Annotated in this window: 62 protein-coding genes and 1 riboswitch (2 of these 63 running past the window's edge); of the genes, 35 read left to right on the forward strand and 27 right to left on the reverse strand. The window is 63.5% G+C overall.

Annotated features, from left to right (window positions below; translation table 11 throughout):
• The 4 genes from JQ631_RS27785 to JQ631_RS27800 all read left to right on the forward strand — a co-directional run.
• A protein-coding gene (locus JQ631_RS27785) for an HpcH/HpaI aldolase family protein (protein WP_212332259.1) crosses the window boundary here: on the forward strand, nt 1-66 show its final stretch. Its footprint begins 708 nt before the window's first position; only the last 66 of its 774 coding nucleotides appear in the window; its start codon lies off the left edge, out of view; its stop codon occupies nt 64-66.
• A gap of 101 nt (nt 67-167) precedes the next feature.
• Nucleotides 168-935 carry an acyltransferase gene (locus JQ631_RS27790; RefSeq protein ID WP_212332261.1) on the forward strand — a complete coding sequence of 256 codons (768 nt, stop codon included), beginning with the start codon at nt 168-170 and terminating at the stop codon, nt 933-935.
• A gap of 197 nt (nt 936-1132) precedes the next feature.
• The gene (gene rpsD / locus JQ631_RS27795) at nt 1133-1750 is read left to right on the forward strand and encodes a 30S ribosomal protein S4 (RefSeq protein ID WP_092228027.1); all 618 of its coding nucleotides are present in this window, start codon (nt 1133-1135) and stop codon (nt 1748-1750) included.
• A gap of 89 nt (nt 1751-1839) precedes the next feature.
• Complete coding sequence (locus JQ631_RS27800) at nt 1840-2907, forward strand: threonine aldolase family protein (RefSeq protein WP_212332263.1); 1068 nt, start codon at nt 1840-1842, stop codon at nt 2905-2907.
• On the opposite strand, the gene JQ631_RS27805 is transcribed toward JQ631_RS27800, so the two are convergent.
• Genes JQ631_RS27805 through grxD form a run of 4 tightly spaced genes read right to left on the reverse strand, consistent with a single transcriptional unit; the run spans nt 2908 to nt 6386 of the window.
• Nucleotides 2908-4170 carry a serine hydrolase domain-containing protein gene (locus JQ631_RS27805; protein ID WP_212332265.1) on the reverse strand — a complete coding sequence of 421 codons (1263 nt, stop codon included), beginning with the start codon at nt 4168-4170 and terminating at the stop codon, nt 2908-2910. It lies immediately after the preceding gene.
• Between the two features lies 1 nt (nt 4171).
• Nucleotides 4172-5458: a serine hydrolase domain-containing protein gene (locus JQ631_RS27810; RefSeq protein WP_212332267.1), complete on the reverse strand. Its 1287-nt coding sequence runs from the start codon at nt 5456-5458 to the stop codon at nt 4172-4174.
• A gap of 46 nt (nt 5459-5504) precedes the next feature.
• Nucleotides 5505-6056, reverse strand: a complete 552-nt coding sequence (locus JQ631_RS27815; protein WP_212332269.1) for an O-acetyl-ADP-ribose deacetylase — start codon at nt 6054-6056, stop codon at nt 5505-5507.
• Between the two features lie 3 nt (nt 6057-6059).
• Nucleotides 6060-6386, reverse strand: coding sequence for a Grx4 family monothiol glutaredoxin (gene grxD, locus JQ631_RS27820; protein WP_212023620.1), 327 nt, complete (start codon nt 6384-6386; stop codon nt 6060-6062).
• Nucleotides 6387-6626: 240 nt separating this feature from the next.
• Between grxD and egtB the strand changes: the two genes are divergently transcribed.
• Together egtB and egtD are read left to right on the forward strand one after the other, a co-directional pair.
• Nucleotides 6627-7925: an ergothioneine biosynthesis protein EgtB gene (gene egtB / locus JQ631_RS27825; protein WP_212332271.1), complete on the forward strand. Its 1299-nt coding sequence runs from the start codon at nt 6627-6629 to the stop codon at nt 7923-7925.
• Between the two features lie 136 nt (nt 7926-8061).
• Entirely contained in the window at nt 8062-9033 is a 972-nt protein-coding gene (egtD, locus tag JQ631_RS27830; protein WP_212332273.1) for an L-histidine N(alpha)-methyltransferase, read from the forward strand.
• 13 nt (nt 9034-9046) lie between these two features.
• Here the strand turns inward: egtD and JQ631_RS27835 are convergent, their stop codons facing one another.
• Both JQ631_RS27835 and JQ631_RS27840 read right to left on the reverse strand, forming a co-directional pair.
• Nucleotides 9047-10240, reverse strand: a complete 1194-nt coding sequence (locus JQ631_RS27835; RefSeq protein WP_212332422.1) for a low temperature requirement protein A — start codon at nt 10238-10240, stop codon at nt 9047-9049.
• 28 nt (nt 10241-10268) lie between these two features.
• The gene (locus tag JQ631_RS27840; RefSeq protein ID WP_015685068.1) at nt 10269-10505 is read right to left on the reverse strand and encodes a BolA family protein; all 237 of its coding nucleotides are present in this window, start codon (nt 10503-10505) and stop codon (nt 10269-10271) included.
• 191 nt (nt 10506-10696) lie between these two features.
• Here JQ631_RS27840 and JQ631_RS27845 point away from each other — a divergent pair, with 191 nt between their 5' ends.
• Entirely contained in the window at nt 10697-11056 is a 360-nt protein-coding gene (locus JQ631_RS27845; RefSeq protein WP_212332275.1) for a DUF427 domain-containing protein, read from the forward strand.
• 134 nt (nt 11057-11190) lie between these two features.
• Here JQ631_RS27845 and JQ631_RS27850 read toward each other — a convergent pair whose 3' ends face one another.
• Complete coding sequence (locus JQ631_RS27850; RefSeq protein ID WP_212332277.1) at nt 11191-11364, reverse strand: DUF1328 domain-containing protein; 174 nt, start codon at nt 11362-11364, stop codon at nt 11191-11193.
• Between the two features lie 183 nt (nt 11365-11547).
• Between JQ631_RS27850 and JQ631_RS27855 the strand changes: the two genes are divergently transcribed.
• Nucleotides 11548-12738: an acyltransferase family protein gene (locus tag JQ631_RS27855; RefSeq protein WP_212332279.1), complete on the forward strand. Its 1191-nt coding sequence runs from the start codon at nt 11548-11550 to the stop codon at nt 12736-12738.
• A gap of 108 nt (nt 12739-12846) precedes the next feature.
• Here JQ631_RS27855 and purL read toward each other — a convergent pair whose 3' ends face one another.
• The gene (gene purL / locus JQ631_RS27860) at nt 12847-15057 is read right to left on the reverse strand and encodes a phosphoribosylformylglycinamidine synthase subunit PurL (protein WP_212332281.1); all 2211 of its coding nucleotides are present in this window, start codon (nt 15055-15057) and stop codon (nt 12847-12849) included.
• A 185-nt stretch (nt 15058-15242) separates the two neighbouring features.
• Here purL and JQ631_RS27865 point away from each other — a divergent pair, with 185 nt between their 5' ends.
• The gene (locus JQ631_RS27865; protein ID WP_212332283.1) at nt 15243-15722 is read left to right on the forward strand and encodes a PaaI family thioesterase; all 480 of its coding nucleotides are present in this window, start codon (nt 15243-15245) and stop codon (nt 15720-15722) included.
• A gap of 75 nt (nt 15723-15797) precedes the next feature.
• Nucleotides 15798-16760: a DMT family transporter gene (locus JQ631_RS27870; protein WP_212332292.1), complete on the forward strand. Its 963-nt coding sequence runs from the start codon at nt 15798-15800 to the stop codon at nt 16758-16760.
• Between the two features lie 34 nt (nt 16761-16794).
• Here JQ631_RS27870 and purQ read toward each other — a convergent pair whose 3' ends face one another.
• Nucleotides 16795-17496, reverse strand: coding sequence for a phosphoribosylformylglycinamidine synthase subunit PurQ (gene purQ, locus JQ631_RS27875; protein WP_212332294.1), 702 nt, complete (start codon nt 17494-17496; stop codon nt 16795-16797).
• 168 nt (nt 17497-17664) lie between these two features.
• Here purQ and JQ631_RS27880 point away from each other — a divergent pair, with 168 nt between their 5' ends.
• Entirely contained in the window at nt 17665-18681 is a 1017-nt protein-coding gene (locus tag JQ631_RS27880) for a magnesium and cobalt transport protein CorA (RefSeq protein WP_212332296.1), read from the forward strand.
• Between the two features lie 49 nt (nt 18682-18730).
• Here JQ631_RS27880 and purS read toward each other — a convergent pair whose 3' ends face one another.
• Nucleotides 18731-18970: a phosphoribosylformylglycinamidine synthase subunit PurS gene (gene purS, locus JQ631_RS27885; RefSeq protein ID WP_212332306.1), complete on the reverse strand. Its 240-nt coding sequence runs from the start codon at nt 18968-18970 to the stop codon at nt 18731-18733.
• Between the two features lie 13 nt (nt 18971-18983).
• Complete coding sequence (purC, locus tag JQ631_RS27890) at nt 18984-19751, reverse strand: phosphoribosylaminoimidazolesuccinocarboxamide synthase (protein ID WP_172782948.1); 768 nt, start codon at nt 19749-19751, stop codon at nt 18984-18986.
• A gap of 320 nt (nt 19752-20071) precedes the next feature.
• Between purC and JQ631_RS27895 the strand changes: the two genes are divergently transcribed.
• Together JQ631_RS27895 and purB are read left to right on the forward strand one after the other, a co-directional pair.
• A complete protein-coding gene (locus JQ631_RS27895; RefSeq protein ID WP_212332308.1) occupies nt 20072-20395 on the forward strand; it encodes a DUF1476 domain-containing protein in 324 nt (107 codons plus the stop codon).
• Nucleotides 20396-20479: 84 nt separating this feature from the next.
• Nucleotides 20480-21922 carry an adenylosuccinate lyase gene (gene purB / locus JQ631_RS27900; protein ID WP_212332310.1) on the forward strand — a complete coding sequence of 481 codons (1443 nt, stop codon included), beginning with the start codon at nt 20480-20482 and terminating at the stop codon, nt 21920-21922.
• 68 nt (nt 21923-21990) lie between these two features.
• Here the strand turns inward: purB and JQ631_RS27905 are convergent, their stop codons facing one another.
• Nucleotides 21991-23562, reverse strand: a complete 1572-nt coding sequence (locus JQ631_RS27905; RefSeq protein ID WP_212332318.1) for a bifunctional AfsR/SARP family transcriptional regulator/alpha/beta hydrolase — start codon at nt 23560-23562, stop codon at nt 21991-21993.
• 136 nt (nt 23563-23698) lie between these two features.
• Here JQ631_RS27905 and mddA point away from each other — a divergent pair, with 136 nt between their 5' ends.
• The 3 genes from mddA to JQ631_RS27920 all read left to right on the forward strand — a co-directional run bounded on the left by mddA (nt 23699) and on the right by JQ631_RS27920 (nt 26283).
• On the forward strand, nt 23699-24436 hold the full coding sequence (gene mddA, locus JQ631_RS27910; protein WP_212332319.1) for a methanethiol S-methyltransferase: 738 nt from the start codon (nt 23699-23701) through the stop codon (nt 24434-24436).
• On the forward strand, nt 24433-25410 hold the full coding sequence (locus JQ631_RS27915) for an NADPH:quinone oxidoreductase family protein (RefSeq protein WP_212332320.1): 978 nt from the start codon (nt 24433-24435) through the stop codon (nt 25408-25410). The genes mddA and JQ631_RS27915 overlap by 4 nt, the downstream gene beginning before the upstream one ends.
• Nucleotides 25411-25533: 123 nt before the next feature.
• Nucleotides 25534-26283, forward strand: coding sequence for a hotdog family protein (locus tag JQ631_RS27920; RefSeq protein ID WP_212332321.1), 750 nt, complete (start codon nt 25534-25536; stop codon nt 26281-26283).
• Nucleotides 26284-26299: 16 nt separating this feature from the next.
• On the opposite strand, the gene JQ631_RS27925 is transcribed toward JQ631_RS27920, so the two are convergent.
• Nucleotides 26300-27499 carry a TrmJ/YjtD family RNA methyltransferase gene (locus JQ631_RS27925; RefSeq protein ID WP_212332322.1) on the reverse strand — a complete coding sequence of 400 codons (1200 nt, stop codon included), beginning with the start codon at nt 27497-27499 and terminating at the stop codon, nt 26300-26302.
• A 337-nt stretch (nt 27500-27836) separates the two neighbouring features.
• Here JQ631_RS27925 and JQ631_RS27930 point away from each other — a divergent pair, with 337 nt between their 5' ends.
• Together JQ631_RS27930 and JQ631_RS27935 are read left to right on the forward strand one after the other, a co-directional pair.
• On the forward strand, nt 27837-29051 hold the full coding sequence (locus JQ631_RS27930; RefSeq protein WP_212332323.1) for an NADP-dependent isocitrate dehydrogenase: 1215 nt from the start codon (nt 27837-27839) through the stop codon (nt 29049-29051).
• Between the two features lie 101 nt (nt 29052-29152).
• Complete coding sequence (locus JQ631_RS27935; RefSeq protein ID WP_212332327.1) at nt 29153-29656, forward strand: DUF3455 domain-containing protein; 504 nt, start codon at nt 29153-29155, stop codon at nt 29654-29656.
• 23 nt (nt 29657-29679) lie between these two features.
• Here the strand turns inward: JQ631_RS27935 and alaS are convergent, their stop codons facing one another.
• A complete protein-coding gene (alaS, locus tag JQ631_RS27940) occupies nt 29680-32358 on the reverse strand; it encodes an alanine--tRNA ligase (RefSeq protein WP_212332328.1) in 2679 nt (892 codons plus the stop codon).
• 247 nt (nt 32359-32605) lie between these two features.
• A riboswitch (glycine riboswitch) is annotated at nt 32606-32696 on the forward strand.
• A gap of 145 nt (nt 32697-32841) precedes the next feature.
• On the opposite strand from alaS, the gene gcvT reads away from it, so the two are divergent.
• From gcvT to gcvP, 3 genes are read left to right on the forward strand one after another with little or no spacing between them, the layout of a single operon-like run.
• Nucleotides 32842-33990, forward strand: coding sequence for a glycine cleavage system aminomethyltransferase GcvT (gene gcvT, locus JQ631_RS27945; protein ID WP_212332329.1), 1149 nt, complete (start codon nt 32842-32844; stop codon nt 33988-33990).
• 9 nt (nt 33991-33999) lie between these two features.
• Nucleotides 34000-34368: a glycine cleavage system protein GcvH gene (gene gcvH / locus JQ631_RS27950; RefSeq protein WP_212332330.1), complete on the forward strand. Its 369-nt coding sequence runs from the start codon at nt 34000-34002 to the stop codon at nt 34366-34368.
• A gap of 17 nt (nt 34369-34385) precedes the next feature.
• The gene (gene gcvP, locus JQ631_RS27955) at nt 34386-37250 is read left to right on the forward strand and encodes an aminomethyl-transferring glycine dehydrogenase (RefSeq protein ID WP_212332331.1); all 2865 of its coding nucleotides are present in this window, start codon (nt 34386-34388) and stop codon (nt 37248-37250) included.
• Between the two features lie 119 nt (nt 37251-37369).
• Here gcvP and JQ631_RS27960 read toward each other — a convergent pair whose 3' ends face one another.
• Nucleotides 37370-37729: a hypothetical protein gene (locus JQ631_RS27960; protein WP_249161134.1), complete on the reverse strand. Its 360-nt coding sequence runs from the start codon at nt 37727-37729 to the stop codon at nt 37370-37372.
• A gap of 105 nt (nt 37730-37834) precedes the next feature.
• On the reverse strand, nt 37835-38923 hold the full coding sequence (gene recA / locus JQ631_RS27965; RefSeq protein ID WP_212332333.1) for a recombinase RecA: 1089 nt from the start codon (nt 38921-38923) through the stop codon (nt 37835-37837).
• A 285-nt stretch (nt 38924-39208) separates the two neighbouring features.
• On the opposite strand from recA, the gene JQ631_RS27970 reads away from it, so the two are divergent.
• From JQ631_RS27970 to JQ631_RS27985, 4 genes are all read left to right on the forward strand, one after another.
• Nucleotides 39209-39394 (forward strand): hypothetical protein, encoded by a 186-nt coding sequence (locus JQ631_RS27970; protein ID WP_212332341.1) that lies wholly within the window; start codon nt 39209-39211, stop codon nt 39392-39394.
• A gap of 890 nt (nt 39395-40284) precedes the next feature.
• Nucleotides 40285-40446 carry a hypothetical protein gene (locus JQ631_RS27975; protein WP_212332342.1) on the forward strand — a complete coding sequence of 54 codons (162 nt, stop codon included), beginning with the start codon at nt 40285-40287 and terminating at the stop codon, nt 40444-40446.
• A 701-nt stretch (nt 40447-41147) separates the two neighbouring features.
• Nucleotides 41148-41324: a hypothetical protein gene (locus JQ631_RS27980; RefSeq protein WP_212332343.1), complete on the forward strand. Its 177-nt coding sequence runs from the start codon at nt 41148-41150 to the stop codon at nt 41322-41324.
• A gap of 301 nt (nt 41325-41625) precedes the next feature.
• Nucleotides 41626-41763, forward strand: a complete 138-nt coding sequence (locus JQ631_RS27985; protein WP_212332344.1) for a hypothetical protein — start codon at nt 41626-41628, stop codon at nt 41761-41763.
• A 7-nt stretch (nt 41764-41770) separates the two neighbouring features.
• Here JQ631_RS27985 and JQ631_RS27990 read toward each other — a convergent pair whose 3' ends face one another.
• The gene (locus JQ631_RS27990; RefSeq protein WP_212332345.1) at nt 41771-41950 is read right to left on the reverse strand and encodes a hypothetical protein; all 180 of its coding nucleotides are present in this window, start codon (nt 41948-41950) and stop codon (nt 41771-41773) included.
• A gap of 210 nt (nt 41951-42160) precedes the next feature.
• Between JQ631_RS27990 and JQ631_RS27995 the strand changes: the two genes are divergently transcribed.
• Entirely contained in the window at nt 42161-42328 is a 168-nt protein-coding gene (locus JQ631_RS27995) for a hypothetical protein (RefSeq protein ID WP_212332346.1), read from the forward strand.
• A 548-nt stretch (nt 42329-42876) separates the two neighbouring features.
• Here JQ631_RS27995 and JQ631_RS28000 read toward each other — a convergent pair.
• Nucleotides 42877-43017 carry a hypothetical protein gene (locus JQ631_RS28000; protein ID WP_212332348.1) on the reverse strand — a complete coding sequence of 47 codons (141 nt, stop codon included), beginning with the start codon at nt 43015-43017 and terminating at the stop codon, nt 42877-42879.
• Between the two features lie 528 nt (nt 43018-43545).
• Between JQ631_RS28000 and JQ631_RS28005 the strand changes: the two genes are divergently transcribed.
• A complete protein-coding gene (locus JQ631_RS28005) occupies nt 43546-43734 on the forward strand; it encodes a hypothetical protein (protein ID WP_212332350.1) in 189 nt (62 codons plus the stop codon).
• A 30-nt stretch (nt 43735-43764) separates the two neighbouring features.
• On the opposite strand, the gene JQ631_RS28010 is transcribed toward JQ631_RS28005, so the two are convergent.
• Both JQ631_RS28010 and JQ631_RS28015 read right to left on the reverse strand, forming a co-directional pair.
• The gene (locus JQ631_RS28010; RefSeq protein WP_212332352.1) at nt 43765-44019 is read right to left on the reverse strand and encodes a hypothetical protein; all 255 of its coding nucleotides are present in this window, start codon (nt 44017-44019) and stop codon (nt 43765-43767) included.
• Between the two features lie 98 nt (nt 44020-44117).
• A complete protein-coding gene (locus JQ631_RS28015) occupies nt 44118-44411 on the reverse strand; it encodes a hypothetical protein (protein ID WP_212332354.1) in 294 nt (97 codons plus the stop codon).
• 349 nt (nt 44412-44760) lie between these two features.
• Between JQ631_RS28015 and JQ631_RS28020 the strand changes: the two genes are divergently transcribed.
• Nucleotides 44761-45225, forward strand: coding sequence for a PaaI family thioesterase (locus JQ631_RS28020; protein WP_212332356.1), 465 nt, complete (start codon nt 44761-44763; stop codon nt 45223-45225).
• A gap of 123 nt (nt 45226-45348) precedes the next feature.
• Here JQ631_RS28020 and JQ631_RS28025 read toward each other — a convergent pair whose 3' ends face one another.
• Entirely contained in the window at nt 45349-45642 is a 294-nt protein-coding gene (locus tag JQ631_RS28025; RefSeq protein ID WP_212332358.1) for an HdeA family protein, read from the reverse strand.
• A 182-nt stretch (nt 45643-45824) separates the two neighbouring features.
• Here JQ631_RS28025 and JQ631_RS28030 point away from each other — a divergent pair, with 182 nt between their 5' ends.
• A complete protein-coding gene (locus JQ631_RS28030) occupies nt 45825-46067 on the forward strand; it encodes a PilZ domain-containing protein (RefSeq protein ID WP_212332361.1) in 243 nt (80 codons plus the stop codon).
• A 119-nt stretch (nt 46068-46186) separates the two neighbouring features.
• On the opposite strand, the gene JQ631_RS28035 is transcribed toward JQ631_RS28030, so the two are convergent.
• The gene (locus JQ631_RS28035) at nt 46187-46420 is read right to left on the reverse strand and encodes a hypothetical protein (protein ID WP_212332363.1); all 234 of its coding nucleotides are present in this window, start codon (nt 46418-46420) and stop codon (nt 46187-46189) included.
• Nucleotides 46421-46571: 151 nt separating this feature from the next.
• Between JQ631_RS28035 and JQ631_RS28040 the strand changes: the two genes are divergently transcribed.
• Complete coding sequence (locus tag JQ631_RS28040; RefSeq protein WP_212332365.1) at nt 46572-46976, forward strand: hypothetical protein; 405 nt, start codon at nt 46572-46574, stop codon at nt 46974-46976.
• Nucleotides 46977-47090: 114 nt separating this feature from the next.
• Entirely contained in the window at nt 47091-47417 is a 327-nt protein-coding gene (locus tag JQ631_RS28045; RefSeq protein ID WP_212332367.1) for a hypothetical protein, read from the forward strand.
• A 56-nt stretch (nt 47418-47473) separates the two neighbouring features.
• Here the strand turns inward: JQ631_RS28045 and JQ631_RS28050 are convergent, their stop codons facing one another.
• Entirely contained in the window at nt 47474-47941 is a 468-nt protein-coding gene (locus JQ631_RS28050; RefSeq protein ID WP_212332369.1) for a DUF6691 family protein, read from the reverse strand.
• A gap of 5 nt (nt 47942-47946) precedes the next feature.
• Nucleotides 47947-48375 (reverse strand): YeeE/YedE family protein, encoded by a 429-nt coding sequence (locus JQ631_RS28055; protein ID WP_212332371.1) that lies wholly within the window; start codon nt 48373-48375, stop codon nt 47947-47949.
• Nucleotides 48376-48552: 177 nt separating this feature from the next.
• Between JQ631_RS28055 and JQ631_RS28060 the strand changes: the two genes are divergently transcribed.
• A complete protein-coding gene (locus tag JQ631_RS28060) occupies nt 48553-49716 on the forward strand; it encodes a GNAT family N-acetyltransferase (protein WP_212332373.1) in 1164 nt (387 codons plus the stop codon).
• A 7-nt stretch (nt 49717-49723) separates the two neighbouring features.
• Here the strand turns inward: JQ631_RS28060 and JQ631_RS28065 are convergent, their stop codons facing one another.
• Together JQ631_RS28065 and JQ631_RS28070 are read right to left on the reverse strand one after the other, a co-directional pair.
• Nucleotides 49724-50389 (reverse strand): DsbA family oxidoreductase, encoded by a 666-nt coding sequence (locus JQ631_RS28065; RefSeq protein ID WP_212332375.1) that lies wholly within the window; start codon nt 50387-50389, stop codon nt 49724-49726.
• A gap of 66 nt (nt 50390-50455) precedes the next feature.
• Nucleotides 50456-51277, reverse strand: a complete 822-nt coding sequence (locus tag JQ631_RS28070; protein ID WP_212332377.1) for a helix-turn-helix domain-containing protein — start codon at nt 51275-51277, stop codon at nt 50456-50458.
• 1050 nt (nt 51278-52327) lie between these two features.
• Between JQ631_RS28070 and JQ631_RS28075 the strand changes: the two genes are divergently transcribed.
• Nucleotides 52328-52591 carry a hypothetical protein gene (locus JQ631_RS28075; protein ID WP_212332379.1) on the forward strand — a complete coding sequence of 88 codons (264 nt, stop codon included), beginning with the start codon at nt 52328-52330 and terminating at the stop codon, nt 52589-52591.
• 160 nt (nt 52592-52751) lie between these two features.
• A complete protein-coding gene (locus JQ631_RS28080; RefSeq protein WP_212332380.1) occupies nt 52752-52985 on the forward strand; it encodes a hypothetical protein in 234 nt (77 codons plus the stop codon).
• 1 nt (nt 52986) lies between these two features.
• On the opposite strand, the gene JQ631_RS28085 is transcribed toward JQ631_RS28080, so the two are convergent.
• A complete protein-coding gene (locus tag JQ631_RS28085) occupies nt 52987-53163 on the reverse strand; it encodes a hypothetical protein (protein WP_212332382.1) in 177 nt (58 codons plus the stop codon).
• An 810-nt stretch (nt 53164-53973) separates the two neighbouring features.
• On the opposite strand from JQ631_RS28085, the gene JQ631_RS28090 reads away from it, so the two are divergent.
• A protein-coding gene (locus tag JQ631_RS28090; RefSeq protein WP_212332384.1) for a TolC family outer membrane protein crosses the window boundary here: on the forward strand, nt 53974-54869 show its 5' portion. 802 nt of this gene lie beyond the right edge of the window; only the first 896 of its 1698 coding nucleotides appear in the window; its start codon is at nt 53974-53976; its stop codon lies beyond the right edge, outside the window.

Raw genomic sequence — 54869 nt, forward strand, 5'->3', positions numbered from 1 at the left:
CTCGGCTTCGACTGGTCGCTGTTCCAGCGCGGCATCATGGCGGCGTTCGACGGGATCAAACGCTGAGCTGTGGCCCCAGCTCTTGAGGCTTGCCGCGAACGGCAGTGCTGCTAGGGTCGGCGGCCTTTCGCCGTCCCCCACGTCAGCCCGCTGGAACCGACATAACGATGCGCGGTCAACCCAAGAACATTTCGCTGCCGCGCCGCCTGATTATCGACCTCATGCGCGCGTCGATGGACGTGCCGTTCGTTTCACAGTCCCGCTCGCTCAATATCGGCCCCCTGCTGGAGGCTCGCGCTGGTGCGGCAGCGCCCGCCGGCTGGGCGGCGATGTTCGCCAAGGCCTTTGCGCTGGTGGCGAGGGACGAGCCGATCCTGCGCACCGTCTACGCCAAATGGCCCTGGCCGTCGTTCTACGAGCTCCCCAATAGCGTGGCGTCGGTGGCCATCGCCCGGGTCGAGAACGGCGAGGAATGCGTGATGCCGCAGCGAATCGCGGCCCCCGAGGCTATGGCGCTGTCCGCGATCGATGCCGAAATCCGGCGCGCCAAGAACGCCCCGATCGACGACGTCCCGATGTTCCGCAAGATCATGCGGGTCACCCGGTTACCGCTGCCGCTGCGGCGGCTGTCCTGGGCCGTAGGGCTGAATTTCGGCCGGCAGCGCGGCAATTGGTTCGGCAGCTTCGCGGTCAGCTCTGTGGCCGCCTATGGCGGCGGCGAGATCCATCCCATTACCCCTGGCCCGTTCATCCTCACTTATGGGGGGGTCGAGCCCGACCAGACCGTCCGTGTCGTGATCCGTTGGGACCACCGGGTCACGGATGGCGCCCCCATCGCACGGGTCCTGACCCTGATAGAACAGGTCCTGAACACTGAAATTGCTGCCGAATTGCGCGCGGCCGGCCCTAGGCCGATCCGGGCTGTCGGGACGTGATCCGGGCCTATTCGCATTGACAGCGAACCCCAAACTCCCCTAAAAGCCCACTGCTCGCGGGCCGATTTCGGCCCGCGAAGCGTTTCGCGACCCGTGGTCCACTCCCTTAAGCTTTGGGGATCGGACCTGTCAGTGCCGGGCTAGCCCGTCACCCAGGAGGGCGCGTTTCCTCAAACCATGCAACCGAAGAGGACGCGATGACTAAGCGCAGTGAGGCGAAGTACAAACTCGATCGCCGTATGGGCCAGAACATCTGGGGCCGCCCGAAGAGCCCCGTGAACCGCCGCGAATACGGCCCCGGCCAGCACGGCCAGCGCCGCAAGGGCAAGCTCTCGGACTTCGGCGTGCAGCTGCGCGCCAAGCAGAAGCTGAAGGGCTACTACGCCAACATCAGCGAGCGTCAGTTCCACGGCATCTATGTCGAGGCCAGCCGCCTCAAGGGTGACACCGGCGAGAACCTGATCGGCTTGCTCGAGCGTCGTCTCGACGCGGTCGTGTACCGCGCCAAGTTCGTCTCGACGATCTTCGCCGCCCGCCAGTTCATCAACCACGGCCACATCAAGGTGAACGGCCGCAAGGTCAACATCTCGAGCTACCAGATCAAGGTCGGCGACGTGATCGAGGTGAAGGAAGCCTCCAAGCAGCTCGCCCACGTTCTCGAAGCAAGCCAGCTCCCCGAGCGCGACACCCCCGACTATCTCGAAGTCGACCACGGCAAGATGACCGCCAAGTACGTGCGCATCCCCGGCCTCTCCGACGTGCCGTTCCCGGTGCAGATGGAGCCCCATCTGGTCGTCGAATTCTATTCGCGCTAAGATCTGAATATCGAAAGGCCCCGGTTCGCCGGGGCCTTTTTGCTTAAGAGCCACATTTCAGTGGCCGCACAGCCTATAGGAGCCGTCGCATGCTCTACACCCCTCCCCCTGTTGATCCCAAGGCGCCGCCGGTGCGCATCAACCTGCTCTCGGACACGCAGACCAAGCCAACGGCTGCGATGCGCGAGGCGATGGCGCGGGCCGAGGTTGGTGACGAGCAGGTCGGTGACGATCCGACCGTGAATGCGCTGTGCGAGCGCGTGGCCGATCTGATGGGCAAGGAGGCCGCGGTCTACATGCCCTCCGGCACGATGTGCAACGTCACGGCGACGCTGGTGCATTGCCGGCCCGGAGACGAGATCCTCGCGCACGAGACCGCGCACATCATCGCCCGCGAAGGCGGTGCGCATGCCGCGATCGGCGGTTTCCAGGTCACGCAGCTCAAGGGGCCCGACGGCCAGTTCACCCCTGAGACGTTCCGCAAGGCGCTGCACCCGCGCACGCGCTACCAGCCGACGCAGACCGTCGTCAGCGTCGAGCAGACCGCCAATATCGGCGGCGGCACGATCTGGAAGCAGTCCGCGCTCGACGAGATCGTCGCGATCGCCAGGCAACATGGACTTGTCACCCATATGGACGGTGCGCGCCTGCTCAACGCCACCGTGGCGAGCGGCGTCTCCCCGCGCGACATGACCGCCGGCTGGGATTCGGCCTGGATCGATTTCTCCAAGGGTCTGGGCGCTCCGATCGGCGGCGTGCTCGCAGGCACGCGTGCCTTCATCGACGCGGTGTGGCAATGGAAGCAGCGCCTCGGCGGCTCGATGCGGCAGGCCGGAATCTGCGCGGCCGCCTGCATCTACGCGCTCGATCATCATGTCGAGCGCCTTGCCGACGACCACGCCAATGCGCGGGCGCTCGCGCGCGGCCTGTCACAGATCGCAGGCATCGAGGTACAGGAGCCCGAGACCAACCTGGTGTTCTTCAAGCCTGAAGGTGCCGGCGTTGCCGGCGACAAGATGGTCGCGGCACTGCGCCAGCGCGGCGTGACGCTCGCGATGATGGACGGCCGCATCCGCGCCTGCACCCATCTCGACGTCAATGCCAGCCAGGTCGAGGAAGCGATCGGCTATGTCAGAGAGATCGTGCGCGGGGCGTAATCACCGGCCCATTGCCTGATAGATCAGCGTCTTCAGATCGAGCTGAATCCGACCGCGCTGCGACGGGGTCTGCACCATGAAGATCCCGAACAGATCGTCTTCGGGATCGATGAAGAAGAAGGTGCCGCCGACGCCGTCCCAGCGATATTCGCCAAGCGGCCAGGACGTGCCTGATGGCACCGACGTACGCACGGCAAAGCCGAGGCCGTAGCCGCTGGTCTCGCCTGGATAAAAGTTCTTGTCGCGCTCGACATGGGTTTCGGGGCCGACGTGATCCGACGCCATCAATGCGACGGTTTCCGGCTTCAAATAGCGTCGCCCGTCGAGGGTGCCGCCATTGAGCAGCATCTGTGAGAAGCGCGCGTAGTCGCCGATGGTACCGACGAGGCCGCCACCGCCCGACTCCCACCGCAACGGGCTTTTGATATCGCGGATCTGTGCCATCGGGCTGAGCGCGCGATCCGTCGGCATCGGCTCCGCGATGCGCGGCCACTTGGCGGGGTCGGCGACGTAGAAAGCGGTGTCCTTCATCCCGAGCGGGTCAAGCAGCCGCTCCTTGGCGAACTCGAACAGCGATTTACCCGATATCACCTCGATGATGCGACCGAGCACGTCGAAGGAGAGGCCGTAATCCCAGATCGTGCCGGGCTGTTCGGCGAGCGGCAGCGTTGTGATCTTCGCGACCAGCTCCGCATTGGTCAAAGCCTTGTTGTCGAACAGACCAGCGTCGGCATAGAGCTTGTTCACCAGGTCCCCGTCATAATAGCCGTAGGGGATTCCGGCGGTATGGCGCATCAAATCCTCTATCGTGACCGGACGTTTGAGCGGCTCCAGTTCCAGCGAGACCTTGTTGTCTTCGGCTTTCCTCTCGACGCCGACCTTCATGCCGGCAAAGGCCGGAATGTACTTCGAGACTGGATCGTTGATCGCGAGCTTGCCCTCCTCCACCAGCATCATCGCCAGGACGGAGGTGACCGGCTTCGACATCGAATAGAGCCGGAAGATCGTGTCCGCGCTCATCGAAATTTCGGTCGCGACGTCGCGGACGCCGAAATTCTCGTGATAGACCGGCTTGCCGTGCTGCTGCAGCAAGAGGATCGCGCCCGGAATCTTGCCGGTCGCGATCTCGTTCCTGATGTAATCGGAGACTTTGGCGAGGCCCTCGGGCGTGAACCTGTGTGCGCGGCCCTCGGAACCCGCCTGCGCACCGGCGACGCCGAACAAGAGAACGAGCGCCGCGATCAGCGCGCGGCGCCCGCGCATGTCAGTTTTCCATGGCTTCATAGACCAGTTGCTTCAATGTCCGTTGGATGCGCTGGCGCTCTGTCGGGGTCTGTTCCAGCAGCACGAAGAACATGTCCTGCTTGCGGTCGATCACGAAATAGCAGCCGGAGGCGCCGTCCCACTTCAATTCCCCGAGATCGCCGGGCGGCGGCGGCTTTGCGTTGCCGGGATCGGTACGGACGGCAAGGCCAAGGCCGAAGCCGAAGCCGTCGCCAGGGAAATAGAAATAGTCGCGATCGACGCCGGAGCCCGGGCCGATCTGATCGGTCGTCAGCTGCTTGAATGTCTCGGGCTTGAGGATGGTCTTGCCGTCGAGGCTGCCGCCGTTGAGCAGCATCTGCGCAAAGCGTTCATAGTCGGCCATGGTCGTCACCATGCCGCCGCTGGCGAACTGGATCTTCTTGGCGACCGTCGGATCGTTGATGCGGCCGACCCGGAAATCGCTGTCGTTCGGCACCGGCTGCGCCAGCAGTTTCTGCTTTTCGGGGTCGGTGACGAGGAAGCCGGTGTCGACCATGCCGAGCGGCCCGAGCAGCAGGTCCTGCTCGATATCGAGCAGCGGTTTACCGGCGGAGACTTCCATCACGCGCGCCAGAATGTCGGTGGAATGACCGTATTGCCACAGCGCGCCCGGCTGATTGTGCAGCGGCAGTTTGGCGATGCGCTCGGCGAACTCGGCGAGGTCGAAATCGCCGTCATAGATCTTGGCGGCGCGATAGGCCTTGCGGACCAGACTGTCGCCGTAGAAACCATAAGTGACGCCCGATGTGTGCGTCATCAGATCCTTCACCGTCATCGGCCGGTTCGGCGGCACCAGCTCCAGCGATTTGGTGCCGTCATCGGCCTTCTTCTCGACGCCGACCTTCACATTGGCGAAGGACGGGATGTATTTGGAGACGGGATCGTCGAGCTTGAACTTGCCGTCCTCGATCATCTTCATCGCGACCACCGAGGTGATCGCCTTGCTCATCGAGAACAGCCGGAAGATCGTCTTGTCGGTGATCGGCGCCTTGCTGACCACGTCCTGCACGCCGAAAGCCTCGTGATAGACCGGCTTGCCGTGCTGCTTGATCAGCACGGTCGCACCGGCAATCTTGCCGGTCGCGACCTCGTTCTTGAAGAACTCGCTCACCTTGGCGAGCTTGTCCGGATTGAAATGCGCGCCGGCCGGAATCTCGTAGGTGCCCTCAGCGCGCGCAAGCGACACCGTACCGAGCGACACAAGCGCACCGCAGACCAGCGCACGTAGTCCAAAACGTAAAATCATATCCCCTCCCCGGAACATGGCTGGCCGGAGTGTACTGACCACGTCATCAGGCACAAGGGCTGCCGTAACGTGCCAAAACGTCCGTGTGGAGGACCGCGCTTGCCTCCGAGAAACAGCAGAATATGACGCGAGTGACCGAGGGGGCCGTCGGCAGGGTGTCGATCGTCGCGTGGACCGCAATCTTCGCGGCCCGGTCGGCAGGAAAGCGATACACGCCGGTGGAGATTGCGGAGAATGCCAGCGAGGTCAGCCCATTGGCCTGCGAGATCTCGAGCGCCCGGCGATAACAGGAATTGAGCGCCTCGGCCTCCCCGCGGTCCCCGCCATACCAGACGGGGCCGACCGCGTGGATCACATGCCGTGCCGGCAGGCGATAGCCCTTCGTGATCTTGGCATCACCGGTCCGACATCCACCGAGCATCCGGCATTCAGCCAGCAGCTCAGGCCCCGCCGCCCGATGGATCGCACCATCGACGCCGCCCCCGCCAAGGAGCGACGTGTTGGCCGCGTTGACGATGGCGTCAACGCTCAGCGTGGTGATGTCGGCAACGATGACATCGAGCTGGACGTCGCCGATCCGGCGCGTCAGCACCGTCACGGATCAGGCCGCGACGACGACGCCCTTCTCGGAGAAGAGCTGCTGCAGTTCGCCGGCCTGGAACATCTCACGGACGATGTCGCAGCCGCCAACGAACTCGCCCTTCACGTAGAGCTGGGGGATGGTCGGCCAGTTCGAGAATTCCTTGATGCCGTTGCGCAGTTCGGCGGATTCCAGAACGTTAAGGCCCTTATAGCCGACGCCGATATGGTCGAGGATCTGGACGACCTGGCCGGAGAAACCGCACTGCGGAAATTGCGGCGTACCCTTCATGAACAGAACCACGTCGTTCGACTTCACTTCGTTGTCGATGAATTCCGCGATGCTCATATCCGTGTCCTTCTGGGGCGGAGCCCGTAACAATATCTTCGGGCCGGCTCAGCCGATCTAACCCGATACCTGCCTATATATGTAGCCCAAACCGTTGTGCATCCAAAGTAAAATGGCGGCGAACAGCCCCGGGACATCAGGCTACGGCGGCCCCGCCGTCATTACATGATGGCACGAATATCATCACTTGGGAGGACTTTCATACCGTAACGGAGCCCCTATCTAGGACGAACCCAGGTTTTGGAACCTGATATCGCCAACAACGTTCTCTTGTCCTGTCTGGAGAAAAACGTGACGAAACAAGCCTCCGCTACGGCCGCCCCGCCGCTTTCGTCACAATCGGCCACTCCGGATGGCCTCGCACAGGGGCTGGAGACCGCATTTCTCGCCGTCCGCAACGAGACCGAACGTCGGGCCGCACCACTCTCGCCCGAGGACCAGCAGATCCAGTCCATGCCGGATGCGAGCCCGGCGAAATGGCACCGGGCCCACACCACCTGGTTCTGGGAGCAATTTCTGCTCGGCGAACATGCCCCTGGCTACCGGCCCTTCCACTCCGATTTCGCTTTCCTGTTCAATTCCTATTACGTCAGCGCCGGCCCCCGTCATGCCCGCAATCATCGCGGCGACATCACCCGGCCCAGCGCCAACGACGTCGGCGCCTACCGTCGCCATGTCGATGCGGCGGTCACCAAATTCTTCCGCGAGGCTGGCGAGGACAAGCTGCGCGAGGTGGCGCCACTGGTCGAGGTCGGGCTCAATCACGAGCAGCAGCATCAGGAATTGATGTACACCGACATCCTGCACGCCTTCGCGCAGAACCCGGTCTATCCGGCTTACGACAAGGACTGGCGCTTTCCGGCCGCGACACGCACTGGCGACGACTGGCTGATGCTCAACGAAGGCATCCACACTGTCGGCCATGCCGATGACACCTTTCATTTCGACAACGAGAAGCCCGCGCACCGCGCGCTCGTCGGCCCCGTCAAGGTCGCGCGCAATCTCGTCAGCAATGGCGAATGGCTCGCCTTCATGCGCGACGGCGGCTACGCAAAGGCAACGCTGTGGCTGATGGACGGCTTCGCCGCGGCCTCCAAGGAAGATTGGCAGGCCCCGGGCCATTGGCGCGAGGTCGATGGCGGATGGCAGGTGATGACGCTTGCCGGCCTCAAGCCGGTCGATCCGGACGCGCCTGTCTGTCACATCAGCTATTACGAAGCCGACGCGTTCGCGCGCTGGGCGGGAAAACATCTGCCCACCGAGATGGAATGGGAGGTCGCGGCACGCGCCGGTCAACTCAACGACGCCTTCGGCATCGTCTGGCAGTGGACGCGTTCTTCATATTCGCCCTACCCCGGCTACCGTGCCGTCGAAGGCGCGCTCGGCGAGTACAACGGCAAGTTCATGGTCAACCAGCTGGTGCTGCGCGGCTCGTCGCTGGCAACGCCGGATGGTCACAGCCGCGTCACTTATCGCAACTTCTTCTATCCGCACCACCGTTGGCAGTTCACGGGACTGCGGCTCGCCGACTACGTCTAGAGCATGATCCGGAAAAGTGTGTAGCGCTTTTCCGAAAAGATCATGCTCCAACAAAGACCTGAAGCGCGACCTCGTCGCGCTTCAGATTCTCATCCGACGACAACCGCGCGCCGGACAGCGCGTTCAGGAGAGTATCATGAATGTGCACGCCAGCGCTTTGGCCGAAGCTCATCTCCCCGACGAGCAGACGACCGCGTTCGCTCGTGAGGCCATCGAGGACCTCTCGCAGCAGCCGAAGAAACTGTCGCCGAAATATTTCTATGATGCGACCGGGTCGGAGCTGTTCGAGGCGATTACGCGCCTGCCTGAATACTATCCGACGCGCACCGAGCTTGCGATCCTCAGGGAGCGCGGCAGCGAGATCGCAAAGATCATTCCCGAAAATGCGGCGCTGGTCGAGTTCGGCGCCGGTGCGACCACGAAGGTCCGCCTGCTGCTCAACCAGTCGAAATTCGCGGCCTACGTCCCCGTCGATATCTCCGGCGATTTCCTGCAGGCGCAGGCCAACGGGCTGAAGAGGGATTTCCCTTCGCTCGGCATCTATCCGGTCGCGGCCGATTTCACCACACCGTTCGAACTCCCCAAGGCAGTCGCGTCGATGCCCAAGGTCGGGTTCTTCCCCGGATCGACCATCGGCAATTTCGAACCGCACGAGGCACAGGCGTTCCTGAAGAGCGCGCGCAAGATCCTGGGCAAGGGCGCGCAGATGATCATCGGCGCCGACCTTGAGAAAGAGGAGCGCGTGCTCCACGCCGCCTATAACGATGCGGCCGGCGTCACTGCGCGCTTCAACCTCAATGTGCTGGTCCGGATCAACCGGGAGCTCGGCGGCAATTTCGACCTCTCCGCCTTCACCCATGGCGCGATCTACAATCACGACCGACACCGCATCGAGATGCATCTGATCAGCCGGAAGAGCCAGACCGTGCGGCTGCTCGGGACCAGCTTCTCGTTCCGGCCGGGCGAGAGCATCCACACCGAGAACAGCTACAAATACAGCCTCGAGCGTTTTGCTGCGCTGGCGCAAGGCGCCGGCTGGCGGGTGCGCGAGAGCTGGACGGATGCGGCCAGGATGTTCTCGGTGCATGCGCTGGAGGCGGCGGAGTAATAGCTCCGACGCATCAACGTTCCTCGGTCTCTTCCGGCTTCGATCCGAGCGACACCGATTCCCACACGGCGACGACGATCATGATCACGCTCGTCGCGACCGACAGCCATAAGGGCGAGAGATCGGCGGCGAACCAACAGAGCGCCAGCAGCAGAATGATGCCGACGCCGTGGGAGAGCTGGAGGAAACCGCGAATCGAGTGCTTGAACAGGATCGTGCCGACCAGAAACACCAGCGGACCACCGATGGTGCTGATGATGGTGCGGACGTCGGAATGTCCGGTCGGATGCTTCAGCACAAGCTCGTCCGAGACCGCAGTCAGGATGATGCCGGCGACGATCGGCATGTGCAGATAAGTGTAGGCGAGCCGCGCCAGCCGCCCGGATTCGGCTGATTGCGAGATCCGCTCGGAGCCGGCCTCGGCACCCTTGTGGAAATAGACCCACCACATCGCAATGCTGCCCACCAGCGCCGCAACGAAGGCCAGGATGTTGTCCGCGGTCCAGTCCAGCTCGGCGAAGGTCGCACCGTTGACGACGACGGCTTCACCGAGCGCGATGATGATGAAACCCGCACAGCGCTCGGCCATGTGGCCGCCCTCGACGGCCCAGGCTTCGACCGACGAGAAACCCAGCTTCGGCACCCAGAAGCGCACCGCGGGTGAGACGTATTCGATCGTGAGCGCAACGATCCAGAACCACAGCCGCTCCTCGCCATGGGCGAGGCCGCCGAGGATCCAGAACACGGCCGAGCCGCAGAGCCAGATCAGGATGCGGATCGCGTTGTGCCGCACGGCGGTGCGATGGCGTGGGGTCGCAAACAGCCAGAATGCGGTGCGTCCGACCTGCATCGTTGCGTAAGCGATCGCAAACCAGAGGCCACGGCCGTCGAACGCGGCCGGGATCGTCGTCGATAGCACGAGGCCGCCGAGCATCATCAGGAAGATCAGGATGCGGACCGGCGTCAGCTCGGGGTTGAGCCAGTTGGTGACCCAGGCGGTGTAGACCCACACCCACCATACCGCCAAAAACAGCAGCGTGACCTCGACCGCGCCGAGTGGCGTGAAGTGGTGCAGCAGCGTGTGCGAGATCTGGGTGACGGCGAAGACGAAGACGAGGTCGAAGAACAGCTCGGCGTTAGTGACGCGGCTGGGCTGGTTCGGCACGATCACGCGAAACATCGCGCCGCGCGGATTGTCCGCAGCCATCATCGCCCCCGTCGCGCGATCAGGTCAATCAGGTGCCGGGTACGCCGGTTTGCAGCGCCAGCGCATGCAACACGCCGCCCATCTGGCCCTGCAGGGACCGATAGACGATCTGGTGCTGCTGGACGCGGGACTTGCCGCGGAAGGATTCCGAGATCACGGTCGCGGCATAGTGGTCGCCATCACCGGCGAGGTCACGGATGGTCACCTCGGCATCGGGGATCGCTGCCTTGATCATCGCCTCGATATCGTGGGCGTCCATGGGCATTCGGGTCTTGCTCCTGTGTCGGCTTACAGCCTCGGCGTCGAATCGCTTGCCGGGGTCCCCTCGCCGGCGGGCCAAACTTAGCGTGAACGGCCTTCTACGTCACGCTTTCAGGCACTATATCCCTGATCCCATCAGGATAAAGGCACGACAAAGTGCCACGCGCGGCAGATTGATCGAAAAGGCGTGAATTCATGAAGCTTCCAGGCCCCGACCACCCCATCACCATCACCCAGAACCCCCGGCGCATCCGCGTGACGGCAGGTGATATCGTGATTGCCGAGAGCACCAGGGCTCTATCGCTGAAAGAGGCCAAATATCCGGCGGTGCAATATCTGCCGCGGGAGGATGCCAATATGGCGCTGCTGGAGCGCACCGAGCGCACGACCCACTGCCCCTACAAAGGCGACGCCAGCTATTACAGCATCAAGGCCGACGGCAGGACGCTCGACAACGCCATCTGGACCTACGAGACGCCCTTCCCCGCGATGACCGAGATCGCTGGTCACCTCGCATTCTATCCTGACAAGGTGAAGATCGAGGAAGTGGGGTAGGCTCTGCTGTGCGCCACCGTCATGGTCGGGCTTGTCCCGGCCATCTACGTTCTTGGCTAATCGCGGATGCGCAAAAAATGCGAATGCCCGGGACAAGCCCGGGCATGACTGCTGAGAATGCCGACGCAGCCTTGCTACGCCCTGAAGATCGTGAGCCCGAGGATCAGCAGTATCAGGAAGATCACGACGAAGATGTAGAACAGGAAGCGGGCGATGTCGGCGGAAGCGGCCGAGATGCCGGTGAAGCCAAGCACGCCAGCCACGATCGAGACCAGCAGGAAGATCAGCGCCCATTTCAAGATCGTCATCGCCAGCTCCCCAGCATTGGCCGCCGCGATCGGCGGTCTCAGATGTTTCGGAAACCCTAACCGCATTGCCCGGAACTGGTTCCTAAGCGCACGACGAAAGGTTGTCTTGGCACAGACTACCCTTGCTGAATTGAGTTCCCGGCGGCACAGTCCGGGCGAGACAGAAACGCGACCGGGGCGACCATGACAACGATGTCACATTCTGCGACGATGGGCGCAGAGACGCATGCCGAGCCGAAGGCCAAGACGCGCAATTTGTCGCTGGACCGCGCCCGCACCTTCCTGACGCTGGTGGTGCTGTTGCATCACGCCGTCATCCCCTACACCTATTTCGGTCACACCGATCCGAAGTCCTTCTTCGGCTTCGACATGGTCGTGCTCGCCACCGACAGCTTCTTCATGGCGATGTTCTTCTTCCTGTCGGGCTTGTTTGCGTGGTCGGGAATTGCACGCAAAGGGCCGGCGAGCTATTTGGCAGACCGCGTCCGGCGGCTCGGCATCCCGTTCGTGATCTGCGCATTCACGGTCATACCGCTCGCGTATTACGCCATCTCGCTGCGGCTCAATCCCGAGATCGGATTTTCACAGTTCTGGTGGACCACGATCACGAAAGGCCCGTGGCCATCAGGCCCGATCTGGTTCCTCTGGGTCTTGTTCGCGTTCGACTTGATCGCATGCCTCCTGTACCGGCTGTCGCCCAACCTGCTCGACCCGATCAACCGCCTCTCGCTGCACGGGCGGCGCCGACCCGCGGAGTTCTTCGCGGTCATGCTGGCCGTGAGCGCTGCATTCTATGTGCCCGGGCTGATGTATTTCGGACCGAGCAACTGGTTCGAGTTCGGCCCGTTTTCGGTCCAGCACGGGCGCGTGATGCTGTATGCGACCTACTTCTTCTTCGGCGCTGGCATCGGCGTCGCAAACATGGATCGCGGATTGCTCTCGGCTGAGGGCAGAATGGCGAAGGTGAGCTGGGAGTGGCTGGTCCTGGCAATCGTTCCGTATTGCCTGCTTTGGGGGCTGATCTTCATCAAGCGAGAGATCCTGGGGAATCCGTCGCCGCTGCCGAACTGGTATGAAGGAATCTACGCTGTCTTCGTGACCATCTTCAGCGTGGCCATCATGTTCCTGATCCTGGCCTTCTTCCAGCGGTTCAGGCAATCAGGCTCAGCCAAGCTGCTCGATCCGATGCAGTCCGCCGCCTTCGGCATGTTCCTGGTGCACTATCCGATCACGTTGTGGCTGCAATACTGGCTATTCGACTACAATTTGCCTGCCATCGCGAAGGCTTTCACCGTGTTCGTGCTGACGGTGATTTTCAGCTGGGCCGTGACCGCTGCCTTGCGGACGATTCCCGGCGCGACGCGGATATTGTAGGACACGTCCTCTCCAAGCGTCATTGCGAGCGTAGCGAAGCAATCCAGACTGTCTCCGCAAACGGATTCTGGATTGCTTCGCTACGCTCGCAATGACGGAGAAACCGCCTTACGCCGCCTTCCCGCCCATGTAGTCCGGCAGCCAGCGCTCGTGAGAAGTCCGCAGGCTCTCGATCGTGACAGGCACCTCGCCTGCGATCGCGATGGCGTCGCCACCGGTGGTGCCGATCCGCACGCAGGGCACCTCGCAGCCGCGCATCTTGGCGAGCACGCGGCCGGCTTCCGTTTCCGGCACGGTGACGAGATAGCGCGCCTGATCCTCGCCGAACCAATAGGCCTGCGAGACCAGCGAGGTAGGCGCCGCCAGCAGCTTTGCGCCGATGCCGCTCGCCATCGCCATTTCGGCGAGCGCGACCAGCAGGCCACCATCGGAGAGGTCATGCACGGCGGTCGCGGTGCCCGCATGGATCATGCCGCGCACGCAATCACCGTTGCGCTTTTCGGCGGCGAGATCGACCGGCGGCGGCGCGCCCTCCTCGCGACCGCAGATGTCGCGCAGGTAGACGGACTGGCCAAGCCAGCCATGGGTCTCACCGACCAGGAGGATCGCTTCGCCCTCGGCCTTGAAGGCGAGCGAGGCTGATTTGGTGAAATCGTCGAGCAGACCGACGCCGCCAATCGACGGTGTCGGCAGGATCGCGCGGCCGTTGGTCTCGTTGTAGAGCGAGACGTTGCCTGACACGACCGGGAAGTCGAGCGTGCGGCAGGCTTCCGAAATGCCCTTCAGGCAGCCGACGAACTGGCCCATGATTTCGGGCCGCTCGGGGTTGCCGAAGTTGAGATTGTCGGTGATTGCGAGCGGCTTGCCGCCAACGGCGGTGATGTTGCGCCAGGCTTCCGCGACCGCTTGCATGCCGCCCTGATACGGATCGGCCTCGCAATAGCGCGGCGTGACGTCGACGGTCAGCGCGAGGCCCTTCGGTCCGTCCTGCACGCGGACGACGGCGGCATCGCCACCGGGACGCTGCATGGTGTTGCCGAGAATGACGTGGTCGTACTGCTCCCAGACCCAGCGCTTGCTGCACATGTCGGGCGTCCCGATCACCTTCTCCAGCGCCGCACCGAGCGCCATCGGCGCCGGTACCTCGCGCGCGTGCACGATCGGCAGCGCAGCGGACGGGACATGCGGACGGTCATAGAGCGGCGCCTCGTCACCGAGCTCCTTGATCGGCAGATCGGCCATGACGTCGCCGCCATGCTTGACCACGAAGCGCTTGCTCGGCGTCGTGTAGCCGACGACGGCGAAGTCGAGGCCCCACTTCCTGAAGATCGCCTCGGCTTCCTTTTCCTTCTCGGGCTTGAGCACCATGAGCATGCGCTCCTGGCTTTCCGAGAGCATCATCTCGTAGGCGCTCATGCCGATCTCGCGGGTCGGCACCGCATCGAGATCGAGGTCCACGCCGAGATCGCCCTTTGCGCCCATCTCGACCGCCGAGCAGGTGAGCCCCGCCGCGCCCATGTCCTGGATCGCGATGACGCAATCGGCTTCCATGATCTCGAGGCAGGCCTCGAGCAGCAGCTTCTCGGCAAAGGGATCGCCGACCTGCACGGTTGGGCGCTTCTCCTCGGACTTGTCGTCGAACTCGGCCGACGCCATCGAGGCACCGTGGATGCCGTCGCGGCCGGTCTTTGAGCCGAGATAGACGATCGGCATGTTCACGCCGGAGGCCGCCGCATAGAAAATCTTGTCGGCATCGGCGAGACCGACGGCCATCGCGTTGACGAGGATGTTGCCGTCATAGCGGGTGTGGAAGCGCACCTGGCCGCCGACGGTCGGCACGCCGAACGAATTGCCATAGCCGCCGACGCCGGCAACCACGCCGGAGACGAGATGCCGTGTCCTGGCATGCTCGGGCGCACCGAAGCTCAGCGCATTGAGGCAGGCGATCGGGCGCGCGCCCATCGTGAAGACGTCGCGCAGAATGCCGCCGACGCCGGTGGTCGCGCCCTGATAGGGCTCGATGTAGCTCGGGTGGTTGTGGCTCTCCATCTTGAAGACCACGGCCTGGCCGTCGCCGATGTCGATCACGCCGGCATTCTCGCCCGGGCCCTGGATCACCCAGGGCGCCTTGGTCGGCAGGCCCTTGAGATGGATGCGCGAGGATTTGTACGAGCAGTGCTCGTTCCACATCGCCGAGAAGATGCCGAGCTCGGTGAAAGTCGGCTCCCGTCCGATCAGCTTCAGGATGCGCTCGTATTCGTCGGGCTTGAGCCCGTGGGCGGCAACCAGTTCGGGGGTGATCTTGGGTTCGTTCTTCATGGCTTCAGGGGCTTTCGGCGGCGGTTTGGCCGTTCTTAGGAACATCGGGGGCGTACGAAAAGCCCTTTATGGCGCATTTTCCCGCTGTCCCACGTTTTGCAAGCGGGGTCGGCGGGAACGGGAATTGCAAGGCGCTGACGGATCGGATTTAAGGGCTAAAGACCCGTAATTGAAGGCCCATTTCCTTGCACGAATTGACCAAAGTCCCCTCCACCCGTCGTCCGGACCTGCATGTCGCCACCGAGGGCGAGTTCACGGGCTGGCGGACCTGGATTCGCGACAGTTTTGAGAGCCATATCGGCCCGTTCTGGCACAAGATCGAGGGTGACGGCAGCGTCCACTCGGCGTTCCGGGTCGAGAAAAAGCACCTCAACGGCTCCGGGAACGTCCATGGCGGCTGCTTCATGGCGTTTGCCGACTATTGCCTGTTCGCGATCGCGACCCACGAGCTGGACGGCCCGGCCGTGACAACCAATTTTGCCTGCGATTTCCTCGACGCGGCCCGCGAGGGCGAACTGGTCGAATGCACCGGCGAAGTCTCGCGGGCCGGCGGCTCGCTGATCTTCCTGCGCGGCAAGCTGACCTCGGCCGGCCGGCCGCTGTTCACGTTCTCGGGCACGATCAAGCGGGTCAAGCGGAAGCCGGCACTGCCGGCAAACGCATAGCTCGACGCCTTCCCTTTTCGCGCCCCCTCGCCCAGACTTGCGGAAAGCGCGTTGGCGCGGGGGAGCAGAAACAAGGTGCCGCAGACCACGACAGGCCGCATAGCGGACGCAGCGTCGTCGTCACCACCATCCATCACCGTCAAAGGCGCGCGCAACTGGCGTGATTACGCGTTGCTGTTCGCACTCGCCTGCTGCTGGAGCTCGACCTACCCGCTGGCGAAGCTGGCGCTTCCCACGATCCCGCCGATCACTTTCATCTCGGTGCGCTCACTGATCGCGGCCGCCTTCCTGTTCGCGATCCTGTGGATGCGCGGCGTCAGGGTCCCGACCGACATGAAGGCGTGGAAGCTGTTTGCGACACAGCAGCTCATCAACTCGACGGTTCCGTTCCTGGTCATCACCTGGTCACAGCAATATGTGCCGGCATCGAACACCGTGGTGCTCGCGTCGACGACGCCGATCTTCGCTTTCCTGATCACCTCGCTGATCACCCGGCACGAGCCAGCGACGCTGATGAAGCTCGCAGGCGCGATCCTCGGTCTCGCCGGCACGATCGCCATCATCGGGCTCGATGCGTTGCGCGGCTTTGGCAGCGAGATCGTGGCGGAGATCGCGATCCTGCTCGCGACCATCTCTTTCGCCTGCGCAACGATCTTCGGCCTGAGGCTCTCCGATTACGACCCGATGGTGGTGGCGGCCGGCTCGCTCCTGTTCGGCGGCCTCCTGCTGCTGCCGCCGTCGCTGATCATCGACCAGCCCTGGACCCTGCATCCAACGCCATCAGCGATCATCGCCACTGTCGTCATGGGGATCGTCTCCAGCGCGCTCGGCCTGATGTTGTTCTACATGTGCCTCAGCCGGCTCGGCACGCTGACGACGAACGCGCAGGGATATCTGCGCATCCCGATCGGCGTCGCGCTGTCGGTGCTGCTGCTCGGCGAAAGCGTACCGTCGAACCTGGCGCTGGGCCTGCTGCTGGTGATGGCCGGCGTCGCGGCGATGACGGTGCCGGCGGAACGGCTGAAGCGCGCGCGTTAGATCGCCGCGAGCGCACGCTTCATCACGAGCAGGATTACGCAGCCTTTTCGAGGTGCGCAGTCAGCCCTGCGAACAGGCCGCGGCCGTCGGTGCAGCCCATGATGTCTTCGACGTGATTTTCCGGATGCGGCATCATGCCGAGCACGTTGCCCTTGTCGTTGACGAGGCCGGCAATCGAATGCGCCGCGCCGTTGATGTTGTGGCTTTCGTCAACCGCCCCGTCAGCGGAGCAATAGCGATAGAGCACCCGCCCCTCGCCTTCGATGCGCTTGATGGTCTCTTCGTCCGCCTCGTAATTACCCTCGCCATGCGCGACCGGCACGCGGATCACCTGGCCGGCATTGTAGCCGCGGGTGAACGGCGTGTCGGAGCGCTCGACGCGCAGATGCACGTCCTTGCAGATGAACTTCAGCCGCGCGTTGCGCATCAGCACGCCAGGCAGCAGGCCCGACTCGCAGAGGATCTGGAAACCGTTGCAGACGCCGAGCACGAGACCGCCCTTGGCCGCATAGTCGCGCACCGCATCCATGACGGGCGCCCGCGCCGCGATCGCACCACAGCGCAGATAATCGCCGTAGGAGAACCCGCCGGGCACGACAACGAGGTCGGTGCCCGCGGGCAATGACGGTTCGGCGTGCCACACCATCGCAGGCTCGTGGCCCGAGATCAGTTTCAACGCCCGCGCCATGTCGCGCTCGCGATTGATTCCGGGAAAGACGAGGATGGCGGCTTTCATGCTTCGGGTTCCCAGAGTAGCTGGAATCGGGTTGGCCCCGCGGGCCAATTCACGAGGAGACATAGCCATTTGACGGGGATTTTACCAGTGCTAGCCTTGCCGGACGGCCTTGTACACAGGCCATAGCAACGGCACGTCTGCCCAACGATTTTGCCCGGGATGGATGCCATGAATATCCCGTCACGGCCCGTATCTCCTTCCGAACCGGTGCCCACCGAGGGCGTCGTCGCGGCCGGCGCCTATGTCGACGGGCGGCGCGTCGCCAATATCGCCATCAGCGCGGCCTCGAGCTGGCGGGCCAAGCCCGGCCACGTGGTCTGGATCGGGCTGCACGAGCCCGACATGGCACTGCTAGGCGCGGTGCAGAAGCAGTTCGACCTGCACGACCTCGCCATCGAGGACGCCAACCACGCCCATCAGCGGCCGAAGATCGAGCAATATGGCGAAGCCCTGTTCATCGTGGCGCGCACGGCGCAATTGACCGAAGGCCGGATCGCCTTTGGCGAAACGCATATCTTCGTCGGCGAAGGTTATCTCGTGACGGTGCGCCACGGCGCCTCGACATCCTACACCACGGTGCGCGAGCGCTGCGAAAGCTGCCCGCGGGCGCTCGCCCGCGGTGAGGACTACATCCTCTATGCGATCCTCGATTTCATCGTCGACAACTACTCTCCAGTGCTCGAGAGCATTCACGAGGAAATCGAAGAGATCGAAGATTACGTGCTGTCGAACGTGATCACCAAGGCACAGATCGAACGCCTCTACATGCTGCGCCGCGACCTCTTGCGGCTGCGCAACGCGATCGGCCCCCTGGTCGAAGTCTGCCGCCGGCTGGAACATGACGAGCTGTCGATGGTCCGGCCGACCATGCAGCCGCTGTTCCGTGACGTCACCGATCACGTCCGCAACATCCAGGAGCGCATCGATTCCATGCGCGAGGTGCTGGCGTTCGCGTTCGAGGCGAGCCTGCTGGTTGGCCAGGCGCAGGAAACGGCGGTATCGAAGAAGCTCGCCTCAGGGCTTGCGATCCTCGCGGTGCCGACCGCCGTGGCCGGCATTTATGGGATGAACTTCAAATACATCCCCGAGCTGCAATGGGAGTACAGCTACTTCGTCGTCATGGGGCTGATGGCGCTCGCCTGCGCCGGCCTGTATTGGCGCTTCCGCCGCGTCGGATGGCTGTGAAGCGAGAGCGCCTGGCCGCCAATATCGCGACCAGGACTGCTCGGCAGACTTAGACGATCTCGACGCGATAGTTCTCGATCACGGTGTTGGCGAGCAGCTTGTCCGCGGCGTCCTTCAGCGCGGCTTCGGCCTTGGCCTTGTCGGCGCCGGCGATCTCGATGTCGAACACCTTGCCCTGCCGCACGCTGGCGACGCCGTCGACGCCGAGCGACTTCAGCGCGCCTTCGATGGCCTTGCCCTGAGGATCAAGAATACCCGTCTTCAGGGTAACGGTCACACGTGCCTTCACGTCATAATCCTCTTCAGCTCTTCACCAGCACGGGACCCGTGCCCTGCGGACGCTCGTTCTCCATGAGGATGCCGAGGCGCTTGGCGACTTCGGTGTAGGCCTCGAGCAGGCCACCGAGGTCCCTGCGGAAACGGTCCTTGTCGAGCTTCTCGTTCGACTTGATGTCCCACAGACGGCAGCTGTCCGGCGAGATCTCGTCGGCGACGATAATGCGCATCATCTCGTTCTCGAACAGCCGGCCGCACTCCATCTTGAAGTCGACGAGGCGGATGCCGATGCCGAGGAAAAGGCCGGTCAGGAAGTCGTTGACGCGGATGGCGAGCGCCATGATGTCGTCGATCTCCTGCGGCGTGGCCCAGCCGAAGGCGGTGATGTGCTCTTCCGACACCATGGGGTCGTTGAGCTGGTCGTTCTTGTAATAGAATTCGATGATCGAACGGGGCAGCTGGGTGCCTTCCTCGATGCCGAGGCGCTGCGACAGCGAGCCGGCGGCAACGTTCCGCACCACCACTTCGAGCGGCACGATCTCGACCTCGCGAATCAACTGCTCGCGCATGTTGAGGCGGCGGATGAAGTGGGTCGGCACCCCGATGTCGTTGAGGTGCTGAAACAGGTACTCCGAGATCCGGTTGTTGAGGACACCCTTGCCCTCGATCACCTGATGCTTTTTGGCATTGAACGCGGTGGCGTCATCCTTGAAGTGCTGGATCAGGGTACCGGGCTCGGGACCTTCATACAGAACCTTTGCCTTGCCTTCATAAATGCGACGCCGACGGCTCATTGGGATGTACCGTGTTTTGTTGAAATCCATGTATTTGGTGTGCTCCGGTTACCAGGTTACGACCCACAGCGGAGCTGCCGTGAACGGCTCGGACCCCGTCTGGAACCCAAGGAAACAGAACGGGAACCAAGCCTTCAGGCAACCTATCCGATTGGCTGTCCCAGCACAATCGATCCGGTCCATCCGACGCTGACTTATACCGCCCTTGCCTGCGGCTTTACGGCTCGTTGTTCGGCCGATCATGCCCCTTATCTAGGCATGGGCGGGGGTCCTCGCAACGAGGGCCACCACGTCCAGCGACTGAAGGAATCGGAAGACGCATGAGCGAATTCAACAAGCGCGAAGAAGGCTTTGAGAAGAAGTTTGCCCTCGACGAGGAGCAGAAATTCAGGGCAGAGGCCCGCCGTAACCGGCTGCTGGGGCTGTGGGCGGCCGAAAAGCTCGGAATCACAGGCGACGCCGCCACCGCCTATGCCAAGGAGGTCGTCGCTGCCGATTTCGAGGAGGCCGGCGACGGCGACGTCCTGCGCAAGGTCATGACCGATTTCGCCGCCAAGAACGTGGCTGCCAGCGAGCAGGCGATTCGCGCCAAGATGAGCGAGCTGATCGCGGTCGCGGCCGCCGATGTGAAGGCCGGGACGTAAGCTTAACAGCGGGCAGCGGAAGCCCTGTCCGCCGCCCGCGCTCCCGGGCTTGCAGCCAGCTCCCGGCAATGCCAAATGGGCGGCATGTCCCAGGAAAACCGCCAAGATCACATCTCAAACGTCCTCGCCCAACGCTATGCCTCGCCCGCGATGCGCGCGATCTGGAGCGGTGAAGGCAAGGTTCGCCTCGAACGCGACTACTGGATCGCCGTGCTGAAGGGCCAGCGCGATCTCGGCATCCCGGTGCCCGATGGCGTGATCGAATCGTACGAGCGCGTGAAGGACCAGGTCGACCTGGATTCCATCATGCGGCGCGAGCGCATCACCCGCCATGACGTCAAGGCGCGGATCGAAGAGTTCTGCGATCTGGCCGGTCACGAGCACCTGCACAAGGGTATGACCAGCCGCGACCTCACCGAGAACGTGGAGCAGTTGCAGGTCTACCGCGGGCTCCAGCTCATCGAGACCAAGAGCATCGCCGCGCTCATTCGCTTTGCCAAGCACGCCAAGCAGTTGCGCGACATGCCGTTCACGGCGCGCACGCACAACGTGGCCGCGCAGGTCACGACGCTCGGCAAGCGCATCGCCATGTTCGGCGAGGAGATGCTGGTGTCGCATCAGAGCCTGGTCAACGTGCTCGACACCTATCCCGCGCGCGGCCTGAAGGGCGCGGTCGGCACAAGGCTCGACCAGATCACTCTGTTCAACGGCGATGCCGGCAAGGCACGCGCGCTCGAGCAGCGCATTCTCGTCCATCTCGGCCTGCCCAGGAGTTTTGATGCGGTCGGCCAGGTCTATCCGCGCAGCCTCGACTTCCGCGCCGTCAGCGTGCTCACCGAGCTCGCCAGCGGCCCCGGCAATTTCGCCAAGACGCTGCGCCTGATGGCGGGCCACGAGCTTGCCAGCGAAGGCTTTGCCAAGGGCCAGGTCGGCTCGTCCGCGATGCCGCACAAGATGAACAGCCGCTCCTGCGAGCGCATCAACGGCCTGCATGTCATCTTGAAGGGCTATCTGACGATGGCCGCGGGACTTGCCGGCGATCAGTGGAACGAAGGCGACGTCTCCTGCTCGGTCGTCCGCCGCGTCATGCTGCCCGATGCCTTCCTTGCCATGGACGGCCTGCTCGAGACCCTGCTCTCCGTGCTCGACCAGATGGAAATCTTCGACGCCGTCGTCGCGACCGAGCTGAACCGCTATCTGCCCTTCCTGCTGACCACCACGGTGATGATGGAAGCGGTGAAGAAGGGCTCGGGGCGTGAAGGCGCGCATGAAGCGATCAAGGAGCACGCGGTCGCGGCCATTCGCGACCTGCGCACCGGCAAGATCGCGCAGAACGACCTGCTCAAGCGTCTCGCCGCCGACCAGCGCCTGGGATTGAGCGAAGCCGAACTTGAGCGCGTGCTCGATCACGGCCGCGCCAATTCCGGCGATGCCGGGGCTCAGGTCGACTACTTCGCCGAACAGGTCGATGCGCTCGCCAAGGCGAAGCCCGAAGCGGCCAAGTACACGCCGGGCGCGATACTGTAAGCAAACAGTGAGATGCGAGGAGCGAATGGAAAATTCCATTCGTGCTCGCCACGTGCGCTTGGCGAGGCCTAACGCCTCGCACCGGCGCCCTCGCCTCGCCCCGGCAAAGCGTGGGTAAATCGCCTGATCGCCTCCAGCACCGGCTGTTGATCGCCGGCAAAGAACCAGTGATCGTTGCCATCGAGCTCGACGAACTGCGCGCCCTTGATCCGGCTCGCCACGTCGCGGCCGGCCGCGATGCGCACGGCCTTGTCGTCGCGCCGGTGCAGCACCAGCGTCGGCACGGCGATTTGCGGCAGCAGGTCTCGCACGTCGGCATCGCGAAACGCTTCCAGCACGGCCGAGATGCCGCCGGGGCTGGACGCCGCGCGCAACAGCCCGGCCCACCACGCGCGCGCCTGCGGATCGCCCGCAAGGCTCGGCGCGAAAGCTTCGATCCCGACCGGCCCGCCCCATTGCGCGATGAGATGCTTGCTCCAGGCATCATACTGGCTGGCGCGCAGCGCATGCGGATAGTCCTCCGCCCAGCAGCCTTTTGCCAATGCGCCGAACAGAATGAGCCCGGCGACGCGACCGGGGTCATCGACGGCAAATTTGACGCAGGCCGGCCCGCATTCGGATGCGCCAAACAGCACGACGCGACGCGAACTCGCCGCACGTAGCACGGTGCCGATATCCTCCGCGGTGACGTCGATGCCAGGTGCTGAGCCGACGCGATCGGACAGCCCGATGCCGCGGCGATCGAACACGATGAGCCGCCCGAGCTTCATTAATGATGCCAGGAACGTCCGGCTCGCGGGATGCTCCCAGGCGCGCTCCACATGCGAGACGAAGCCAGGCATGACGAGGATATCGAGCGGACCACTGCCATAGGTCTGATACGCCAGATGCACGCCCGCGCCCTTGACGTAGCGCGTCGTCGGAATGGCCTGCGGTGCGGCGGCGGGGCTCATCAGCGCCTCGGTCTCGGCTTCTGGCGCCACACCGAGCTCATCACGCAGCCGCTGCGTCAGCGCGGCGTGATGCCGTTCCGCGGCGCCGCGATCGCCTGATAGCAGCAGGCTGCGGATCAGATGCCGGCCATAGACTTCGCTGAGCGGATCGAGCTCGACCAGACGCCCCGCATGCGCGGTCGCGGCAGAATGATCACCCGCGGCATTCTTGTCCTGCACGAGACGCTCCAGCGCGTGCACGAGCCGTCCCCGCAGCGCCTCGCGGCGAAAGAATGTCCAATCGTCAAACTCAGGCGAGCCTTCCGGCGAGAAGCCCGCGAGGAAGTCGCCGCGATATGTCTGGCAGGCCACTTCAAACGCACCTCTGTCGCAGGCGCTCTCGAACAGGTGTGCGTCAACCCTCAGTTCAGCAACCGGCGACCAGCGAACACTGGTGCGGTCGGTCTCGAAAACCGGCTCACCGAGCGCGATCTCGACGCGATGAAGCAGGCGCCGCAAGCGCGCAAGTCCGGTCTCGCGGTCAGCCTCGGGCCATAGCTGCGTCGCGAGTACGTCCCGCGCGACGGCGCCCTTGGCCTCGGCGAGATAGACCAGCAGAGCGAGCCCCTTGCGCAAGGCCAGCTTGATTGGGCGGCCGTCGGCATGGATCTCGGGGAACCCGAACGTCCCAAGCGAGAAGGCCGTCACGGATTCGCTCCTGCCCTCGGGGGACGGACAGGGGACGGTCGAGCGGTAGCCAAAGGGCCAGATCGAGCCCCTTCGCCGGCGAGCGATTCAGGCTCCTGCATGCGGCACCGCTCTATCAGGCACGATAGGAAAAACCATGATCTCACGCCTTCTCATCCTGCTCTATGCCCTCGTGAGCTACGCCCTGTTCACGGTCTCGTTTCTCTATGCGCTCGGTTTCGTCGGCAATTATGTCGTACCAAAATCGATCGACGTCGGCAGCCCCGTGAATTGGGGGGAAGCCATCGTCGTCAACCTGCTGCTGATGAGCCTGTTTGCCATCCAGCACAGCGTGATGGCGCGTCCCGGCTTCAAACGATGGTCGGCCAAATTCCTTCCCGCGGCCTGCGAGCGCAGCACCTATGTCCTGCTCTCCAGCCTGATCCTCCTGCTGCTGTTCTGGCAATGGCGTCCGATCCCGACCGTGATCTGGCAGACGGACGGACTTCTGGCCTGGCTGCTGACCTCAGTGCATTGGCTCGGCTGGCTGATCGCGTTCGCCTCGACCCACATGATCGATCATTTCGACCTGTTCGGCGTGCGCCAGGCTGTCGTCGCGTGGCGCGGGGCCGAGATGCCAGGTCAATCTTTCAGGACGCCCCTGCTCTACAAGATCGTGCGGCATCCGCTGATGCTCGGCTTCCTGCTCGCATTCTGGGCGACGCCGGTGATGACATCAGGCCATTTGCTGTTTGCGCTCGCAAACACCGCCTACATCCTGGTCGCGCTGCAATTCGAGGAGCGGGATCTGATCGCCGCATTCGGCACGATCTACCAGGACTACCGCCGGCGCGTTCCCATGCTTCTGCCTCGTGTTTTCGGAGCGCGGCGATGAAAGCTGTTCTGTGCAGTTCGTTCACCGGCCCTGCGGACCTGCGCCTCGGTGAGATCGACGAGCCCAAGCCTGCCGGCGACGAGATCCTCATCGACGTCCATGCGGCCTCCGTGAGCTTCATGGACCGGTTGCTGGTCTCGGGCCTCTACCAGATGCGGCCACCTCTGCCCTTCGTGCCCGGCACGGAAGCCTCCGGTGTCGTCGTCGCGGTTGGCGACAAAGTCACAAAATTCAGCCCTGGCGATCGCGTCGCGTGCAGCAGCTGGACCGGTGGCTACGCCGAACGGATGATCGCCAAGGAATCCAAGAGCGTGCGTCTGCCTGACGGCGTCGCGTTCGAGACGGCTGCGACGGTGCTGCACGTCTACGGCACGGCCGATTATGCGCTGGTCGAGCGCGCACGGGCGCAACGCGGTGAGACCGTGTTCATCACAGGTGCCGCCGGCGGAGTCGGGCTTGCTGCCGTCGACCTCGGCCGCCATCTGGGCCTGCGCGTCATCGCCGGTGTCGGCTCCGACGACAAGGCCGCGCTGGTGCGCAGCTATGGCGCCGGCGAGGTCATCAACTATCGCAGCGGGGATCTGCGCGAGCGGATCAAGTCGGTCACATCAGGCCAGGGCATCGATATCGGATTCGACAATATCGGCGGCGCGATCTTCGAACAGATGGCCCGGCTGATGGCATGGGGTGGACGGCTGATGCCGATCGGCTTCACCGGCGGCGCGATTCCATCGATCCCGATGAACCTGCCGCTGCTCAAGAATTATTCCATCCTCGGTGTCTTCGTCGGCGCCTGGGCGGAACGGTTTTCCGACGAGGCCGCGCGCATGAACGACACGCTGATGCAATTGCTGGCTGACGGAAAAATTCGCCCGCACATCGATCGCATCCTGCCTTTGGAGGCTGCCGCTGACGCCATGCGCGCCGTCGCCAATCGCACCGTTCAGGGAAGAATTGTGCTCAAGATCAGATAGAGTAACCGCAAAAGGTCGTCATGCCCGGGCTTGTCCCGGGCATCCACGTTCTTCCGCGTGCAAGGCGTGGATGGCCGGGACGAGCCCGGCCATGACGCCGTGGAAACTTCTGGAAGGTAACCGTTGACCGAGATCATCATCGACAAGCGCTATTGCGGCCCACCGAACTCCGGCAATGGCGGCTATGTCTGCGGCCGGCTGGCGCAACACATTCCCGGCGGCGCCGAGGTGACGCTGCGCGCACCGCCGCCCCTGGACACGTCGCTCGATGTAGCAGCCACAGACGACGGCAGGTGGGAGCTTCGCGACGGCGCCAAGGTCGTCGCGACGGGGCACGCCGCGAGTATCGAGCTCGTGCGCCTGGAAACTGCCAGCTTCGCGGAAGCATCCGCCGCCGAATTGCTGACGCCCATCAAGCCGCACGAGCATCCGCTGCCGACCTGCTTCGTCTGCGGCCCCGCGAGAGCTGAGGGCGACGGCCTGCGCATCTTCGTCGGACCGCTCGGACGGCATGCGCACACGCCCGTTCTCGCAGCGAGCTGGACACCGAATCAGAGCCTGACAGCCGAGGATGGTTTGATCGCTTCCGAATTTTTATGGTCGGCACTCGACTGCCCCACCGGCTTCGCCTGCAATTGCAACCCGCAAAGCAGCGTCGTCGATCGCACACCGCTCCTGCTGGGCCGAATGTCCGCACGCATCGAGTCCCGCCCGCGCCCCGGAGATCGCTGCGTCATCACCGCCTGGCCCACCGGCCGCGACGGCCGCAAGCGCATGGCCGAAGCCGCCCTGCATGATGAGGGCGGGAAGTTGCTGGCCGTGGCGAAGACGACATGGATTGCAGTCGAGCGCGACGTGCAGCTCGGACGATGAGTGACGGTCTCGTAGTCTACGCGCCCTGCTCCACCATCCCCTGCAGCCGCACCAGTTCGGTCTCGATATCGCGCTCCACATCTACGGCCCGGATCTCCAGCACGCGATAATCGCGCGCCTCCAACCACGATCGCCGCGACGCGCGATCGGCGGCGATGGTCTCGCCCTCGCCCGGATTCACCAGCTCGATTGCGATCCGGTGCGGGAACGAGACGAAGTCCGGGATGTGGCGGCCGACCGGGGTCTGGCGCTTGAACCCACCTGCGAAACGGCGGTCGCGCGTCAGCGCCTGCCAGAGCAGACGCTCGGCGTCGGTCGGGTTGCGGCGCAGCAGGCGCGCCAGGCCGCGTACGGTCGAGCCGCTGTCGGGCACGCCGCCACCCTGTCCGTGCTCGGCGAGCAGCGCGCGCAAGCGCGTGGCCTGCTCGCCGTCGAGCACGCCGCCCTTGGCCGGGCCCTTGCGCCCTTCGGCGATCGCCATCACCACGCCGTGGAGCGTGTGCATGTCCTGCTTGGTCGGCTCCATGCGGCTGAAAATGTTGCGCAGGTTGACCAGCATGGTGTCGCGCTTCTCTGCGGGCCGCAGGAATTCGACCCGGTCGAGCTCGCGGATGAGGTTGTCGAAGAAGGCCTGCATCTGGTGCTGCGAGGCCCGCTCGGAACGCTCGGGCATGCCGTGCGGCAGCGCGCCTGAAGTGGCCCGCTTGAACCATTCATAGCCGACCAGCAGCACGGCCTGGGCGAGGTTGAGCGAGGCGAAGCCCGGATTGACCGGGAAGGTGATGATGCGGTTGGAGAGCCCGACCTCCTCATTGGTGAGCCCCCAGCGCTCGCGCCCGAACAGGATGCCGGCCTTGCCACCCGTGGCGATGTGCCCGGAAATCTCGGCTGCGGCCGCCTCCGGCCCGACCACCGGCTTGGCCTGGTCGTGGGGACGGGCGGTGGTGGCGAACAGCAGGTCGAGATCGGCGACCGCCTGCTCCACCGTGTCGAACAGCTCGACCTTCTCCAGAATGTGGTCGGCGCCAGCGGCGGCCCGCTGTGCCGCGATGTTGGGCCAGCCGTCGCGCGGGTTGACGATGCGCAAGGCGCCAAGGGCAAAATTGCCCATGGCGCGCGCGGCCATGCCGATGTTTTCGCCGAGCTGCGGCTCGACCAGGATCACGATAGGACCGTCGAGCGCGTGCCCTGCCTTGGTCTTGTCAGTCCCCGACATCTCGTTTCGCTTTCACACCGGTTCTCAAGGCCTTGCCAGGGCACTCTTCAGAAATTGATTCAAAGCGGCCGCTGGCCAGCCGCTTTCATCGCCTGTCGTTTGCCTGTCCTGACAGAATTCTCAAGGGGAAATAACGGGTTGGAATCGACTTTTGAATCTCTTCAGAAGGTCGAGGCCCGCCCTGCCGCAGCGCCGCACCCCGCCCCCCATCCGTGGAAGCTGGATGAGCTAAAAGTGCATAATCACTTGGCTTTCGCCCGCTGCTATCAGGTGCTAAGAGGCGGCGGATATTCAAATTGGCGCCGGCGGCGCCGTTCCCAAGAAGGCTCCTCCGATCATGGCAAAAATCAAGGTATCCAATCCCGTCGTCGAACTCGATGGCGACGAGATGACCCGGATCATCTGGCAGTACATCAAGGACAAGCTGATCAATCCCTACCTCGATGTCGAGCTGCTCTATTTCGACCTGGGCATGGAATATCGCGACGAGACCAACGATCAGGTGACGATCGACGCGGCCGAGGCGATCAAGAAGGTCGGCGTCGGCGTCAAGTGCGCTACCATCACCCCCGACGAGGCCCGGGTGAAGGAGTTCAACCTCAAGCAGATGTGGAAGTCGCCGAACGGCACCATCCGGAACATCCTCGGCGGCGTGATCTTCCGCGAGCCGATCATCTGCAAGAACGTGCCGCGCCTGGTTCCCGGCTGGACCAAGCCGATCATCATCGGCCGCCACGCCTATGGCGACCAGTACCGCGCCACGGACATCAAGTTCCCCGGTAAGGGCACGCTGACGATGAAGTTCGTCGGCGAGGACGGCACCGTCATCGAGAAGGAAGTGTTCAAGACCCCGGGCTCCGGCGTCGCGATGCAGATGTACAATCTCGACGACTCCATCATCGATTTCGCCCGTGCTTCGCTGAACTACGGCCTGCTGCGCAACTACCCGGTCTATCTCTCGACCAAGAATACGATCATGAAGATCTATGATGGTCGCTTCAAGGATATCTTCCAGGACGTCTATGAGCGCGAGTTCAAGAAGGAATTCGACGCCAAGGGCCTGACCTACGAGCACCGCCTGATCGACGACATGGTCGCCTCGGCGCTGAAGTGGTCCGGCGGCTATGTCTGGGCGTGCAAGAACTACGACGGCGACGTGCAGTCCGATACGGTCGCGCAGGGCTACGGCTCGCTCGGCCTGATGACCTCGGTGCTGCTCACGCCTGATGGCAAGACGGTCGAAGCCGAAGCCGCCCACGGCACGGTGACCCGCCACTACCGCGAGCACCAGAAGGGCAAGGAGACCTCGACCAACTCGATCGCGTCGATCTTCGCCTGGACCCGTGGCCTGTCGCACCGCGCCAAGCTCGACAACAATCCGCAGCTGGCGAAGTTCGCGAGCACGCTGGAAAAGGTCTGCGTCGACACGGTCGAAGAAGGCTACATGACCAAGGACCTCGCGCTCCTCGTCGGCGCCGACCAGCGCTGGCTGTCGACCACCGGCTTCCTCGACAAGGTCGCGGAGAATCTCACGAAAGCGTTGGCGGCCTAAGCCGTCCGCATTTTCGCCCGACTGGGCCAGACATCATCACGGGCCGCGCCGAAAGCGCGGCCCGTTTTCTTTATGAGAGCCCTTCGCGGAGAGATTCGACCATGTCGACCAAGCTTGCCCTCCCTTGCCTGCTAGTGCTCGCCGCCATGATCGGGCCGGCCTCCGCCGCGGAAACGCTTCCCGAGGCCGTCGCCGCACCAGGCGAGAGCGTCGTGCTCAGCGTCCATGCCGAGGGAGCGCAGGTCTATGAGTGCAAGGCCGGCACTGACGGCAAGCTCGCGTGGGCGTTTCGCGAGCCGATCGCGACGCTGCTCTCAGAAGGCAAGACCGTCGGCCGCCACTATGCCGGCCCGAACTGGGAGCACGCCGACGGCAGCACCGTCGCCGCCAAGGCCGCCGGCAACGCGCCGGGCGCAACGGCTGCCGACATCGCCTGGCTGAGGCTGGAGGTCACCAGCCACCGCAGCAGCGGCGTGCTGACGCCGGTGACGACGGTCCAGCGTATCAATACGCACGGCGGCAAGCTCGACGGCGCCTGCGACAAGGCCGGCGCGTTCAAGAGCGCGCCCTACTCGGCCGAGTATGTGTTCCTGAAGAAGGGCTGAGCCTTAGCGGAACGGCGCGGCGCTTACGCGCCCGCCATCGCTTTTTCGATCGCCGCGAGTGCCTCGGTCGCCTTGGCGCCATCGGGGCCACCAGCCTGCGCCATGTCGGGCCGGCCACCGCCGCCCTTGCCGCCGAGCGCTTCGGAGGCAACGCGGACCAGGTTCACCGCGTTGAAGCGCGCGGTCAGGTCGGCGGTAACGCCGACCACAACGCCGGCCTTGCCGTCCTCGGTGACACCGATGATGGCGACCACCCCCGAACCGATCTGCTTCTTAGCCTCATCGGCCAGGCTCTTGAGATCCTTCATCTCGATGCCTTCGACCGCGCGCGCCATCAGCTTGACGCCGCCGGCCTCGCGCACGCCGGAGGCTGCGCCATCACCGGTGGACGCGCCGCCGCCCATCGCCAGCTTCTTACGGGCGTCCGACAATTCGCGCTCGAGCTTCTTGCGCTCCTCCATCAGCGCGGTGATGCGCGCGGGCACGTCATCGAGAGACGTGCGCAGCTCGTTGGCCGCGGTCTTCGCCAGCGCCATGGTCTCGTTGGCGTGGCGTCGCGCGTAATTGCCGGTCAGCGCCTCGATGCGGCGCACGCCAGAAGCCACCGCGCTTTCGCCGGTCAGCGTGATCAGGCCGATATCGCCGGTGCGCCTGACATGCGTGCCGCCGCAGAGCTCGACCGACCAGCCGAGCGCATTGACGCCGCGCTCGCGTGCGGTCTTGCCCATCGAGACGACGCGGACCTCGTCGCCGTACTTCTCGCCGAACAGCGCACGCGCACCAGCCTCGCGGGCTTCATCGACGCCCATCACGCGGGTCGTGACCTCGTCATTCTCCAGCACCACGTCGTTGGCGATGTCCTCGACGCGGGCAAGCTCTTCCGCCGTGATCGGCTTCGGATGCACGAAATCGAAGCGCAGGCGATCCGGCGCGACCATCGAGCCGCGCTGGGCGATGTGATCACCGAGCACCTGGCGCAACGCTTCATGAATGAGATGCGTCGCCGAGTGATGCGCGCGGATCGACGAGCGCCTGGAATGATCGACCTCGAGCTGCAGCGCAGTGCCGACCTTCAGCTCGCCGCTTTCGACCTTGCCGACATGGACGAAGAAATCGCCGAGCTTCTTCTGCGTATCGGTGACGCGGAACTTGATGCCGCCCTCGCCCGTCAGCACACCGGTGTCGCCGACCTGGCCGCCGGATTCCGCATAGAATGGCGTCTGGTTCAGCAAAAGTGCGCCGGTGTCGCCGGCCTTGAGGCTGGCAACCTCCGCACCGTCCTTCACCAGCGCGGAGACCACGCCTTCGGCGCTCTCGGTCTCGTAGCCCAGAAATTCGGTCGCCCCGAGCTTCTCGCGCAGCGGGAACCAGATCGCCTCGGAGGCCGCCTCGCCGGAGCCCTTCCAGGACTCGCGCGCCTTGGCCTTCTGGCGCTCCATCGCGTCGGTGAACGACGCCTGGTCGACACCGATGCCGCGCGACTTCAGCGCGTCCTGGGTCAGATCCAGCGGGAAGCCGTAGGTATCGTACAGCGTAAAGGCGACGTCGCCGTCGAACATGTCACCCTTTTTCAGGGACGCGCTCTTCTCGTCGAGAATGGCAAGGCCGCGCACCAGCGTCTTGCGGAAGCGGGTCTCTTCGAGACGCAGCGTTTCCTCGATCAGGTTTTCTGCGCGCATCAAATCGGGATAGGCCTGACCCATCTCGCGGACCAGCGCCCAGACCAGCCGATGCATCAGCGGTTCTTTCGCACCCAGCAGCTGCGCATGGCGCATCGCGCGGCGCATGATCCGGCGCAGCACATAGCCGCGGCCTTCGTTCGAAGGCAGCACGCCATCGGCAACGAGGAAAGCCGATGAGCGCAGATGGTCGGCGATGACGCGGAACGAGGCGACGGTCTGCTCGTTCGGTCCGCTGCCGAGCGCTGACGAGGTCGCATCGATCAGATGACGGAACAGATCGGTCTCGAACACGCTGTCGACGCCCTGCATGATGCAGGCCATGCGCTCGAGGCCCATGCCGGTGTCGATCGAGGGACGCGGCAGATCCACGCGCTGCTCTTTCGTCACCTGCTCGTATTGCATGAACACGAGATTCCAGAATTCGAGGAAGCGGTCGCCGTCCTCCTCCGGAGAGCCCGGAGGGCCGCCCCAGATATGATCGCCGCGGTCGATGAAGATCTCCGAGCACGGGCCGCACGGGCCGGTATCACCCATCGCCCAGAAATTGTCGGAGGTCGGGATGCGGATGATGCGGTCGTCGGAGAAGCCGGCGATCTTCTTCCAGAGCCCGTGCGCCTCGTCGTCGGTGTGGTAGACGGTGACGAGCAGCTTGTCCTTGTTCAGCCCGAAGTCCTTCGTGATGAGCTTCCAGGCCAGCTCGATCGCGCGCTCCTTGAAATAGTCGCCGAACGAGAAGTTGCCGAGCATCTCGAAGAAGGTGAGATGGCGCGCGGTGTAGCCGACATTGTCGAGGTCGTTGTGCTTGCCGCCAGCGCGCACGCATTTCTGCGACGTGGTGGCGCGCTGGTAGGGCCGCTTCTCGACGCCGGTGAACACGTTCTTGAACTGCACCATGCCGGCATTGGTGAACATCAACGTGGGGTCGTTGCGCGGCACCAATGGCGAGGACGACACGATCTCGTGGCCGTTCTCGGCAAAGAAGTTCAGAAAGGTCGACCTGATCTCGTTGACGCCGCTCATGTTCATCCAATCGGGTGTGCTTGGACCCGCTTCCGTGTCGTCCAAACCTTGGGATTTGGGCAGATATCTGCGGGCCAAAGCGCTTTTAGACAAGGCCAGCTTCGCTGTCCAGAAACTGTGCAAGGAGATGTGCAGGCAGATCAGAGGGTTGCCGCAGTCGCGTCATCCCCCTTGCAATCCCGTTGAAAGCCGCAAGGCCCGCGTTGACAGGCTTGGCTGGGCTGTGGTCTTTACCCATCTGTATCGTACGGCCACGTCGGGAGAGACCGGCTTTTGGTAGCCGGCGCCGAAGGAGCAACCGCCCCGGAAACTCTCAGGCAAAAGGACCGCGTGGCTTTGACGACATCTGGAAAGAGGCGCCGACGGGCTTAAGGTCCGGACCGCGTCCGCCGACGGGATAATACTCTCAGGCACAGCGACAGATGGGGCTTCGACTGGTTGCTTCCGGGGAATCATCCTCGGGGAACCGCCGAGGGCCCTGTAATGCTTGCGCGTGACGACCAAGAATCCCTGAAACGTACCCCGCTCTACGACCTCCATGTGTCCCTTGGCGGCAAGATGGTGCCGTTCGCGGGCTACGACATGCCCGTGCAGTACCCTGCGGGCGTGCTGAAGGAGCACCTCCAGACCCGTAACGCGGCCGGACTGTTCGACGTCTCCCACATGGGCCAGCTCGCGCTTCGGCCGAAATCCGGCAAGGTCGAGGACGCCGCCCGCGCGCTGGAGCGGCTGGTGCCGCAGGATATCGTGGCGATCGCGCCGGGACGGCAGCGCTACGCCCAGTTCACCAATGCAGATGGCGGCCTGCTCGACGATCTGATGGTCGCCAATTTCGGCGATCACCTGTTCCTGGTCGTCAACGCCGCATGCAAGGACGAGGACGAAGCGCATCTGCGCGCGAATCTTTCGGACGCCTGCGTCATCGATTCGTTGGCCGATCGCGCGCTGATTGCGTTGCAGGGACCGAAGGCCGAAGCCGCACTGACGAAATTGTGTGCGGAAGCGTCCTCCATGAAATTCATGGATGCCGGCCCGCATGGGGTTGCCGGCATCGCCTGTTACGTCTCGCGCTCGGGATACACGGGTGAGGACGGGTTCGAGATTTCCGTTCCCGCTGCGGATGCCGAGCGCCTGGCCAGGGCGCTGCTGGACAATCCTGATGTGATGCCGATCGGTCTCGGCGCCCGCGACAGCCTGCGACTGGAAGCTGGCCTCTGCCTCTACGGCCACGACATCGACACCGCGACCACACCGGTCGAGGCGGCGCTGGAATGGTCGGTGCAGAAGAGCCGCCGCACCGGTGGCGCGCGCGCGGGCGGTTTTCCCGGCGCCGATAAGATCCTCGCTCATTTCGACCACGGCGCATCCCGCCGCCGCGTCGGCCTGCGCGCCGAAGGCCGCGCGCCGGTGCGTGAAGGCGCGCTGCTGTTCGCGAATAGCGAGGGCGGCGAGCCGATCGGAAAGGTCACCTCGGGCGGCTTCGGTCCAAGCCTGAACGCGCCCGTGGCGATGGGCTACGTGCCCACCCCCCTGAGTGCGCTCGACACAAAACTCTTTGCCGAGGTGCGCGGCCAGCGGCTGCCGCTCACCGTCGCCGCCATGCCCTTCGTGAAAAACACCTACAAACGCTGAGGATCGACAATGACCACGACGCTGTACACTTCCGACCACGAATGGCTGGCGATCGACGGCGATGTCGCCACCGTCGGCATCACCGATTACGCGCAGTCGCAGCTCGGCGACGTCGTGTTCGTCGAATTGCCCAAGGTCGGCCGCAGCCTGAAGAAGGCCGAGGCCGCCGCCGTCGTGGAATCGGTGAAGGCCGCCTCCGACGTCTACGCGCCAATCTCCGGCGAGATACTCGAGACCAACGCCGCGCTCGCCGCCGAGCCGGCGCTGGTGAACTCGGACGCGCAGAGCAAGGCCTGGTTCTTCAAGATCAAAATCGCCGACAAGAGCGAGCTCGGCGGCCTCATGGATGAAGCCGCCTACAAGGCACATACGGCTTAAAGACGATGGAGCAAGCGATGACCGCGCACCGCAAATCCAACGGCGAGACCACTCCCTTCGTTCGCCGCCACATCGGCCCGTCGGCGCGCGATGTCACCGCAATGCTGGAGGCGGTCGGCGCCAAGAGCGTCGACGCGCTGATGGCGGAGACGCTGCCGGCCTCGATCCGGCAGGCCGCCCCGCTCGATCTCGCCAAGCCCCTGAGCGAGACCGAGGCGATCGCGCATATGGCCGAGCTCGGGCGTCGGAACCAGGTCTTCACCTCGCTGATCGGCCAGGGCTATTCCGGCACGATCCTGCCGGCGGTGATCCAGCGCAACATTCTGGAGAACCCGGCCTGGTACACCGCCTACACGCCCTACCAGCCCGAGATCAGCCAGGGCCGCCTGGAAGCGCTGTTCAACTTCCAGACCATGATCTGCGATCTCACCGGGCTCGACGTCGCCAACGCCTCGCTGCTCGATGAGGCCACCGCGGCAGCCGAAGCCATGGCGCTGGCGGAGCGGCACTCGAAGGTCGAAGCCAAGGCCTTCTTCGTCGACAAGGACGTGCATCCGCAGACGCTGGCCGTGATGCGCACCCGCGCCGAGCCGCTCGGCTGGACGTTGGTCGTCGGCGATCCCCTCACCGATCTCGACAAATCAGACGTGCTGGGCGCGCTGCTGCAATATCCGGGCTCTTCAGGCGCCGTGCGCGACCTCAGGCCCGCGATCGCGGCGCTGAAGGGCAAGGGCGCGCTCGCAATCGTCGCCGCTGACCTGCTCGCTCTCACGCTGCTCGCCTCCCCCGGCGAGCTCGGCGCCGACATCGCGATCGGATCGGCGCAGCGTTTCGGCGTGCCGATGGGCTACGGTGGTCCGCATGCGGCCTATATGTCCGTGCGCGATGCGCTGAAGCGCTCGCTGCCCGGCCGTCTCGTCGGCCTCTCCGTGGATTCCCGTGGCGCGCCGGCCTACCGGCTCGCGCTGCAGACCCGCGAGCAGCACATCCGCCGCGAGAAGGCGACCTCCAACATCTGCACCGCGCAGGTGCTGCTCGCCGTGATCGCGGCGATGTATGCGGTCTATCACGGCCCTGAGGGGCTTTCGCAGATCGCGCGCAATGTACATCGTCGCGCCGCCGTGCTCGCGGCCGGCCTGCGCAAGCTCGGCTTCGCGCCGCAGTCTGAGGCCTTCTTCGACACGATCAGCATCGATGCCGGCGCCAACCGAGCCGAGATCATCACGCGGGCCACTGCCGAGAAGATCAATCTCGGTGTTGGCGAAAGCGCGCTTCGCATCGCGCTCGACGAGACCACGACGCCCGCGACCGTCGAAGCCTTGTGGCGTGCCTTCGGCGGCCAGCTTTCCTACGCCGAGATCGACGCCACCACGCGCGAGGCGCTGCCGGAGGCGCTGAAGCGCACCACGGCGTTTCTCACCCATCCCGTATTCCACGCGCACCGCTCTGAGACCGAGATGCTGCGCTACATGCGCAAGCTCAGCGACCGCGACCTCGCGCTCGACCGCGCCATGATCCCGCTCGGCTCGTGCACGATGAAGCTGAACGCCACCACCGAGATGATGCCGCTGACCTGGCCGGAATTCGGGTCCTTGCATCCGTTCGCCCCGCGCGAGCAGGCCGCCGGCTATCACGCGCTGTTCGCGCGGCTGGAGAAGTGGCTGTGCGACATCACCGGCTACGACGCGATCTCGCTGCAGCCGAACTCAGGCGCGCAGGGCGAATATGCCGGGCTGCTGGCGATCCGCGGCTATCACGCGGCGCGCGGCGAGACGCATCGCAAGATCTGCCTGATCCCCTCCTCGGCCCACGGCACCAACCCGGCCTCGGCCGCAATGGTCGGCATGGACGTGGTGGTGGTCGCCTGCGAGGCCAACGGTGATGTCGACGTCAACGATCTCCGCGCCAAGGCGGCGAAGCATTCGAACGATCTCGCCGCGGTCATGATCACCTATCCCTCGACGCATGGCGTGTTCGAGGAGCACATCCGCGAGATCTGCGACATCGTGCATGGCCATGGCGGTCAGGTTTATCTTGATGGTGCCAACCTCAACGCGCAGGTCGGCCTTAGCAGGCCCGGCGATTACGGCGCCGATGTCAGCCACCTCAATCTGCACAAGACCTTCTGCATTCCACATGGCGGCGGCGGCCCCGGCATGGGCCCGATCGGCGTCAAGGCGCATCTCGCGCCATTCCTGCCCGGTCACCCGGCGACGCTGGCTGATGCCCCGGTCGGTCCGGTCTCGGCCGCGCCGTTCGGCTCGGCGTCGATCCTGACCATCTCCTACATCTACATCCTGATGATGGGCGGTGAGGGCCTGAAGCGCGCCACCGAGATCGCGATCCTCAACGCCAACTATGTCGCCGCACGGCTCGAAGCGCATTTCCCGGTGCTCTACAAGAATGCCAGGGGACGCGTCGCGCATGAGTGCATCGTCGATCCCCGCCCGCTGAAGGCGACCTCGGGCGTCACCGTGGACGACATCGCAAAGCGCCTGATCGACTACGGCTTCCACGCCCCAACCATGAGCTTCCCGGTGCCGGGCACGCTGATGATCGAGCCGACCGAGTCGGAATCCAAGGCGGAGCTGGATCGCTTCTGCGACGCCATGATCGCGATCCGCAAGGAAATCGCCGAGGTCGAGGCCGGCCGCTTCAAGATCGAGGCCTCGCCGCTGCGGCACGCCCCGCACACCGTGCACGACATTGCGGATGACGACTGGAAGCGCGCTTACGCCCGCAGCGAGGGCTGCTTCCCGGCAGGCACCTCGCGCACCGACAAATACTGGTGCCCTGTGGGGCGCGTCGACAACGTCTACGGCGATCGCAACCTGGTGTGCTCCTGCCCGCCGGTGAGCGATTACGCGGAGGCCGCGGAATAAGACTCGTAGGATGGGTAGAGCGCAGCGAAACCCATCACTGCGCTCTTTCCGGCGATGAAAAGGCGATGGGTTTCGCTGCGCTCTACCCATCCTACCGCACTACGGCACCGAATGTGCTTCTAAGGCGCAACCAACGAACGGCTTTCGCGATCCCATCGCCAGAGCCGCTCGCTGGTCAGGTGAGTGCCGCCCCACCAGCGATCAATCCGGTTGTGCCGGCAAAAGTTCTGATCGCCTCCCAGCACCGCCTTGCCGAGGTCAGTGAGCGACAGGCGGGACCGCTTGTATCGTGCGTGACGGAGGGCGTCGTTGTGCATGTCGAGCGAGAACGGCCCCTCCTCCAGCCCGGATACGGCCGGTACTGAGCATCGCGCGAGCCCATCAAGCAACTGAAAATGGAACGGTACGACGATCTCGGCCAAACCGGCTCGAGCAAGCTCACTCCCGCCGTACCAGCCAGTCAGGATCAGACGCTTCATCACGCCACCCGATCACCACGACGCACCAAAAGAAACGGGCACTGACGACGTCGGCAACTCAACGTCCCCAGGGCCCGCTCCTCGCGAAAAACTTTGACTCGAGGCTTACTCGTCCGCGGGCTCTTCGCCGTCGGCGTCGCGCTCGGGAGCGCCGGCCAGGATCTGCTCGGCGATCAGGCCGGAGTTCTGGCGGATCGAGGTCTCGATCTTGGTGGTGATGTCGGGGTTGGCCTTCAGGAACGCTTTCGAATTCTCGCGGCCCTGGCCGAGGCGCTGGCTGTCATAGGAAAACCAGGCACCTGACTTCTCGACGATGCCGGCCTTGACGCCGAGATCGAGGATCTCGCCCATCTTGGAGACGCCCTCGCCGTACATGATGTCGAACTCGACCTGCTTGAAGGGCGGCGCCAGCTTGTTCTTCACCACCTTGACGCGGGTGGTGTTGCCGACCACTTCGTCGCGCTCCTTGATCGCGCCGATGCGGCGGATGTCGAGGCGGACGGAGGCATAGAACTTCAGCGCGTTGCCACCGGTCGTGGTTTCGGGCGAGCCGTACATCACACCGATCTTCATGCGGATCTGGTTGATGAAGATCACCATGGTATTGGACTTGTTGATCGAGGCCGTCAGCTTGCGCAGCGCCTGGCTCATCAGGCGGGCCTGCAGGCCCGGCAGCGCATCGCCCATCTCGCCTTCGAGCTCGGCCTTCGGCACCAGGGCTGCGACCGAATCGATCACCATCACGTCCACCGCCCCCGAACGCACCAGCGTGTCGCAGATTTCCAGCGCCTGCTCGCCGGTATCCGGCTGGGAGATCAGCAGCTCGTCGATATTGACCCCGAGCTTGCGGGCATAGACCGGGTCGAGCGCGTGCTCGGCGTCGATGAAGGCGCAAATGCCGCCCTTCTTCTGGGCTTCCGCCACCGTGTGCAGCGCCAGCGTGGTCTTGCCCGAGGATTCCGGCCCGTAGATCTCGACGATGCGCCCCTTCGGCAGGCCGCCGATGCCAAGCGCGATATCCAGCCCCAGCGAGCCCGACGAGACCGCCTCGATATCCATCGAACGGTCGTTCTTGCCGAGCTTCATCACCGAGCCCTTGCCGAACTGCCGCTCGATCTGGGAGAGCGCGGCAGCCAGAGCTTTACTCTTGTCCATGGAAGATCCTTCGACGATACGCAGGGCAGTGGTGGACATTGGGTCGTGCTCCTTATGGCGAGGATTCGCGTGTGGGACAAACGGTTGGCGCGGCGGGTCGTCGATAAAAGCAATGTACACCATCTGTTCTTTGTTCGCAATATGTTCTTTGCGAGATTTGCGCGCTGGCCTGCTTCCGAGCGCGGTGGCCTGGCTTGAAAATGCAGCGGCCTGATTTGGAAGTGTGATGTCAGCGTGATGTATAGCACAGCGGCCAATCTGACCGCCGTGTATCCCCCGATCCGGCGGGAATGGACTCGCCTCCAAGCACCACAGGAGATGACCATGACTGACGGAAGCGCCCTCTCCGATGACGACCTCGACCTCGTGACCGGCGGCGCAGAATTCGAATTTCACTTCAGCTTGTTTGGCTACTTTTTCGCCATGCAGGGAAATGACAAGATGACCAACACGCTTGTCGTCGGACCCGGCCACAACGTCCTCGTCAACAACACCACCTTCAAGGGCTAACTTGCGCCGAACCCAAGGAGGCCGCTTCAGTTGGTGGCCTCTTTCGCCTCTGCGGGTGTCGTGAATCGAAAAGACCCCGGCCCGAAACATGCCGAGGTCTTCTCCCAATTATCCGCGACCGGAAACTTCCACCATTTCCCGGCTCTGCGATCTAACATGTGATGATTTCCTGATCTAAATTCGCGGTCACCAATTTGGACAGCACCGGATCTGGGTTGGCCGTATTTACCCCGAGTTGTCGTTGCCCGACCAACACAGCCTCCCCCCGCCTGCCCCGATCACTTGCCGGCTCCCGGGAGGGCAAGACCGTCCGCCTCTGCCATAGCCCTGATCCGCCTCACCGCGACCGAAAAAGGCCCCAGCTCGCAGGGTTGGGGTGGGGCAAGAGCTGGGGCCGACTTGGGGTCGCCCTCGGGGCGGAGGGCATCAGGAAAACTTGGTAATGGGGCGATCGTTCCTGCCAGAATTCTAACTTCGGACGGCACCGGGATTTGGGTTCTGTCCGAATTGACCCCGCGTGTCCCAAGTCGAATTCCGGCTGCGTCCTCAGTCCTAAACTGCCGATTATCGACACCGTTGAGGTGTTGAGGTGTCCCAAACTGCATAGTCAGGGCGTCGCGCCCGGGACTAAGTTCCATGCATGGGCAAGGAGCTATTCGTGCGTTTGGCTGCCATTTCGGCCGGTGTCTTCACCGTCGCCGCGGTCGCCCTGCTCGTCCTCTCTTGATCTAGCTCAAGTCGCACATCGCGCAGCGGCCTTCCCTGTCATGGCAGGAAACCGAGCGGGGCGAGCGATGATGCAGCTTTGGATGTTGCACGTATTGACCTGGGGGCTGACCGCCGTTGCCCTCGTCACCATCCTGTCGATCGCGCTGTAAGGCTCCCTCCACTTGGCGATTCATCAATTGCCAAGTTTTCCCGATCATACTGATGGGATGCCGGACAAGCAGCAGAAGAGTCTCGAGCAGCTCCTGAATGAGATCCGCAAGAAGGAAGCGGCAGAACGCGCGCGGCCACCACGCGACCCAGAACAACAGCTCGACAAGAAGTAAGGCCGCCTCGAATTGGCGGCCTTTTTCTTGAACCTGCAGATGTCCTGATCTGCCCCTCGCGGACGGAAAACGGCCCCGGCGCGCGAGCAGCACAACGGGGCCGGATGGCTACCAGGAGGCTGAGATCGGTCGCAGCCATCCCGCCAAATACGGCCGATCCGTCAAAGGGTTTCAGCGTGCCGCGAAAAGGCCCCAGCTCGCTAGTGGGGGGCGATGGAGCTGGGGCCAACGTGTTACCCTTGGGGAAGGGTATCGGGAAAACTTGGCAATCCGGCGATCGTTCCTGCCAGTGTCGTAATCCGTCTCTGCAGATGCCAGAATCGAAAAGGGCCACCTCGCGGTAGCCCTTTTGGCCGGTCGCAATAATTGTTCGGGATAAAAATACCAGCCCCGGCCTGCGTAGTTCTACCTAGTTTCGCGCGTGTGTGGAGTCCGGGAAAATGCGGTGTTCCAGTACCCCGGAGATGCCGTCTCCTGATGTCCCGAGGTCACTGTTCCAATTCGAGCAGCACCGGAATTTGGAATAGCCCGTCCCGCGAGCGCACGAACCCATACGGCCGATGAACCGAGCCATGATTGAGAGACATAAGCTGATGTTTCCAATGCTCTAATTCATCATACCCCGTGCTTTTCCGGAGATGATCGAAATCGCGGACTACGCCAAATAGCTTTCTCAATCAGCGCATGGGTTGGGAAGGACCATGAAAGACATGCAGGCCCAGTTGGAGAAGCTTCGGACCGAAGCGGCCAACTGCGAATTGATCGCCAAGCTGGCGACAGACCCATCGAAACGAGAGACGTTCGCGAAACTGGCCGCGCACTACAAGGTGCTGGCGGACGAGCTGGCGAGGGCGATCGGCCGTATAGGAACCACCTAACATTTGTTGGGTTGCCTCTGTCTTAGGCAGAGGGGTTCGCCGTGGGCGACCAAGTTCCTGATACCGCTGAGGAAAGCCCTCGGTGCGACGATTGCCGGACGCCAACCAGGTTCCGCGCCCGCATCTTCGATCCGCACCAGGATAGGCACATCCACGTCTACGGCTGTCCGACCTGCAAGCGGCTGTACTGTAAAGATTGAGGCCGCCTCGTTTGGCCGGCGATATCACATGTGAAGGCGGGAACCTGGTCCCTCGCGTTCAATCGATCGCGGCCCTGAACGACCGGCGCGAGATCGAGACCATGGACAGCGAAACTCCCAAACCGCCGGATGAGCCCTCCGCCAGGCTGTCGCCTGACGAGGAAGCGCGCCGGGTCATTGCCGACTACGCGAACGATCTCCGCGAGGTCATCAGGCAACTCCGCCGCAAGATGCACTGAGGCCATCTCAATCGGCGGAGACCGGACGCTTCGCATCCCCGAGGATCAGCAGCGCCAAGGGAGCCAGGGGGCCGACCGCGACGGCGATCCAAAGCCACGTCCGCAGCGACCTGTTGCGCTCCTGCGCCATCGCGCCTGCGAGCGGGATCGACCCAATCGAGATGATGACGAAAAGCCAAAAGCCCATGACCATCTCCGGTGCGGCACGTCACGCTAGCATGAAAGCGGTCGGCGCCCCTGCCCTCCGCGAAATGTGAGACCGCGCTTCGCCTCTGAAGATGATGCGCATCCAGGACGGAGAGCCGTTCTGCCGTCATAATTTCGCAATCCTTCGGCACAGGACTCTTCGGCGGCCGCCGGCTTTCCTTTGAGAGCGGGCCGCAATGGGGATCGGATCATGACTGACAACACGCGCCGCGATGCGCTCAGGCGCAAGTCCCTGCGCGAGGTGGCGCTCGAAGAGATGACGAAGTTCGAGCGCAGCGAAACCGAGTTTCGAAAGAAGGATCGCGCGGAGCGCGCCGCCGATCTCCGCCTGCCCGTGGACGAGATCAAGATCCACTAGGGAAACAACCTGCCAAAACAGGCCGTTGCCTACTGTGCATGGGGTTGTTTTGCGGCTTTCGCGGCGCGTGCCGCCAAAGCTGTTGCTACATCAGCGCCAGCAGCACGATGCCGATCACCAATACCACGAAGCCAGCCGCCGTCGCGGCGGCGAATGACCGCTCTACCTTGTCCATGATGCCACCCCGCTATCGGCGCGCCACGTATCCCCCATGGCTTCGCCGTGCGCGCAAAGTGTCGCCAACGGATGTGTCCGAAGTTGTGCGGGGGGATGTCTGAATTGGGACGTGAGAGCGGCTCTAAATGCAACCGCAAACCCCGCACAAGCTTGCGCCAGTCGCCTGTCGGCCGAAGCTGCGCGATCAGATCGAGGTCCGATCCGCTTTCAGTCTGTCAGGCTGCCGTAAGCTGAGCGGGCTACGGTCATGTCGCTATGGTGTTGCAGCCCAGCACCTCAGCCTCCAATAGCCTTTTGCCCCGCCCGGCTCTCCCCTGGCGGGGCTTTTTTTCTTTGTCGATGGCATGATTCGTCGCGCGCGTGGCGCGAGCTCAGTGCAGCCAGTCTGCCAAGCGCCGGTGTCTGCCCGAATCGTCACGCCCGCCCTGGCACGACAGCCCTTCGAAGCGCCAGAAAGTGACGACGCTGGTCGTGCCGCACTGCTCGCAGACGAGCTTGTCGTCACCAAGCATGAAGCGTCCACGCCTGTAGAGAAGGGAGGAAGCGGGCTGCCTGCATTGCGGACAAACCAGCGAGAAATGTCGCGCACTCCATCGCTGAGCGAGATGTCTGAGCCAGTTCACGTCTTCCCCTTGCGCGACGCCCGTCCATGCCCCCTGCACTGAGCAGATCACATTCGAGGCGCACGCAAAAGTGGAAAAGTCCTGAATGTGCCCATCCGCTGCGAACGGTCGCGCCGGCGACATCGCTCACAATCAGCAATCTCTTTTGCAACCGCGATGGACCACGGCACGAATGGAACTCCGTGGTTCTCCCACCAAGAACAGAGTTCCTGACCTAATCGGCGCCAACGCCGCGCCCAGGTTTCATACATCCGTCGGTTCCATCTTTCGGAATTTGATTTCGCTTGTTTCGAACCGCGCGCGCTTGTTGGATTCCGATGGACTATCCACGACTTAAAGGCAGTATTTCCGTGGCGATGGAATATTGAGACGCCCAACATGTTACCGGACATGGCAAGCTGAATCGTGGAGGTGACCATGAATCACAGGGGCGTAGAGTTCACGGTTGCGAAGACAGCGATCTCGGGTGTCTGGCAATGGCAGTTCCGGATCGGCGACGAGACCAAGACAGGCAAGACCGAGACGAAGATCGATCTGTTGGCGATCCGGCGCGTGCAGTTGCGCATCGACCGGGAGTTGAAGGCCATCGGTCAAAGGTCGGACTGACCCGTCAGGGTTGAGCGACCGAGGTTGGCATCAGTCGGCGCTGGGCAATCGCCGCATGGTGAATTCGATGTCGCCATCAGGCAGTTCGCGCCAAGTCTCGACTTCGCTCATATAGCCGGCCTTGGGATAGCGCGCGAAGAAGGCCTGCGCCCTTGCCCGTGCCGCGGCGCGCGGCAGGGTGAAACTCTCGCGCAAATAGCCGTCACCGGCCTTGTGGTCCGCCCCGGTGGCTCGCTTGCGCCGGCGCGCCATCCGCTCGGCGAGGTCCCGCGGACGATCCGCCATGTCCTGCCTCCTCAACGCAACACTGCGAGGGAATGTAGGATCCAGCCTCGACGAAGGGGAGTCCTGCCGGAGGCGTCATCTGCCTCCGGGAAGCGCGGTCAATTGGCGGCCGTGCCGGCCTTCGGCTTCTTGGACGTGCTGGCGGCCGCGGCCCTCGGTGCGGGCTGCTTCGGCGCGTCGGCGCGCATTCCGCCCCAGGGATCGCTGGAGGCCTTGGCGTCCGGAATCTTCTTCAGCGTCTCCTTGTAGGCCTTGTCGCGCGCTGCATCGGCGGCCTTTTCGTCGTCGGTCTTGGCCGGGCCATCCGCCATCAGATTGATATGGGGCGACTCCTGCGCAAAGGCCGGTCCAGCCACCAGCGCCAGCACCGCCGCCATACGGAAAAGCTTCATCAGTCACTCCTTGATCGTCGATAGAGGGCGCGGATACCACATCCTGTCCGTCTTCGCAGCGCCAGGCGCCGCTTTCAATCCGCTAAATCCGACCCGATTTGCACGATTTCGGCCCATGGAGCCAGTCATCCCAGACCGGGCCGCACCTGGTACAGCCGTTCTGTGCCAGACCGAACGCGGCCAGACAAAGGAACAGGACACTTCGACGCAACATCGTCCACCCGCTCCCAAGCCCGGCATCATATCGGGCGAAGTCGGGCATTTTCAAGCCGACGGCCCCCGTGACTTTGCCGAGCCCGAACGGGCAGAATGAGCGAAACATCCGGCAACACAGGAGGGAACGACAACAATGCCATCGCAGCCAGAAGCCGAGTTCGGCATCACCGAGGCCAGACGGATACTCGGCGAGGTCTTTGCGCCCTGGATCCAGGATCTCAACCTCACCGTCGAGCGCATCGAGCACATCCCGCCTCCCGAGGCGCCGGACTGGCAGCCGGGCGCGCTGCTCCGCATGCCGTTCTCGGAACGGTTGTGCCGTAACGGCGGCGTGGTCTGCGGCCAGGCACTGATGGCACTGGCCGACACCGCAATGGTGATCGCGAATCTCGCCGCCAATCGCGGTTATCGTCCGATGACGACGGTGGACCAGACCACGCATTTCATGCGCGCGATCTCCTCGTCGGATGTGCTGGCGGATGCGCGCGTGGTGCGGCTCGGACGCACCATGAGCTTCGGCCGCGTCACCCTGCTCTCCGCTACCGACAACAAGCAGGTGGCGATGGTCTCGAGCGCGTTCGCGATGTTGCCGGGCTGAGCGTCATTTCGAAAGAAGAGAGCCGCGTGAGCGCAACGCTCACCGCGGCTCTCCATCTCGGATCGTGTCAAAGCGAAAGAGCGAAGCACGATGCGATCGCGCTTCGGTCGCACACTTCAAGAATCACTTGCCGAGGATCTCGTCGGCGGCGGTGACGATGCTGACGGTCGGATTCTTTCCGCAATAGGCACCGAACTTCTTGGCGTTCTCGACGAACACATCGGTGTCGATGATCGCGTTGTCCTCGTCGCCCTTGTACCAGCCGTCCATCCAGGTCAGCACGACCCCGATATTGTCTTCGCCGCTATCGAGGAATTGCTTGCAGGTCATGGTCGAGAGGTCCCACTTGAAGGCGTGGGCGGGCATCGACGACAGCGAGAGCGCTGCGGCGAACACAAGCGAAAGCGTGGTCTTCATCGGAATCTCCATCGGCGCCTAACGCCATAAAGGAAAGGCTTGCGGGCAAATTCGGCGAAGTGACTCGCCGTCTCAACGTCGTAAACGAAGTGTGAAGCGCTGTGCAAGTAGCGCCAGTATTGAGTTTAGATCAACGCAATTTCTATGCACTATTTCACAATCATCATGATGGATTAATGCGGATGGTCGAGAAGCGTGCGACGCAGCGTCACCGGGTTTTCAAAGGTGGTACGATCACCTTTGAAAATAGCGGAATCGCGTGCACAGTGCGAAACATGTCGGAAGGCGGCGCCGCCATCGACCTCGACACAACGATCACATTGCCGCAATCATTCACCCTCTTGATCGAGCGCGACAATTTCGTGCGGAGCTGCCGCACCGTTTGGCGCAGCGACAGGCGCATCGGCCTCGCATTCGTGCAGTAGCGCGCGCGATGTGAACGACTATTCGCATCGCATACACAACACGACCATGAGTGCGCGATACAACGTCGGTGACGCCGCCGCGATCCCGCGACCATCGGCACGCAGAAGATCAGGATGCTCTATTTCGGCTTCTTCGCGGGTTCGCTCAGACGTGCACCGACCCAGGGGTCGTACTTTTCCTTGGGGACCGGAATGCGATCAAGCGCAGCCTTGTAGGCCCTCTCGTCGGCCTTGGGCGCGCGGTCCGCTTTCTGGCCGCCCACGCCGGAGTGGCGCCGGCCGCCGCCCATCTGCGCCTGTGCGGATACGACGGATAGCGCCAGCACTGCAGCCGCTACGACCAAAATCTTCATTGCCGCACTCCGTCTCATTCGCGATGCAAACTAGCCTGCAATCCCGTATGGGCAATTGCGTCGGTTCCGCAGCTTCAGCAAATGTTGATCGCGCAGGACTTCGTCCCGCCCAATTCGCGCCTATCTGTTGGCCCGCAGGGGACCTTCACGAATGTTGCGGATTGTTGCTCGTGTGGCGATGCTCGCCGGCGCGCTCGCGCTCGGCGGGTGCGGCTTTGCCGACAGCCGCGCGCCTGTCCCCGAGTTCATGCGCATCAAGGAAGCCGAGCAGCAGCCACCCGACCCGCCGCCAGACGTCAAGCGCGTGGTGCGCGAACAGATCGAGGTGGTTTTCCTCAACACTTCCTATCCGCGCGAGGTGCAAGTCGCCCTGCCCCATCACGAGATCCGCGGAATGGGCTGGACGGCCTGTGTCCGCGCACAACTCACCTCGGCCACCGGCTCGGCGCTGGGCACGCAGACCTACATCGTGACGATATCAGACGGAAAAGTCGTCGACCGGCGGCGCGCCGAAGCCGACGACATCTGCGGCTCGGAAGCCTACGAGCCGATCTAGCGATCAATCGCACCAAGCAACGATCCGGTTCCGGGAAAAACCTGTAATTGGGCCCGGAACGATCGCGGCCTCCCATTCTTGTTACCGCCGAGGGCAGTTTCGGAGGAGGACAGGATGAGGACGTTCACAATTGCAGTGCTTGCCGGCGTCGGCGCGCTCGCTTCGGCAAGCGGCGCGAAAGCCGCAGATCTCTACACGACCAGCGAATACACCAGCCCTGATCTCATTCAGGAGGTGCGGCTCGTCTGCGATGACGCCGGCAACTGCTATCGCACTCATGGCGGTGCACGCGTGATCGTGCGCGACTCCTATGCGCGGATGCCGCGCGAGCGCTATTACGAGCGCCGCAGCTATCGCGACTGGGACGACGGTCCACGCGCCGGCGTCGGCATTCGCGCGCCCGGCGTCAGCGTGGGCGTCGGTGTAGGCGACCGCTGGTAACCAACGCAGCATGACTAAAGGGACCGGACGAGATCGCTCGTCCGGTCTTTTCTGCGTCAGGATTCGAGGGGATGAGCCGGAGCAGCGACGCGCGTCGATGACGGCAGTTGGGCGATGACTCGGGCAAGCACCATGCCGGCGCACATCGCGATGACGAAGATGAATGCTGAGGTCGAGCCGAAGCCGAGCGCGGTCAGAGCCGGTCCTGGACAGAAGCCCGCCAGTCCCCAACCGATGCCGAAAATCGCGGGCCCCACGATGATCTTCCGGTCGATGTCGCTGCGCGTCGGCACGTAGAACCGCTGAGTGAAGAGCGGATGTGCGAGCTTCAGGATGTGCCTGAAGCCGACGAATGTCACGGCGACCGCGCCGGCCATCACGAAGGCGAGGCTGGCGTCCCATGTCCCTGAAGCGACGCCGGCGAGGTCGAGGAAGTTCAGCACCTTTGCCGGGTTCGACATGCCGGAAACGATCAGCCCGAGCCCGAACAGTAGGCCGATCGCGAACTGGATGAGAATGGTCATCGCTATCAGCTCCAGTGCCGCATCACGTAGACAGTGGCGATGCCCGTCGCCATGAAAGTGACGGTCGCGACCAGCGAACGCACTGATAATCGCGACAGACCGCAGACGCCGTGGCCGGAGGTGCAGCCAGACCCCCAAACCGCGCCGAAGCCGGTGAGCAAACCCGCGGCGACCAGGATCGGCGTGCCCGCGGCGATCGTCTGCTCCGGCATGCTTCCCGTGACGAGCCGCACCAACACGGGCGCAGCAATGAGGCCGACGACGAAAGCGAGCCGTCCGGATAGCTCGCGGTCCTCATACGGCGGAAACAACCGCGCCGCGATACCGCTGATACCGGCGATCCGTCCCGTCGCCCACATCAACAGCACGGCGGACAAGCCGATCAGCAGACCGCCGAGGAGCGACGCAATCGGCGTAAAGGGCGTTGCGATCATTCTTGATCCTCCGGATCGAGAGCTTCCATCGAGCACCGGCGAGTCGGCCGGATGCTCAATGAGACGTTAACAATACCATTCGAATTGAACCGGCGTCCCAATGGGATTTTCCAATCTTTGCGCTAAGCATGACCGCATAACGCCGGCTCTTGCCAGCGTGAACGGGGAAGACGGGACGTGGTCGACATCGCGCAGCAGACTGCGATCAATCCGGCATCGGCCAAGGATGCAACGCCCGCGCTTGTTCCGCTCTCGGCGATCGAGCCCGGCCAATGGCGCGCGCTGGCGCAGCGGGCCATCGAGCCTAATGGCTATTATTTGCCGGCCTGGGAGCTCGCCGTCAGCGCCACCGCGCGCGACCGTGTCGGCGCCTCGGCCCTGCCTGTTTGCGGCGGCTCTTCGACGCGGCTGGTCGGATTGATGCCGGTGGTGTCGCTCTGGCATGCCCTGAAGATCCCCCTGCCCGCGCTGGTGAGCGCGCATCCCTATGGCACGCTGTGCAGCCCGTTGATCGATCGCGACGCGTCGGTCGAGACGGCGACGCGCCTGCTGCAACGGGCGCGCGAGGCCGGCGCGCATGCGCTGATCCTGCGCGACGTCGCGCTCGACGGCGCGGCGATGGCATCGCTCAAGCAAGCGCTTGGCCGGGCCGGCCTGAATCCGCGTGTGCTCGGCTCCTATGTCCGCGCCAGCCTCGATGCGACACAGGATGGCGGCGGACTGCTGCACGAGGCGCTCGGCGCGAAGAAGCTCAAGGAGCTCCGCCGCCAGCGCCATCGCCTGGCGGAGCATGGCGAGATCAGCTTTGACGTCGCTCGCAAACCTGACGAGATCGAGCTCGCACTCGAGACATTCCTGCAACTCGAAGCCAGCGGCTGGAAGGGCAAGCGCGGTACCGCGCTGATCCAGGACGCGGGCGATGCGACCTTCATCCGCCGCGCGGTGCCTGCACTCGCCGAGACCGCACAATGCGAGATCGTCACCTTGCGCGCCGGCGCGACGCCGGTTGCTGCCGGCATCGTGCTGCGCCATCAGGACCGTGCCTTCTTCTTCAAGCTCGGCATCGACGAATCCTTCGCGAAATATTCGCCCGGCGTGCAGCTCACGCTCGATCTGACGCGCCATCTCTGCGCCGACCCGGCCATCGCCAGCGCGGATTCCACCGCAAGCGCGGACCATCCAATGATCAACCCGATCTGGCGCGGACGTTTTGCGGTCGGCGATGTGCTGATCCCTCTGCGGCGGCACGATCCAATCGTGGCGCTGATTCACGCGGGGCTGGTCGCGCGCAACTCGGCGCGCGCAACAGCCCGCCGCGCGATCCACCTGCTCCGCAAATAGGCCTAACTTACTCCGCCGCCTGAGCGTTGATCTCCGCCGAGACCTGGCGGATGGCACGCGCAAGCAGGTTCGGATCCTGCGCGCCGGAGACGGCGTATTTCTGCGCAAACACATAAGTCGGCACGCCGGAGATGCCCTTCTCGGCGGCTTCCTGTGCGTCCGCCGATACGCGCGCGACATCCTCGTCCGTGGCGAGGCGCTTGCGCACGTCATCGGCATCGAGGCCGACATCGGCGGCCGCCTGCACCAGCACGTTGACATCGGTGAGATCGCCGCCGTCGCGGAAGTACAACTCCATCAGGCGCTGCTTCATTTCCGGCGCCTTGCCGATCGCCTCGGCCCAGAGAATCAGGCGGTGGCAATCGGTCGTGTTGGGCTGACGCGCGACCAGTTCGGGCTTGTAGACGAGGCCCTCTTCGCTGGCCGCCGCGACCACGCGGCCGGCAATGCCCTTATAGGCCTCGACGGAGCCGAACTTGGTGGTGAGATAATCCTCACGGCTGATGCCCTCGCGCGGCACCCAGGGATTGAGGAAGAACGGGCGGAAATTGAGCTTCACCGGCACATCGGGCACAAGCGCCAGCGCGCTTTCGATCCGGTGCTTGCCGATATAGCACCAAGGGCACACCACGTCGGAGACGACATCGATCTGGAGCGGTTTGAGGGTGCTCATGAGCGCCTCCTTGGGCGATTCAGGGTTGGCCCCAAGATAAGCCGAACCCGCCCCGGAGCAAGGGCGCTAGGTCATGGCTGCGGCCATCTGCCTGAGTCGCTCCGCGGTGCGCTCGTCCGCCGGAAAGAACGTCTCCAGCGCCAGCTCCGACAGGGTGATGTCAACCGGTGTGCCGAACACCATGGTGGTGGAGAAGAAACTTAGTATCTCCCCGTCCTGGCGCAGCTTGAAGGGGATCGCGACATTGTCGCTCGACAATGGCCCCGAACGCGCCGGGATCGGATAGCTCTTGAGGTCATGGTAGAGCTTGATCAATTCAGGGTCGGCCGTCGCCTCGCATTGCCGGTGCAGCCGCTCGAGCAGATGTGCGCACCACTCCGCGAGATTGACCGTGCGCGGCGCCAGCCCTTCCGGATGAAAGGCGAGCCGCATTATGTTGAGGGGCTGGCCGAGCAACCGCTCGGGGACGCCGGCGAGCAGCGGCGCCACCATGCGGTTTGCGGAGACCAGGTTCCAGTGCCGGTCATAGGCCAGCGCCGGATTGGGCTCGTGCGCTCTCAGCACGAGGTCGATCGCCTGACGGGCTGATTTCAAGGCGGGATCCTCCAGCGGACGCTGCGGAAAGGCCGGCGCGTAGCCGGCGGCGACCAGCAGCATGTTGCGTTCGCGCAGGGGCACGTCGAGACGCTCGGCGAGCCGCAACACCATCTCGCGCGAAGGCGCGGCGCGGCCGGTCTCCACGAAGCTCAAATGCCGCGCGGAAATATCCGCCTCGCCTGCGAGATCAAGCTGGCTCATACGGCGGCGCTGCCGCCATTCGCGCAGATGGTCGCCGATATGGACCGGTTGGCTAGGTTCGGCCTGTGCCGTGGATGCATGTGCGTTCATGGCCGAGACCTACCACGCGCGCTGCACCCCATCCATTACCCCTGAGGTAATGAGTATCGGCACCTAATGGCGAAAGTCCTTTGGCTATCCTGCTCGATGCCGGCGGCAAGACCGTCGAGCTGCAGGCCAGTCGTCGCAGCGAGCGCGGATTATTCGAGTTCGCAAGAACCCGCGCAGCACGGACGGAAAACCTTCAAGTCGCCGCTCTACTCAATTCGAGTGGCTTTGATGCGGTAAGGCGCCTGCTGTTTCCAACAGCGCCGTCCACCTTGAAATGCACCGGTGGACGGCGCTGCTCCAGCCCCGGGAAGGGGTGATGCAAATTCCCGGTCCTCCCAGTCTGCGGTTTCGCTGACCGCGGTCAAACCAAAACCGCCGTCTTGGTGAATCTCATTATTGCGCACCAATGCCGCAGTGCGAAAAACTCCAACTGTTCGACTGAGCCTGCGGGAAAAACAGGAAGAGGCCTGCTCCCAGCTCTTAATGGGGCGCGATCGCCGCCGGAGGAATGATCTGCGAATTTCCGATAGCGTTATCGGGTCGGAGCCGAGGAATGTGCTCTCGCGGGAGATCCGGAGGACTTGGCAAGACCGGGAAAATTTGGCAATGTTCAATTTTTCGGATTTGCCATGCCCGCTTATCTCGTTCGCTCAATTGATAGTCGCCAAATCGTCGGATTATTCTTCGTCGATCAAGCCGAACATCTCGCCAATTCGGTGGGTGAATGGACGGAGGGAGACGGCTGCGAATACGTCAAGTTGCCCGCAGGTGGTATTGTGTGGCCAGGGTCGGCGGTTGCTGTGCCCATGAGCCCCGGCACTGAGAACGACGCGAATTGGGACATGCCCGAATTGCCCTTCTCCAGTGCGACCATGTCTGAATCCTGGCTCAACTTGCTCTACGGCTACTCGCCCACGCTGCGCTGGACGAAGCTAAAGCCGAGGCGAAAGCCGGACTCGACGTCCCCTCAAACGCCGACACCGGTTACGGGGCAGGTCATCCCTATGCGAAGACCTCGCTGCTAGCCTGCGATCTGCTGGGGAAACAGCCATGACGCCAGAGAAGCTGCGTACACACGTTACCTATCTCAGCGAAATAGCGACAGATTCCGAGCGGCGAGAAGTGTTCGTTGGCCTCTCATTTGAGGAGACCAACTGGTTGATCGATTATCGGGAGCGGCGCGCGCGCCAAGAGTCGGGATGGAGCCAGGATCAACCGGTCGCTCTGGAACTCGTTGCACGGCACAGGACAGCGCACATCGCCATCGTGTCCGCGGAAGCGGAGCTGGTGTTTAACAAGCCCACTCTCAACTAGCTGCTTCACGGGTGCCTGCGACGCGGCCACGGTCCTTTTTCGTGCCGTCCGGAATGAAGTGGCTCAATTCGAGCGCTGGCCTGGAGCCGCAACCTGATGTTGATCTCCTTGCGCCGGCTTAAACGTTTCATATTGCAGGTTTAATCGATAGGTATTTGCCTTGTCCTCCTCCATAGAATTGATCGTCGCTTCTCATGTGGAGTTGAAGAACCGCCGGGCGCTGGAAGAGTTGCGAGAGCACCGCCGCCGGTTGCTCGAGCAGTTACGGACGGTGTCTGGGATTGATCCGACCCGCGCCATCGAGCAGGTCGAGGAAGACATCCACGCGATCGACGACGGACTCGAGCAACTGAAGCCGCCCCCCGGAACGCTGCCGGACAACGACTGGCGCTGACTCAGATCTGCGCCTTCAAAAGCAGCCTTGTCTGTCGCTCCATTTGAAATGCCAGCAGTTCACGCTCAAATTTGAGAGCCGCCTGTTCGTCCAGCGTGATGTGGCCGTCGCGCTCGAGAACATTGATCAGAAAGACCTGGTCTTCGATATGCCGCTGGCGCTTCTGGATGTCCTCCATGACGCTTTCGAGCTCGGTTCGAAGGTCTAACTCCATCATTTCAAATCCTTTTGCTGAAATGGCTGAACTATGGGATCAAGAGCTTAAATGAAGCCTGAAGCTGGGGGCCTGCGCGGAGTTAGCCATTTGTCCCGGGCAGCTTATCCGAGTGGACATCCCTGAACTGGGACGCAAGCGGTATTTAGGTCTGACAGCGCGGTAGGCTTCAAAACACTTCGGCAATTAAAAAGCTGAACTTGCGATTCACTTCGAGCGAGCAATCCAACCCGCCGGCTCAACCCTGTCTCGGCCTCGGCACGGCGCCGACGCAACTCCTGATCGTCACGGGCGCTCGCCATGGGCTTCCACCGGAAGGTCACCGCTCCAAGCCAAATGACTGCCTTGGGACCTGCTCCGCGATTCGATGAAACAAGGACGCGTGCCGAGAAGCCTTCCCCAACCAGGGAAGCGCAGGGAAAGCATCGAGACCTGCGGTAAAACCTCGCGCACCGACGATCCTCGTACCCCGAGCGGGCTTAGCCCAAGCCGATCAACCCCAAGAGGTTGCCGCGCAGCAACAGCGCAATTTCGCCTGAAAGATCAAATCGTAGGCTGCAGTTTACACGCGTACATTGTGCGACGCAGCAGTCATCAGGGAGACACAGGGAGGTAACGGGCTAGGGTTTTCGAGGGTAACTCGCGCGACACGCGCAAGTCGAAGCCCGGTCGATTGCTGCAAGCTGTGACTGAAATGTCATAGGTTAGGTCGTAGCATTTTGCTAATTCTTCCCGAGCAATAATATTTGTTAAAAGTCTTTTATGGTGGGGACCATGAAGCCGGCGCACATAGCCTTCGCAACGATCATCCTGGCGGCCGCCCCCGCGAAAGCCGAGCAATTTTCGATCAACGACGCTTTGCGTCAGGCGATGCAGACGAACCCGGCGGTGGGCGAGGCGTCTGCGAACCGCCGCGCGACCGAAAGCGAGCTGCGCCAAACCCAGAGCACGCTTTTGCCGCAGGTGCGTATCGATGCGAGCTACGGTCCGGAAAAATTCGACCAATCGCCCGGCTTCGTCGCGCCAAGCATTGCGGTTCCCACGACAGGATCCGGGCCGTGGCGAAACGGGAGCCAGGAGTCGGTTGTTGTCCGACAGCTTCTTTTCGATGGTTTCACCTCCATTCACGAAGTATGGCGCCAAAACGCACGGGTGAACGCCGCCGCTGCACGCGTCAAGGAACGAACCGAACTCATCGCTCTCGATGCTGCCGAAGCTTACGTCGATGTCGTGCGCTATATGCGTCTGGTTGGCCTCGCCGAGCAGAACGTCGCCAATCACGACAAGATCTTCTCGAACGTGAACTCCCGGTTCTCGGGCGGACGCGCTGGTGAAGGCGATCTGGAGCAGTCGAGGGAGCGCGTCGAGGCCGCTCGGGCCGCCCTGGCCGAGTTCCGCCGCAGCCTCGAGGACGCGCGGGCGAAGTACCGCAAGGTCGTCGGCGTCGAGCCTTACAACGTACGCTTCCCGGGCCCGTTGCGGGGACTTCCCGCAACCCGGGATGAAGCGCTCGCGGTGACGCTGCGGTTCAACTCCACGATCAACGCGGCCCAATCCGATGTCGATGCCGCCAAGCACGCCTTCAAGTCGACGGACGGCCTGTTCGCTCCGAAATTCTATCTCGAAGGTCGGGCAACGCACTACGACAACTCGTTCCCCTACGTTGCGGC

It is taken from the genome of Bradyrhizobium manausense, assembly GCF_018131105.1.
In the GTDB taxonomy this organism is placed as follows: domain Bacteria; phylum Pseudomonadota; class Alphaproteobacteria; order Rhizobiales; family Xanthobacteraceae; genus Bradyrhizobium; species Bradyrhizobium manausense_B.

Bases quoted from the DNA above. Each gene is read 5' to 3' on its own strand.
- JQ631_RS27790 (WP_212332261.1), top strand. From the start codon at position 168: ATGCGCGGTCAACCCAAGAACATTTCGCTGCCGCGCCGCCTGATTATC.
- rpsD (WP_092228027.1), top strand. From the start codon at position 1,133: ATGACTAAGCGCAGTGAGGCGAAGTACAAACTCGATCGCCGTATGGGC.
- JQ631_RS27800 (WP_212332263.1), top strand. From the start codon at position 1,840: ATGCTCTACACCCCTCCCCCTGTTGATCCCAAGGCGCCGCCGGTGCGC.
- JQ631_RS27805 (WP_212332265.1), bottom strand. From the start codon at position 4,170: ATGCGCGGGCGCCGCGCGCTGATCGCGGCGCTCGTTCTCTTGTTCGGC.
- JQ631_RS27810 (WP_212332267.1), bottom strand. From the start codon at position 5,458: ATGATTTTACGTTTTGGACTACGTGCGCTGGTCTGCGGTGCGCTTGTG.
- grxD (WP_212023620.1), bottom strand. From the start codon at position 6,386: ATGAGCATCGCGGAATTCATCGACAACGAAGTGAAGTCGAACGACGTG.
- egtD (WP_212332273.1), top strand. From the start codon at position 8,062: ATGAATGTGCACGCCAGCGCTTTGGCCGAAGCTCATCTCCCCGACGAG.
- JQ631_RS27835 (WP_212332422.1), bottom strand. From the start codon at position 10,240: ATGGCTGCGGACAATCCGCGCGGCGCGATGTTTCGCGTGATCGTGCCG.
- JQ631_RS27840 (WP_015685068.1), bottom strand. From the start codon at position 10,505: ATGCCCATGGACGCCCACGATATCGAGGCGATGATCAAGGCAGCGATC.
- JQ631_RS27845 (WP_212332275.1), top strand. From the start codon at position 10,697: ATGAAGCTTCCAGGCCCCGACCACCCCATCACCATCACCCAGAACCCC.
- JQ631_RS27850 (WP_212332277.1), bottom strand. From the start codon at position 11,364: ATGACGATCTTGAAATGGGCGCTGATCTTCCTGCTGGTCTCGATCGTG.
- JQ631_RS27855 (WP_212332279.1), top strand. From the start codon at position 11,548: ATGACAACGATGTCACATTCTGCGACGATGGGCGCAGAGACGCATGCC.
- purL (WP_212332281.1), bottom strand. From the start codon at position 15,057: ATGAAGAACGAACCCAAGATCACCCCCGAACTGGTTGCCGCCCACGGG.
- purQ (WP_212332294.1), bottom strand. From the start codon at position 17,496: ATGAAAGCCGCCATCCTCGTCTTTCCCGGAATCAATCGCGAGCGCGAC.
- JQ631_RS27880 (WP_212332296.1), top strand. From the start codon at position 17,665: ATGAATATCCCGTCACGGCCCGTATCTCCTTCCGAACCGGTGCCCACC.
- purC (WP_172782948.1), bottom strand. From the start codon at position 19,751: ATGAGCCGTCGGCGTCGCATTTATGAAGGCAAGGCAAAGGTTCTGTAT.
- JQ631_RS27895 (WP_212332308.1), top strand. From the start codon at position 20,072: ATGAGCGAATTCAACAAGCGCGAAGAAGGCTTTGAGAAGAAGTTTGCC.
- purB (WP_212332310.1), top strand. From the start codon at position 20,480: ATGTCCCAGGAAAACCGCCAAGATCACATCTCAAACGTCCTCGCCCAA.
- mddA (WP_212332319.1), top strand. From the start codon at position 23,699: ATGATCTCACGCCTTCTCATCCTGCTCTATGCCCTCGTGAGCTACGCC.
- JQ631_RS27915 (WP_212332320.1), top strand. From the start codon at position 24,433: ATGAAAGCTGTTCTGTGCAGTTCGTTCACCGGCCCTGCGGACCTGCGC.
- JQ631_RS27925 (WP_212332322.1), bottom strand. From the start codon at position 27,499: ATGTCGGGGACTGACAAGACCAAGGCAGGGCACGCGCTCGACGGTCCT.
- JQ631_RS27930 (WP_212332323.1), top strand. From the start codon at position 27,837: ATGGCAAAAATCAAGGTATCCAATCCCGTCGTCGAACTCGATGGCGAC.
- JQ631_RS27935 (WP_212332327.1), top strand. From the start codon at position 29,153: ATGTCGACCAAGCTTGCCCTCCCTTGCCTGCTAGTGCTCGCCGCCATG.
- alaS (WP_212332328.1), bottom strand. From the start codon at position 32,358: ATGAGCGGCGTCAACGAGATCAGGTCGACCTTTCTGAACTTCTTTGCC.
- gcvT (WP_212332329.1), top strand. From the start codon at position 32,842: ATGCTTGCGCGTGACGACCAAGAATCCCTGAAACGTACCCCGCTCTAC.
- gcvH (WP_212332330.1), top strand. From the start codon at position 34,000: ATGACCACGACGCTGTACACTTCCGACCACGAATGGCTGGCGATCGAC.
- gcvP (WP_212332331.1), top strand. From the start codon at position 34,386: ATGACCGCGCACCGCAAATCCAACGGCGAGACCACTCCCTTCGTTCGC.
- JQ631_RS27960 (WP_249161134.1), bottom strand. From the start codon at position 37,729: ATGAAGCGTCTGATCCTGACTGGCTGGTACGGCGGGAGTGAGCTTGCT.
- recA (WP_212332333.1), bottom strand. From the start codon at position 38,923: ATGTCCACCACTGCCCTGCGTATCGTCGAAGGATCTTCCATGGACAAG.
- JQ631_RS27970 (WP_212332341.1), top strand. From the start codon at position 39,209: ATGACTGACGGAAGCGCCCTCTCCGATGACGACCTCGACCTCGTGACC.
- JQ631_RS27980 (WP_212332343.1), top strand. From the start codon at position 41,148: ATGAAAGACATGCAGGCCCAGTTGGAGAAGCTTCGGACCGAAGCGGCC.
- JQ631_RS27985 (WP_212332344.1), top strand. From the start codon at position 41,626: ATGGACAGCGAAACTCCCAAACCGCCGGATGAGCCCTCCGCCAGGCTG.
- JQ631_RS27990 (WP_212332345.1), bottom strand. From the start codon at position 41,950: ATGGGCTTTTGGCTTTTCGTCATCATCTCGATTGGGTCGATCCCGCTC.
- JQ631_RS27995 (WP_212332346.1), top strand. From the start codon at position 42,161: ATGACTGACAACACGCGCCGCGATGCGCTCAGGCGCAAGTCCCTGCGC.
- JQ631_RS28000 (WP_212332348.1), bottom strand. From the start codon at position 43,017: ATGCTTGGTGACGACAAGCTCGTCTGCGAGCAGTGCGGCACGACCAGC.
- JQ631_RS28005 (WP_212332350.1), top strand. From the start codon at position 43,546: ATGAATCACAGGGGCGTAGAGTTCACGGTTGCGAAGACAGCGATCTCG.
- JQ631_RS28010 (WP_212332352.1), bottom strand. From the start codon at position 44,019: ATGGCGGATCGTCCGCGGGACCTCGCCGAGCGGATGGCGCGCCGGCGC.
- JQ631_RS28015 (WP_212332354.1), bottom strand. From the start codon at position 44,411: ATGAAGCTTTTCCGTATGGCGGCGGTGCTGGCGCTGGTGGCTGGACCG.
- JQ631_RS28020 (WP_212332356.1), top strand. From the start codon at position 44,761: ATGCCATCGCAGCCAGAAGCCGAGTTCGGCATCACCGAGGCCAGACGG.
- JQ631_RS28025 (WP_212332358.1), bottom strand. From the start codon at position 45,642: ATGAAGACCACGCTTTCGCTTGTGTTCGCCGCAGCGCTCTCGCTGTCG.
- JQ631_RS28030 (WP_212332361.1), top strand. From the start codon at position 45,825: ATGGTCGAGAAGCGTGCGACGCAGCGTCACCGGGTTTTCAAAGGTGGT.
- JQ631_RS28035 (WP_212332363.1), bottom strand. From the start codon at position 46,420: ATGAAGATTTTGGTCGTAGCGGCTGCAGTGCTGGCGCTATCCGTCGTA.
- JQ631_RS28040 (WP_212332365.1), top strand. From the start codon at position 46,572: ATGTTGCGGATTGTTGCTCGTGTGGCGATGCTCGCCGGCGCGCTCGCG.
- JQ631_RS28045 (WP_212332367.1), top strand. From the start codon at position 47,091: ATGAGGACGTTCACAATTGCAGTGCTTGCCGGCGTCGGCGCGCTCGCT.
- JQ631_RS28050 (WP_212332369.1), bottom strand. From the start codon at position 47,941: ATGACCATTCTCATCCAGTTCGCGATCGGCCTACTGTTCGGGCTCGGG.
- JQ631_RS28055 (WP_212332371.1), bottom strand. From the start codon at position 48,375: ATGATCGCAACGCCCTTTACGCCGATTGCGTCGCTCCTCGGCGGTCTG.
- JQ631_RS28065 (WP_212332375.1), bottom strand. From the start codon at position 50,389: ATGAGCACCCTCAAACCGCTCCAGATCGATGTCGTCTCCGACGTGGTG.
- JQ631_RS28070 (WP_212332377.1), bottom strand. From the start codon at position 51,277: ATGAACGCACATGCATCCACGGCACAGGCCGAACCTAGCCAACCGGTC.
- JQ631_RS28075 (WP_212332379.1), top strand. From the start codon at position 52,328: ATGACGCCAGAGAAGCTGCGTACACACGTTACCTATCTCAGCGAAATA.
- JQ631_RS28085 (WP_212332382.1), bottom strand. From the start codon at position 53,163: ATGGAGGACATCCAGAAGCGCCAGCGGCATATCGAAGACCAGGTCTTT.